This window comes from Providencia sp. PROV189 (assembly GCF_028480065.1).
Classification (GTDB): domain Bacteria; phylum Pseudomonadota; class Gammaproteobacteria; order Enterobacterales; family Enterobacteriaceae; genus Providencia; species Providencia stuartii.
Genome location: NZ_JAMPOG010000008.1, coordinates 1 through 57,671 on the forward strand (window position 1 = coordinate 1; position 57,671 = coordinate 57,671).

The following is a 57,671-nucleotide window of genomic DNA, read 5'->3' on the forward strand; positions in this document are numbered from 1 at the left end:
CATCCTTCACCGGTACCGCATACAACGGCAACGATTCGGTCCCGTTATCTGACATGGTGATTGGGGTGCCACTGTTCGGGGGGATAACCACCCCTTCGTGATACAGACGCACCCCTAAGCCCGATTGACTCGCTTGTAACGCCTGATTATCAAACGGTGCCTGCATCCCCCGGTATTCCAGATACAACGCCACCGCGTTCCCCAGCCCCGTCCCACAACTGAGCGTCAAGGTAAAGTCTTGGCGATAGTTTTCACCGTTAATTTTAGTGATCCCCACCTCCCCAAACGGCACGCGGATCGGCTGGTCAACCCCATCCGGCCCCGCCACATCACACGGCGGGTTTTGGATTAAATTGGCCGTAAAGTTCACATCGACGGCATACGTCGTCAGCGGCATCAGGCTGCTCAGCCATAATGCCATTACGGATATCCTGGTGTGTCGGCTCATCATCATTGGTACTCCACACTCAACGTGGCGGACGCGGTCATCTGACCGTCATTAATGCCCCCCGTCCCACTGCCAATCGGGATCACACTGAGAATGGGTTGGGTGCTATAATTAAAATTACGCCATGTCCCCAAGCCCAGATTGGTATTGTTCACCATCAGCCGTAACCCCAAATTGGGCTCTGACGTCGCCAGCACATTGGTCGCTTGACCGTTCATCCGCGGACCGTCAAACTTCAGCTTTAACGCCGGGTTTTGGTCACCATCCTCACACTGGAGCTGGTACGGGATCTCGGTTTGCCCGTAGCTGACACCATCAATATTTTTAATGATCAGGTCCCCCATCGTCACATTGATGGGTTGCCCAATCCCGCTCGGCCCGTAGATATCACAGGTCTTCTCAACCACGGTCACCTTGACGGTTAAGGTATAAGTTTCCGCCAGAGCAGCCGCTGAAAACAACATCAGATTGCTCAGCAACAGACTGGTTGCCAGCGCTTTCGGCGGTCGACAGAGACGTCGTCGTATTGTCATGGTGATGGTCACTCCTACTCGTACAGCATTTCAAACGCGATAAGTGCCGAATACGGCCCTGGGACCAACGCCCCCGTTCTCACCGGCGTCACGTAATAAGTCAACCGACTTTGCCCCGAGGGCAACAACTGCGGCTCACTCGCTTGCCCCATCGGTAACAAGGCGCCACCCGCGGTCGTCACCGCCAACCCCAAGCCCTGCGCCCCATTGACCCGCACAAAATCGCTGTACATCGGCACCGTCGGCGCCACAAACCGAATTTTCACCGCCGGCTGCGTCGAACTCCATGCTGTCATGCCACTCTACACATTCTCAAGCCGCGTCGCCGTCTCTAAGCAATCTTCCAGTTCAATCTGAAACACAATCGGCGTCCCCTTACCGTTGTGCTGCAAGGTGCCGGTATCTAAGTTCCCCATCTCCACCGTCTGGTAGCTCGACGTCATCGCCAAACGGCACGGACTTTCCGTCAGTGACCCTTTGACATACACCACCCCGTGCTGCCCATCCACATTCCAGTTATCCACCGGACGATAAAGGTTGTCATTGTTATCCGCCAAGCTCGGCGCACTGACGATACCACTGAGCACCGCCGCAAGCAGGCCGTGACGAAACCTGCGTTTTCTTTGTTGGTCAGTCATCTGACACTCCTTACTGTCTGTTACGCTAAGCACAGGCTCTGACGCTGCCTTATTCGCTTTTAGGATTAGGAACAACGTCACACGTCTGAGCTTGGCAACGGAACGTCAACGTTGGACGCCCGCCAAAATCATTGATGTACGTCAGTACCGGACTGCTGCCCAGCTTATTGACACTGACCCCAAGCGTATCTTGCCCAAACGGCGACACCATCACCGGCGTAAATTCCTTGCCATCAGACGATTTTGCGTTGGCGGTCGCGTTAATTATCGTCACATAATACGGCGTCGGGTTCTTCACCACGTACTGGTCACCCTGCTTTTCCAAGGTCAACTTGTCTTGCCACGGCGCCCCATTTTTCTCCGGGATTATCGCTTTCGGGCGATAGAACAACTTCACCCGCGTCTGCAAGGCAATTTGCAACGTGTTCGGCTTATCACTTTTCGGCGGAATTTCCCGCAAATTAAAATAGAACAGCGATTCACGGTCTTGCGGCAACGTACTAATCGCCGGCAGGGCCTCAATCTTCACTTGGCTCGATTTCCCCGGCTCTAAACGCTGCACCGGCGGCAACACCACTAACGGCGACTGGATTTTTTGCCCTTCGGCATTTTCAATCCACCCTTGCGCCAAATACGGCAGCTGTTTATTGTTATTCGAGATATTCAGCGAAATCGATTTTTGGCCACCATCAAAAATGACTCGGGTCCGGTCCATAGAAACCGCCCCATAAGCCGTACTGCTCAAGACAGTCAGCCCGATAAGACTGGAGACAACACTCGATGCGCGATTTAATTGCATGGTCGTTTACCTTTATCTAACGGGAAAGGACACCCTCTCCCCTCATAATTCACTCTGAATGTCGCCCACACCGTATTCGTGCAAGCCGTTTTTATATGAATAATTTAGCGCTGAGTCAGGGCACTCTCGTCAGCGCGGACTGTCGGAGTACACGGCAGCAATAACGCCTCTTGCAAAGTGCCCAGTGCAGCAGGGAAACGCACTTCACACGCCTTATTCTCGCCCCACGTCACCGTCATCGCCTCCGTCGGATTAATCCCACTGATGTACGCACTCCCTGCATCGCCCACAATCCCCGTATTTTGCCCTTTGCTGTTTTGCACTTGTGCCCCAAACGGTGGGAAGCTGCCATCCGGTAAACGTAATACCGTCATCGCTTTTTCGCCCGAGACCACCGCAAAGTGACGGTAACCCACCGCACCTTCCGTTAAGGTGGCTTGCACCACCGATTGCTGCGCATCCACGTTATCCGGTAAGGCGTTCAAATCTATCTGCGCCTTACTGCGGTAATAACTGTTCACATCGCCGACCACCGCTTTACCAAACGCGTTTGAGGTAATGGGGGCACCAAACCCTTTAATCGGCACATTCGCAACCCCGTCGGTATCAACCAGCATCCGCGTTCCACCCGGGGCATTAATACGGTGTAACCCGCCACCTTCCGCGGTGAGCGTCACGCCGCCACTCGCCGACAACCCAAATGCACTGTATTGGTTGTGCATATAACTGGCGTTTGCCGTTAAACGCGCCACATCCGACTGATGGGTAATAAACGCACTGCCCGTGCCGCCTTTTTTGCTGCTGCCAGCACTGAGTTGATAGGTCGTCCGGTCATCAATTCGGTCGTAGTACGTGGCTCGGTTGGTGGTGTCATAGCGACTGCTGTTTAAGGAGTACCCCACATTGGCGCCGTTGCTCAACGGGAACGAGGTGGATAAAAACACACTGTCATCCTTCACGCCGTTGTACTCGGTACGCGTCGCGGTCAGGTTCACGCTGACATTTTTAAGCGGCCCGATGTCCATGTACTTCGATAACATGACACTGTAGTAGTCATTGTCCGGCTGGTCCCAGTACGTTTGGTGGTTGTAGTTCAAGTACAACGACATTCCCTGGTCAGCAAAGTTTTTATTCAGTGACACGGTATACAGCTCTTTACTGCCCCCGTAACGCCCCCCGCTTTTTAACGCGGACAAGAAATCGGACATCGACATAAAGTCACGCTCAGAGAAGCGATACCCCGCAAACTGAATGGTACTGTCGATGGTTTCAAAGCGTTTCGAGTAGTTAATGCGGTAAGCCCCCCCACTGACCGTCCCTTGCCCTACTAAGCGGGCAAAGGACTGTGTCACATCAAAGGACAGCGCACCGAACGCCAATAAATCGCGCCCGATACCCAGCGACACCGCATTGTAGTTTTGACTGTTCAGGCTGCCCCCAAACAGTGACCACCCATTGTTAACCCCCCATGAGAACTCGCCGGTGACAAAACTGTCCCCTTCACTGTGACGTTGGTAATTGGTCGGTTGCCCTAACGCTAACTTGTATTGGATTTGCCCCGGGCGGGTCAGGTACGGCAAGCTGGCCGTGTCCACCTGAAACGCTTGAGTTGAACCGTCTTGCTCCTTGACGGTCACCTCCAGCTTCCCGCTGACCGCATCACTCAAATCCTGAATACGAAACGGCCCCGGCGCCACTTGGGTTTCATACAACACACGCCCTTGTTGACTCACGGTCACCGTGGCATTGGTTTTGGCAATCCCGGTCACTTCCGGCGCATAGCCGCGCAAATTCGGCGGTAACATGTTCAAATCCGAGCGCACACTCGCCCCGATAAACCGGAACGAGTCAAACATGTTCGAGACCAGGTAGTCTTCCCCGATAATCAGTTTGGCCGCCAAGCTCGGCAATGCGCGGTACGCGTAGAAGCGGTTCCAATCAAAATCTTTATTGACCGCCTCGCCCGACCCCGTGGCGTGGTTTAATCGCCCCTGCCAGTCCGCCCGAAAACGCCAGGCGCCCAAGTTGACCCCAACCACCCCGTTACCGTTTAACGTATAACTGTTATGCCCGCCGTTGTACGAGTTATTGGCGTTACCGTTGACGTTATAATCGAGCATCAATGCCGCGATGCCGTCGTCCCAGCGTGACGGCGGATCCCAATTGGGGGCCGTGTACTCCAAATAGGCTTGCGGGATACTCACGTACAAGGACGACGTAGCTAAATCACCCCGCACTTGCATGCCCGGCACGCTTTCCACCAATAAACATTGCCCGTCATGCCAAAATGTGGCCTCTTTTTGAACTTTAGGCAGTAGGCCCAATTGGCTCACCAGCTCGGGTGAAATACACGGAATGCTGCCTTTTGGGTCATTCTCAGGCACATAAAACGGTACAGATACCTCACCGAGCTGTTCTTCGTTCGCTTTTAAGGTAAAGGAATAGGTGCCGGGCATGATGTAGCCCGCACGGGAAAACTGGTTCAAGTCAATATTAGTTTTGTCTTCTAAATCGAGCACCTCGGTATTAAATTCAAACGCCTCCGCCGCCATGACCGGCACAGAAACCCTGTATAAGGACAAGGCAATCGCCAGACTCAGGCCCCGAGGGCGAAAAAATTTCGGTCGTGTTGAAGACATAAGTAACATCCCTAAAAGTCAAGTTCAGGAAAAACAGGAAATCCAAAAAAACGGGCTTTTTTAGTCATAATCGAGCTTAAACCGCAGGGCGCTTTGATAGTCCCCCGGTCGTAAAGGCCCCGCATCGGAGACCAGTTGCAAGCCGTAATGCAGCACAGAGTTGCCCAGGACAAGGGCTTGCTTCGGGGTCGATTGCCCAGGATAAATCGGTTGACCGTGTGCATCTTGCAGCCGTAATGCCACGCCGCGTGCGTCACCAGAGACCGAGAACCGCTCACCGTCGGTGGGCCCGTCAAAGGTGACCGAAAAGGTTTGCCACGCCGCGCCCGCATACGGGGTCAACGTGCACCCTATCAGCGCAATCGAAAAGGGGCGAACGGGACCGCGTCCTTGCTGGCGAAGGGTACTGACGGGCAACACGCCCATGTCCACCGTCTGCGCATACGAGCCGGTATCAATGGCACACGCCGAATCGACAATACTGCCATTCATACTGATACGCCCCCATAGTGGCGAGGTGTCTGCTTGCGCGGAGGATACCCCGACACTGACGGCCAACAGCAGACCTGCACGGATTGAAAACCCCTTCATTATCCCTTCCCCTTTTGCCATAAAACCCTTGGCACACCACATGGCCAAGGGAATAACATCGTAGACACCGCCAATGGCTGCTAAGCGATTAGTTGTACGCCAGCGTAAAGTTGGTGACCGCTTGGAAGTTACCTGGAACAATGGTTGCCCCTTCTAAACCTTGCAGTGCCGCTTGGAATTTCAGTGTGTTGTCACCTTGTACGTAGTTTTGCGTATTACCGCTATTCACCGCGATGGTTGCACCAGAAGCGTTCATGATTTTGACAGCCGCACCGGAAGCATCCCCAGTGATTTGCAATAAGTCAGCGCCTGGCGTACCTGTCGCGCCCGCAGCGGTGCCGTTAAAGGTCACCGTCACTTGGTTGTTGTTTTCTAAATTACAACCTTCTAACTGGATAGAGAACGGCTGAGCAGAAGAAGAACCACCGGCAGCCAGTGTCACGTTAGACACTTGACCTAATGGTACTTCTTGGTTTTCTTCGCCCGGTGCGATAGAGCATGGCGCTTCGATGATAGAGCCAGTGAATGTCACGGTACCACTACCCGCATCCGCCAATGCTGCTGAACTCATTGCGCCAGAAATCAGGGTTGCTAAAATAACTTTTTTCATATTTGCCTCTGTAATATAAATATATTGTATTTAAAAAAAAGGAATGTATTGACAATCCTTCAGACGTGCGTATTCCTAATTATTTATAGATAAATAATTTAAAAATCTTTAAATAAAAAGAAATGATAAAATAACTAACCCCATAAGTTAGTTTGATTATATCGAAAAAAAATCTCGAGCTGTTTCTTCAATTCTTCCGACTGGTTATCAGAGCTAAATACATTACGATACTGCACACAGATTTTCTTTTCCTTTTCGAATACCTGTAAAAAGACCTGATTAAAGAAATCTGTTAAAGGAACATTTAATGCATTTAAAATAATAATTAATGTATCTATTGTTATATTACAAACCCCACATTCATAACGTGATATTTGTTGTTGGGAAACATTAACTAGCTTAGCTAGATCTTTTCCTGTCATCGAACGTTCTTTACGTAATTTATGAATTTCTTTCCCGATCGCTTTGGTGAAAACAGTTCTTGAATCATCGAGTTTATTTTTCGGAATTTGTACCGTCTCTACTCTCACTATTTTTCTCCATGCATTAAATTAATTATATTTACCTATTTAAACGCCACTTACATAAATATATCTAACGAAGATAACTAATAAAAACCAATATGCATAGAAACCCATTCCATTTTAAAATTGAATAAAAAATCCACCTTAAACATGTTTTATGCAACTTTAAGTCTATAGGTATAAATAATGTTGTGTTATGTATTATCACTGAATCAATACCTATTAATTTACTTGAGCATTGGAGTAAAATCAAACTTCCCCCCAGCCATTTAGCAGTACAGAGACCTTCTGTTTACACCAATACGGAGTAATTTTAATTTCGTAAAATCTAGCTATTTGGCAGGCTTTAGCAAAAAATCTTTTTGAGATAATCTATATAAAATGGTATTTTCAACCAAAAACACACTAATTATGACACAAATAAAGATTAAAATATTAAATTTAATAAATATTCACAATCATAAATGAAAACATAAATTAATTAATTTATTAAACACTTCTTATATAAGAATAAATAAAAAATAACCCCGTATTTTTCATGTAGATACAATATAGATTTAATTATTTAAAATAATAGTCCATCTTTAAATATTAGATAAGAACCCTTTAAAGTTAAAGTTATCTTTTGATTTGGACAACAATACCAACCATGACTTCACAATCACTTTTAAAATAATAATTATCACAACTAAAAATAAGACATTTTAATTTTAGTCCATTTCAAAGCATTGAAAAATGACTACTAATTTAAATAATACAAATATGTAAGAAAAGTGAACATTCTCTTATTGAGCTTATTTTTTACTTGAGAATTAAATATACCCATAATGAGCATCATAAAAAGATATGCGCAAAAAACAAAATTTAACTTTTAAAACCAATTTAAATTGAAAACCATTATTATTCTCAAAAACACTTAAAGGTAACATTAAAAGCCATCAAGAGATGAATAAGTGATTTATAGATTATGAATTGAACGATAGTGTTTTGATCGCCCACTAAAAGAGGATTAAATCAATATCATTTATTCAGGATGGGAAATACTAAAAGGTAGTGAAGCGAAATGATTCACACAAAAGGATGGAGTTAAAGTTATCTAACTAATTTTCTCATCGTCATACCTCAATAACGATCATTAATGTCATGTTATCTTTCATCTGTTTATTTAGATTTATAAATTGCTTACGTATAATAGTAGTCTTAACTCAAGACTTCGTTCTCTATTTCATAAACTTTATTACTGACTCGCTGCAATAGCCATGAACACAGATTGGGATATCAAGAGCATCCCCTATCATTACATTTATGAGGGATTTTTCTTTTGTGTATTTGAGGGAACAAAGGCATAAATGCAAAAAGCCCTGATTCTAAGAATCAGGGCTTCGATATCTGGCGGAACGGACGGGACTCGAACCCGCGACCCCCTGCGTGACAGGCAGGTATTCTAACCAACTGAACTACCGCTCCGAACATTCCCCTTGGGAACGCGATGCATATTACGAATACTTTCAATAACAGTCAATACTTTTTCTTGAAAAAACGTGCATTTGAACAGTTTTTAGCCTTAAAAGCGAATAACTGCTAATGAACCGTCTCCCCTTCCTCAGGCGATTGACGCCAGAGACAAGGCTTACCACCTTTTTTATCGACGATATCTAGCCGCTTTTCATGTTCAATCAGCTCTTCATCCGTCGCATAAAGTACCCTTAACCCACTGACAGGACGGTCTATCCGTTGTACTTCTTCAACATAACTTTCGTTTGAAGTATCTGCTTCCATTGAAAAAGCCAAAGACGTCTGTCCACCAGTCATCGCTAAATAGACATCAGCCAGTATCTCGGCATCGAGCAAAGCCCCATGGAGAGTTCGTTTCGTATTATCAATCAAATAGCGATCACACAACGCATCCAAGTTATTCCGTTTACCGGGAAATATTTGCCGAGCCATCACTAAACTATCCGTTATTTGGCAAAAATCGGCCGTTGGCGGTATATCTTTATTCAATTTGCTAAATTCGTAATCCATGAAGCCAATATCAAAGGGGGCGTTATGGATAATCAGCTCTGCTCCACGAATAAACTCAATAAACTCATCGGCAATATCAGCGAACACGGGTTTATCTTGTAAAAACTCATCACTGATACCATGAACCTCAAAAGCTTCAGGGTCCACGAGACGATCAGGTTTTATATAGACGTGAAAATTGCGCCCCGTCAGCCTACGATTGATAACCTCGACGGCTCCAATTTCAATAATGTTATGGCCTTCATAATGAACGCCCAGTTTGTTCATACCTGTGGTTTCAGTATCGAGGACAATTTGTCTGGTTATCGCCGTGCTCATAATGGATTTTTGTGTCAAACTAGAGATTGATGAATAAGGTAGAGTTTAACAGAAATGACAAAGCAGGTAGAAATTTTCACTGATGGTTCCTGTCTGGGTAATCCAGGTCCAGGTGGTTATGGCATTCTTCTTCGTTACCAACAGCATGAAAAGACACTCAATGAAGGTTTTTTTATGACAACCAATAACCGTATGGAGCTACTTGCTGCTATTGTTGCCCTTGAATCGTTAAAACGACCATGTGATATTATTTTAACCACCGATAGCCAATATGTTCGCCAAGGGATCACACAATGGATCCACAATTGGAAGCGTCGTCAGTGGCGTAAAGCAGATAAGTCTCCGGTAGTGAATGTTGACCTCTGGAAACGCTTAGATGCGGCTATCGCTCGCCATAAAATTGATTGGCGTTGGGTAAAAGGCCATGCAGGCCATCCGGAAAATGAAAAATGTGATGAACTCGCACGCCAAGCGGCTGAATCACCAACAAAAGAAGATACAGGTTACCAACCTACACAAGATTAAACGGGTTCAATCCCAACTTGCCTACATTTGCCCACACAGTGTAGGCCTTAATTCATATCGCGTGTTTATCGCTGAAATTTATAATTTTTTGGTGCTATCAGAAATACGCTTTGTTGCCCCCAGTGCAGTGCCTATTTTAACTTTCGGTTGTTTAAATTTGAGCAATGTCGGAGTTAGAGGGTAAGTTCGCTTTCTCGCAACAATCACATTTAAAGTACCTACCCCTTTTATGCGCTGATTTAACCAATTTTCAGGGCCATGCCATGGAAACACCTGACAATTGCGATGGTAAAGTACTTCATAATTCAATACACTAAGCCAATCAAATACCCTTAACGTAGGAAAAAGACGGCTACAATAAGGTTGCTGTTTACGAAGGAACGGCACCATTTTACCGATCCCTAATAAGCTAAATGGGTTAAAGCCAGAAATAATTAGCCAGCCATCATCAACGAGCACACGGTCAACTTCACGCAATACCCAATGGGGGTCATGGCTATATGCCAACATGTGTGAAATTAAGCATGCGTCGATTGATTTGGCCATAAAGGGAAGCGCTTGTGGTTCAGCGATAACTTGAAAACGAGGGTCACCATTCCCCAAACAAAACTGATGCGATACCATACACTCTTCGGTATCGACCTCAGTACTGAGGTGCCCAAGCTTAAGCAAATGAAAGCCAAATATTTTTGGCCACCAAGGGCGAAGCTGATATTGCAACGCTTGGCGATAGTGTTCCCCAAAAGGAATATCAGACCAACTCACAGGCATCTGGAACTTTTTTTCAATACGCGCTGGCTTCATCAAATTCCCCTTAATCAAAATAGAGAGGTCATTATGGAGTTAATACGAGTCCCTGCTTTAAATGATAACTATATTTGGATTCTGTCTGATAATAACCAACAGTGTATCATTGTTGACCCCGCGGAGTCAGAGCCAGTCCTCGAAATATTGACGCAAAAAAAGCTTACCCCAACGGCTATCTTACTGACCCATCATCACAATGACCATACTGGTGGTGTAAAAGGTATTCTGAAAAACTTCAGTAACCTACCTGTTTTTGGGCCTCAAGAGACTCAAGTTAAAGGAGCAACACAAATCGTTGAGCAAGGTGATAGTGTCAAAATTAACGATTTTAATTTTGATGTTATTGGCTTACCTGGACATACCCTTGGTCATATTGCTTTTTATCAAGCCCCTTATCTATTTTGTGGCGATACCCTGTTTTCTGCTGGGTGTGGAAGGATATTTGAGGGTACACCGGAGCAAATGTATCAATCCATTCAGAAAATTGCTGCTCTCCCTGATGACACATTAATTTGTTGTGCCCATGAATATACTCAATCTAATTTGAAATTCGCTCACCATATTTGGCCTGAAAACACGCAAATTAGCCAATATCAAGAAGAGGTTGCCGCTAAGCGAAACAAAAATCAACCAACTGTACCTACCACACTAAAAACAGAACGAAAAGTGAATATTTTTTTACAGTGTGATAATGCACAATTGCAAAGAAAATTAAATATAAATCAAGCTAACCCACCACTTAGAGCTGTTTTTACCGTTCTACGTCAATTAAAAGATCATTATTAACGTTTAATTATTGTCTTCTTTGTGTCGGATAAGTATTATTGTTCGACTTTTACACATACAACAAAGAACCAAGACACAATGAAGACAATAGCGACTATTATCGCCATTGTTCTGCTGGCCGGATGCCAATCTTCGCCTCAACAAACCAAGCAGAACAGGTCTTCAGCAAACCACACTATAGAAACCGTTGCTCCACATAATCAGGCAGCAAGCAGACAAATCTCAACGGTAGATAACGACCTTTGGGGTTATATCAGTGATGAGCTGAAGATGGATATACCTGATAATGCTATCATCAGGGAACAGGCAAGTAATTACTATACAAAACAAAGTTTTCTCTACGACGTCACATTAAGGGCCGAACCTTATATGTACTGGATCGTGGACGAAATCGATAATCGTAACTTACCCATGGAATTGGCCCTGATTCCAATCATAGAAAGTTCATTCAATCCAAAAGCAACCTCACCTGCACAGGCGGCAGGATTGTGGCAAATTGTTCCTATCACCGCACGCTCTTATGGCTTAAAACAAGATCAATGGGTCGATGAGCGCCGTGACTTAGTCACATCGACTAAGGCTGCTTTTGATTTGCTCGAAAATTTAAATATCATGTTTGGACATGATTGGGAATTAACCTTAGCCGCTTATAACTGCGGTGAAGGCTGTGTACTGAATGCGATTAAGAAGAATGAAGAAGCTGGGTTGCCAACTGATTTCTGGTCGTTATCTTTACCTAAAGAAACAAAACAATATGTGCCTAAAATATTAGCGCTTAGCCAAATATTAAGAGCACCTGAAAAATATCAAATTAAATTACCGCGTAGTAACCGAAATAGAGCGTTAACTCAAGTCGATGTTGGGCAGCAAATTACATTAACCCAAGCTGCCGAGCTAACAGGTATTTCGGAAGAGTCGCTGAAAATTTATAATTCTGGCTATAAGCGTGGTGTAACATCACCTAATGGCCCACATTATATTATGTTACCGACAGCAAAAGCGGAGCAATTAAAAGTATCACTTTCTGACCAAGCTGTTTTAGATAATATCCGTCTCGCTGTGGCTAAAAATCAGCATCAGAGATCAACCCAACCCGCCAATAATTTCACTTATAAAGTGGCTAAAGGGGAATCGGTTGCAAGTATTGCCAAAAAATTCAATACGACAAGTAAAGATATAAAGCGGCTTAATGGAATGAAAACGGCCACTATCTATCCGGGCCAAACCCTTAAGATAAAAGGTTCAGCCCCTACTGCCAATAGTCGTAAAACCAAAACTTATAGAGTGAAGAAAGGTGACTCTTATTACAGCATAGCCAAAAGGCATGGGATCAAACTCAATGATTTAATGAGTTGGAATTCAGGTGTCAAAATGGCAGATCTAAAACCTGGTGTCACATTGAATCTCTACTTATAAAATAAGTCTCTGTCATGTACCTACCGATTAATCGGTAGGTATTACTTATTTGGTATTAAAAATTAATTATGCTTATCAATATTGGTATCATATTCAATTACCGTTAATCTTTTCTCTATTTTGTTAAAAAAACCTCTTCAAATTATTTTGCATATCGTTTTTAAGTTAAAATCATCGTTATTTTTTGTAAACAAACGAAAAGTATCTCTAATTGGATATAAAACTCCTTTAAAACTGCGCTTAATTGATATAAATAGCACTATAAGTCCTTTATCCTGCTTTATTTTTGAAAAAAAACCGCGGTCAGGTGGTGACTTATGTAATAAAAGTGCTATATTATTAGCACAGCGAAAACTGTTAGCGCTGCTAGCCCGTATTTGAATATTACTGATATAATTATTGATAATTCTAAAAATCACACCTACTTTGTTACAAAGTATATATAACCTAATGCGTTGATTAGTAAATGCTTATGTTAATAACCAAGGTGTTTTATTTAGTTTGTACTAGATTATTTAGATATAGAAATACACATAGCAAAGGTTAGTCTCGCCTGCGGAGGTGATTATGGATGAATATTCACCCAAAAATTATGATATATCTGAGTTAAAATACTTGTGTAACAGTTTGAATCGAGAAGCAATGTTAAGCTTACAGAAAACTAATACACACTGGGTCAATGATTTAAGTTCACCACAAAGTGCTAGACTTAATGAACTCATTGAACATATTGCAGCCTTCGTGTGGCAATTTAAGATAAAATATCCCAAAGAGAATCTCGTTATATCATTAGTTGAAGAGTATCTTGATGAGACTTATGATTTATTCGGAAGCCCTGTAATAACTCTAAGTGAAATTATTGACTGGCAGAGCATGAATCAAAATCTAGTTTCCGTACTTGATGATGATTTAAAGTGCCCTGCAAGCAAAACATAAAGATATTATTCGTCGCTATATAAACTATAACATAGCATGTTATAAAGCTTTTTTAATTATCAATAAAAGAAAGGGTATTATGACCAAAACTGATTATCTGATGCGTTTAAGAAAATGCACAACCATCGATACACTTGAGCGTGTTATTGAGAAAAATAAGTATGAGCTTTCTGAAGATGAGTTAGAATTGTTCTATTCAGCTGCTGACCATCGCCTTGCAGAACTCACTATGAATAAACTTTATGACAAAATCCCTGCATCGGTTTGGAAATTTGTTAGGTAACTACTTATTAATATGCACAGATAATAACTGGTTATAGCCGATAATTCATTTTATCGGCTTAATGTGTATATTGTCTTTCATTCCATTATTATACATTGTAAACAATGTATCCATCGCGCTCGTATTTTATCCAATTAAGCTTTGGATATTCATAATTAGACAGCTTCTCAATAGCGCTACGCTTATTCATAAAGAATTTATAAAACCTTACAAATAATCGTCGCTTTATCTTATAAAAATAGCATTAAAATTAATAATACTCATTTCAAATTTACGATTTTGCTATTTTATCTGCCAATGAATATTAGCTTAAGTTATAAGATAAAAGAGGGGGGAAATAAACAGATAGGCTACTTAACTCATAATTGGGTGGGGGCCCTGCCAGCGACATCCCGGCACACACATCTCCTGCTGTGGCTGCTTCTTTCCAGACCTGACCAAATTAACAAGTTAGTGTTGCGGGAGAACCAACAGAGCCCCCATAGATTGCTTCCTAAAAAGCAGGAGGCATTATGCTTGATGACAACTAAAATAGCAAGAAAACTACTGCCAAGTGCTGATTTCTTGCACAAAATACGTAATTAATGATATTTATTAAAAAATAATCAACTGGTGGGTTCAATAACTAACCTAATTTCTTTGCTCGTATCATCACTAGTAGAGAGATTTTCTACTTTGGAAATCAGCAAGATATTACCATCAACAGATACTGTCGCTCTCATCGCAAGATGGGCATCTGGGCGTACTTCATTCTTTTGATAGCTTAATTCAAAAGGAAAAGGAGACTGTTTGCCTAAAGTCTCATAATATTTTTGTGATAAGATCAACGCAGGTAGTTCCGCGATTGAAATATCCGCTAAGGTTACTGTAATCACGGCATTCTGAGGCAATTTGACCTGCTGCGGAATGACAACTTGCCCTCTAATGACGTCAGTGTCTAAATGCTGCTTTGCATTATGGCTGTGATTGTTAACCTTCGTCTCTTTTACATTATTATTATTACCTTCACAACCGACCAAAAAAGCAGGCAGAACAAAGCCAATTATGCATAGGTGTAGTTTCATAATAAATGTCCAAAAAACAATTTGTTGTTAAGTATTTTTATACTAATCAGAGTGTGATTTTTACTGAAGGCGAATTGATTATAGCTAAAAAATACTCACCAACAAAATATTCTTTCAAAATGTAACAAACAACATCAAAATGTAATCAACTGTTGAACATAGCGGCCTAAACGGTAGTCATCGCCTATTTAAAATCATAGCCAGCCATGCTTTCTGCTATTGATATATAAAAGCGATAAGACAAAAAACGCTCTACCTATTTTTATGTATTAATGGGAAAATACCCGCATCTGATAAATATTAATCAACTTTCAAGGTTGCTATGAGCCCAGAATTGCAAAATTTAATCAGCCTATTGGAGCTGGAAAAAATCGAAGAGGGTATTTATCGAGGTCAAAGTGAAGATCTTGGATTACCTCAAGTATTTGGGGGGCAAGTTGTTGGTCAAGCCATGTACGCAGCGGAACAGACTATCCCCGAAGGTCGCGTAATAAATTCATTCCATAGCTATTTCTTGCGTCCTGGTGATAGCCAACGCCCTATTGTCTATGATGTCGAAATATTAAGAGATGGTGGCAGCTTTAGTACACGACGCATCAGCGCAATACAACATGGCAAGCCCATCTTTTTTATGACGGCCTCTTTCCAAGCACAAGAAGAGGGGTTTAATCACCAGAACCTCATGCCAGATGTTCCTTTACCAGAGACACTGGCATCACAGGATGAAATCATTCAACGTTTGGCAACCCAATTGCCCGAGTCGGTCAAAAAGTATGCTTTGCGCCCAAATCCTTTTGAGTTTCGGCCTATTCAATTTTACAGCCCATTTAATAACCCACCGCAAGAGCCTTTTCGTTATATTTGGTTTAAAGCCAAAGGCCAATTGCCTGATATTCCCTCATTACACAACTACTTATTAGGCTATGCGTCTGACTATAATTTTTTACCTGCAACCCTACAGCCACATGGCCGTGGGTTTATGGAGAGAGATTTGCAAGTCGCAACAATCGATCACTCAATGTGGTATCACCGACCATTTAAAATTGATGATTGGTTACTCTATGCCATTGAAAGCCCTTCCGCTTCTGGAGGACGAGGCTTTGTTAAAGGGCAAATTTATGACCGACAAGGGGTCTTAGTGGCAACAGCGGTTCAAGAAGGGGTGATCCGTAAAAGAAGGCCTCGCTAAGTCAACTATAGCTAATTAGTGCGAGTACTCACTAACTATTTTGTGAGTTAAAAAACGCCCCCAGTAATGGGTTATCCAACTATTGGGGGTCATTCACTATTTTCGCTTTAGTTTGGGATATCGTGACCGCACTCATCTATCATTATGTTTATCAAGATATTGAGATGTAGGTGTTGAACAGCTTTAGTTTGATAAACTTCCTTGTATGTTAGTACCAACTCACTTTTTGGCTTCGATCAATTATAGGCACTCTCTCCATGATAAGTGATATCAAGCCCTTCTCGCTCCTGTTCAACATCAACACGTAAGCCTGTTGTCTTATCTGCGATTAAAAATGCAAGGTAGGCAACAATTGAGGTCCAAACAACACAAATAAGTATGCTAAATGCCTGAATGCCAACTTGTTTTATCATTGTTATACCTTCTGCATACCCCATCCCCCCGAGAGCCGCCGAAGTAAACACACCCGTGAGTAAGCACCCAACCACCCCGCAAACACCATGAACACCAAAGACATCACAAACATCATCAACTTTTAACCAACGTTTTAAAACCACAACCCCCCATAACCCAGCAATACCTGAAAGTAGGCCGATAATTAATGCTCCTGCAACTCCAACCGTTCCTGCTGCGGGTGTAACACCAACCAACCCCGCTAAGCACCCTGAGCAGGCACCTAACAATGAGGGCTTATCCCTAAATATCCATTCAGCAAGTACCCATGAAAGTATTGCTCCGGATGCCGCTACCACCGTATTAATAAATGCCAAGGCCGCGACGGAATTCGCACTTCCCGCTGACCCCGCATTAAAACCAAACCAACCGATAAATAAGATTGCGGTACCCATAAACACCATCGGCAAGTTGTGAGGCTTTATGACTTCTTTACCCAACCCTGTTCGCTTTCCAAGTAAGTAAGCACCAACAAGCCCAGCAACAGCGGCATTAATATGAACGACAGTGCCTCCAGCAAAGTCCAAAGCACCATCTTGGGCAAGGAGTCCTCCTCCCCACACCATATGAGCAATAGGCAAATAAGCAAAGGTTGTCCAAATGACAGTAAATATCAGTATTGCAGAAAATTTAACTCGTTCGCCTAACGCACCAACCACCAGCGCAACCGTCAAACAAGCGAAAGCACCTTGGAATGCGACATGAATAAATTGAGGGATGGTGGCAGATAAGCTGTCAATATTGATACCCTTGAGCATAAATTGGCTTAATCCCCCAAAAAAGCTATTACCCTCACTAAATGAAATACTGTAACCATAGATGACCCAAATCACTGAAACAAGTGCAAAAATAACCATAGTTTGCGCCATCAGTGCGAGGACATTTTTGCTTCTCAGTAACCCGCCATAAAATAAAGCAATACCCGGAACGATCATGAATAGGACTAATGCAGTGCAAACCATCATAAATGCGTTATCCGCTTTATCGACACCGTCATCAGATGCAAACACTCTTGCAGGAAAACTTGCTATAAATAGCCAACACAAACGTTGAAACAGTTTACTCATCGCTACTCTCCTATAGTGCTTCATCTTGTTTCTCGCCAGTACGGATACGTATGGCTTGCTCAAGCTCTAATACAAATATTTTCCCATCACCTACTTGCCCTGTATTGGCTGCTTTTTCTATTGACTCAATAACGAGATCAGCAAATTCATCGGAAACAGCAATTTCTAGACGCACTTTTGGTAAGAAGTCGACGGTATATTCTGCACCACGATATAATTCAGAATGTCCTTTTTGCCGCCCAAAACCACGCACTTCAGTCATCGTAAGGCCTTGTATCCCTATATCTGAAAGAGCCTCTCTGACCTCATCTAACTTAAAAGGCTTAATAATTGCGATGATATATTTCATTTTCCCTCCGGATAATATGATCCCCTACCTATCCAGCTAAAGACGTACGACAACATCATCATTGGCTGCAACTACACTAACAGCAAATAGCATGCCAAAATTAATTATGCTTATAATTCAAATAGTCATCGCAAAAGAAAAGGCCACTCATCCGAGTGGCCTTTTGACGATGCGTTAAAAATGTGCAAACAGGCTAATTCAATAACGCTTCAGGCTCCATATCATCATGCAAATTCAACGATTCACCGACCTGTTGAAGCTGATACATTTGATAATAACGCCCTTTTTGTTGCAGTAGCTGTGTATGACTACCTTTTTCAACAATTGCACCACGATGAAGCACAACAACCTGATCGGCATCGACAATTGTGGATAATCGGTGTGCAATAACCACAAGTGTAGTCGTTTGGCGGATTATACGCAGTGCTTTTTGAATAGCCTGTTCTGTACCTGAATCGATATTGGCTGTCGCCTCATCCAGAATTAATATTTTGGGTGTTGCAACTAAGACCCGAGCCATCGCGAGTAGTTGCCTTTGCCCGACAGAAAGCGTATTCCCCTGTTCTCCTAGTAGCGAATCTAATCCTTCTGGCAGTGATCGGACATGCTCAGCTAACTGTACAACATCGAGAACCTGCCAAACTTTTTCTTGGGTTATCTCACGCCCTAACGCGACATTATCAAAGAAAGATGCCGCTAGAACGACAGGATCCTGTTGCACCATCGCGATCCCATTACGTAAAACTTGATGTGAAAGTGTGTGTAAGGAACGTCCATCAAGTAGGATCTCCCCTTGCTGCCAAGGGTAATAGCCCATAATCAGGTTTGCGATGGTACTTTTCCCACTTCCCGTGTGACCAACTAAAGCAACAAAGCTATTTTCAGGAATATGAAGATTGATATCCGTTAACACTTTTTTGTCATCACGATACGCAAAAGATAACCCCTGAATATCAATAGCACCACTTTGTAATGGCTGTATATTATTGCCATAAGCTTGTTTCGGACTATCCATTAATTCAAACACTCGCTCACCTGAAACGACCGCTTGTTGCAACATAGATTGTTGAGAGGTCAATTCGATGAGAGGCTCATTTAAACGTCCAAGATAGTTGATAAAAGCATATAAAACCCCAACACCAATTGTGCTCGTACCATCAAATCCAAACAATAACAGTAACCCACAAAGCACCGATGCCGAGATCAAGCTAAGCAGAGGTCGAAGTAATAACCCATCCAGTTTTAATGCCTTCATGCGTGCAAGGTAGTGATCTTGACTAGCCTCTAACATTTTCTCGCCAAACCGAGCTTGTTGGCGAAATTGCTGGATCACTGTCATGCCATTGATCACTTCATTAAAGCCATTATTTATTTCAGCAAGATAAGAACGAACGCGGCGCACAATCGGAGTACTTAGCCGTTGATACACGAGCATCACCACCATCACGGCTGGAAAAATCATGACTGCCACTAAAGCCATGCGCCATTCAAGGGTAAACATCGCGATAAGCATCGCACAAATTAGCGCTAAACTACGGAAGACTGTCGGCACAACCATCACAAATAGGTCTTTAATAACTTCGGTATCATTAGTAACACGGGAAATGATTTGACCTACAGGTTGTTTATCAAACGCACTTAATGGTTGTCTTAATGCTGAGTTCATTACGTCGGTACGTAAAGCCTGAACCACGCCAACAGCCGCTTTGTTAAATAAGATCGTTTGATAATAATGTAAGAGTGCAGCAGCAATCTGTAATAAGACAAAACCAACCGCTAAATATAAGGTTAACGGCATGATGATCTGTTTCTTAGCCACCATGTTGTCAATAAAATAACTAATCAGCAAAGGCCCACTGACTTCAGCCGCAGCAGCGACCCATAGCATAACAATGGCAACCGACATTGTACCGCGGTGAACTTTGCCATAGCTAAGTAAGCGTTTTAACGCTGGCCACAATGGTTTTTTCTGACTCATAAATCACCATCCAAAGTGGCTTCGATTTGTTGATAATGGTACATATCTTTATACCATCCAGGTTGGACTGATAACGTTGAGTGAATACCTTCCGCCGCAATGCTTCCTTGGGATAACACGAGAATATTATCAGCGTCGACTAACGCAGATAGGCGGTGTGCACTAATGATTAATGTTTTACCCTCTCGCCAGCGACTTAAATTTTGTAAAATAGTAAATTCAGTCTGCCCATCCACCGCCGATAACGCATCATCTAAAATTAAAATTTCGGCATTTTGCAAAATAGCGCGCGCAATAGAAATTCGCTGTTTTTGCCCACCAGACAACATTACGCCACGCTCACCCACTTGGGTTTGGTAGCCTTCAGGTAACCTCAAAATATCATCATGTACGCAAGCAATACGCGCAGCTTCCTCAATCTGCTCTACTGTGGCTTGTGGGTTGCCTAATGCGATATTCCCTGCAATCGTATCAGAGAATAAAAAAGGTGATTGGTTAACAACGGCTAAACGACCTCGCCACTCATCTAACCGAATCTCAGGTAACGGTTTCCCCTGATAAGAAATCGCGCCTTCAGTAACATCGAATTGGCGTTGGATCAGCGTAATAAGTGTTGATTTCCCTGAACCTGTCGGGCCACATAGTCCTAAAAATTGCCCCGGTTTGAGGTCAAATTGAATGTCGTGGAGTGCGACTCTATCTGTTTCAGGGTAGCTAAACGTTTTAATTCTCGCGCTCAATGCCCCTTTTTCAGCACCCAGTGATTGATGCCCATCTTCAATATCGAGCGGCTCATCAAGTAAACTTCGGATACGACTATATGCAGCACTACCACGCTCTACGATATTAAACATCCATGCCAATGCCAGCATAGGCCAAATCATTAGCCCCAAGTACATCACAAAGCTAGTCAGTTCACCGAGCGTCAATGTTCCTTGTAATACCATCCAACTGCCACCGCCAATAGCAAGCAAGTTAGCCATACCGATAGCGATAAAAATGGTTGGGTCAAAGCGTGCATCAACTCTGGCAACATGCATATTACGCCGCCCTGCTTCTGTCGCAACCTGCTCAAATTGGTTTGATTGGTGATCTTCAAGACCAAAAGCTTTAATCATGCGAATACTGGTTAAACTCTCTTGAGCATGATTATTTAGGGATGAAAATGCGCCTTGGGCATGTTTGAAACGATGATGTAATTGGTCGCCATAGCGTTTAATAACTAGTGCCATAATTGGCATAGGAATTAATGCTAATAACGTTAACTGCCAACTGATCTCCACGCTCATCATGATCAATACCGCACATCCCATGACTAAGGAATCAACAAACGTCAGTACCCCTTCCCCCGCTGCAAAAACAACGCGGTCAACATCATTGGTTGTACGCGCTATTAAATCCCCCGTTCGATAGCGTAGATAGAAAGACTGATTTTGTAGGCTTAATTGGCGATAGAATTTTTGTCGCAATTGTACGGCTAACTTATAGGATGCTCCGAATAACCAAATCCGCCACACATAGCGCAGCCCATACACAACGACAGCGATAAATAACATCAAGGCGACATAAGATACTAGCTGGCTCGTAGCCATCGTCTGGTTGCTAATACCATCAACAACAACGCCCACAAGCCGTGGAGGAACAAGCTGTAAAATAGCAATAATAATGAGAAAGCAAACCGCGCCAACATAGCGCCGCCATTCACTAAGAAAATACCAGCTTAATTGTGAAAATAATCGCACTGAGTTACTGCCTTGAATAAGATTTAATATTTGCCATTATGTGGCATCCTAACGATGCAAAACAATTGAGAAAAGCAGAACTAACAACACTAATCAGGAATAGGTAGCGCTGTCGTATACTTGATTTTTTCCATTGCAAAACTAGAGGTTACATCAATCAGGCCATGAACGCCATTAACCAGTTTCTTATAAAATAGATCGTAGGATTTCATATCTTTGACTTCGACTTGCATCAGATAATCATACTCTCCTGCCATACGGTAAAACATAAGGACTTCAGGGAGTTGGCTAACAAAAGAGACAAATTGTTCATACCACTCGCTGTTATGGTGTTGCGTTTTGATCATAACAATAACCGTTAGACCGAGACCTAATTTTTCCCCATCAAGCAAGGTCACTCGGTGGCGAATGTACCCTTCATCCTCCAAGCGTTTCAACCTTTTCCAACAAGGAGTCGACGTCAAGTTAACGGCCTCTGCAAGTGCATTTAAAGATAGACTACTGTCATTTTGCAACAAGCGAAGCAACTTTTTATCTATCTTATCTAACATAGGTATTCTCTTTTTATTTATAAAAAAATATCACTGTCGACTTTATATAATAGAATGATTTTACCTAAATAGATTTACGACAGCATAAATAATTCATCAATAACCACAAAAAGACAAAAATTTCCCTGTTCATCACACGCTAGCATCATTACCATGACCCATCAGTTAAGTATTTATATTTTTGAGTAGGAGAAGTGTTTATGAAACGTGCTGTTGTTGTCTTCAGTGGTGGTCAAGACTCGACGACTTGTCTCATTCAAGCTTTAAAAATGTATGATGAAGTCCATTGTGTCACCTTTGATTATGGACAACGTCATCGGCTTGAAATTGAAGTGGCTCAAAAGCTAAGCCATTCACTGGGTGCAGCCGCGCATAAAATCCTTGATGTAAACCTACTCAATGAGTTAGCCGTAAGCAGTTTGACCCGCGACAATATCCCTGTACCCGACTATAACGAAAGTGCAACTAATGGGCTACCTAGCACTTTTGTTCCAGGTAGAAACATTCTCTTTTTAACGCTTGCAGCCATCTACGCTTACCAAGTCCAAGCAGAGGCGGTTATCACAGGCGTATGTGAAACCGATTTTTCAGGCTACCCTGATTGCCGAGACGAATTTGTTAAAGCACTTAACCATGCCGTAAACCTTGGGCTAGCAAAAGATATCCGCTTTGAAACGCCTTTAATGTGGCTCGATAAAGCACAAACATGGGCACTTGCAGACTATTATGGGCATTTAGAAACCATACGTGAGCAAACGTTGACTTGTTATAATGGTATACAAGGTGACGGTTGTGGGGAGTGTGCTGCATGCCACCTTCGCAGTAAAGGCTTGGACTATTATTTACGCCATAAAGAGTCGGTGTTAGCTTCTCTAAAAAAACTCGCTAATCTCGCTTAGTACTTTGCTTGCTAACCACACCGGAGAGTTAGCAACTTTCCGGTGTTAATGATTAAGCGGTAATAAAATCTTCAGTACTGCTTTTGGATAATAACTCAAGTTTTTCGCGCAGTTCCCCTTCAATCTTAATGGATTTATTCAGCGCTAAATCAATAAAGACAAAAGTCACCTTTGCATCTGACACCACTTCTCTCTTACCTTGCCTTTCACGTGTTATTTGCTGATAGCACAACGCACTTTTAGTACCAATTTTTTCAATACGCGTTGTCACTGTTAGCTCATCGCCAAGTATGGCACCATGAAAATAGTTCACATTGATATTAACCGCCACCATGGCAAGCTGGCTTTTTAGCGCCCAGCCCAGAAAATTGTGCTCATCCATACAAGCCCATCTATCTGATTCATAAAACTCCAGATAACGTGCGTTGTTCACATGTTGGAAAACATCAATATGATAACCACGTACTTTAATTTGCGTTGCCATAACTACTCCGACCAGTTGCTATTCGTTACAAAAATATAACAAACAATCATGCTATTTGCTGAAATGTTCTATTTTCTTCGATGCTGATCGCGTTTTTTATGTATCAAGGCAAGTATTACAATAATAGGATCGTCTTAGATCACACTATAATATTGGCATTCACCACAAATAAGATTAAGTGCCCACAACAAGGTGGGCACACAGCTCACTATAGCGCTAACTTGCCTCTGTTTTTCTCTAAAAATGCAGGCCCTATTCCACGTACTTCCAAAATATTTTCAAGAGTATTAAATGCGCCATATTTCTCCCTATACTCAACAATAGCTTTCGCTTTTTGTATGCCAATTCCATGAAGCTTTTTCGCTAACTCTTCGGCACTCGCTTGGTTGATGTTCACTTGATTTGTCTCTTTCAAATTATCCGATGGTTTTTCCTCCTTAGGTTTTTTACTAACCACCGCCGCCACTGGCTTATCAGCTTCTGCTTTTTTTGCTAGCGCCGATTGTGAGCACATTAATATCGTCAGAATAACGGCAGCGCTGCCTAATGATTGCTTTATAAATTTCATCCATGTCATTGATGTTCTCCTGTTTAAATTGAGATGCCACAATGCCAAATTTATTATGCAAAAGCTTTTTTGTGATGATAGAAATGAGAAAGGCCACCCAAAGGTGGCCTCAACTTATTTTTGTTGCACTTAGAATTACGAGCGGCTTCGCAATTTAGTCTAAATTAATCACTTCAATTTTGGCGTTATTACGTAAGTTCTGAATCAAAGCTTCATTTACCGCCATTCCCATCATACCACGGTAGCTTGCGGTTAACTTCTCAAGCTCTTTATCTGAAGCTTTGCCTGGGATCACTTTATCAAGTTGAATAATGACTAAATTATCTTTTTCATCACGCACTGTTGTATAAGTTGCTTTGCCGTCAGCAGGTTTCGCCATTGCCATTGCCGCGCCAATAACTGGCGTTTGAGGCATCAAGCGTGAAACCTTTTCAGGTGCAGAAAACTGAATATTCGCAGTATCACCTTTACCTTCTTTCAAGGCTGCGACTAATTTCTCGCCTTCAGCTTTTAATGCTGCATTCGCTTTCTGGCGCTTAACGAGTGTTTCAACTTGAGATTTAACAGCTTCTAATGGTTGAGTTTGCTCCGGTGCATATTGTGATACACGGACAACAAATGCACGGTCACCTTGAACGTCGATAACATCTGAGTTAATCCCCGTAGAACCATTTTGATCCACTAAACGTTCACTGAATATTTCGTTGATCACTTTAGGGTAATTAAGCGCTGCTGGCGGATTATTTTTATCAAACCAATCCGTTGCCACCACTTTTAAACCTGATACTTCTTCAACTGAAGCAAGTGACTCATTATCATTTGTGGCCGCTTCACTGACTTTCTGCTGTAAGTCATAAAACTGCTTACTATTTTTGTCCTGAATCAGTTTATTTTTAATCTCATCCTTCACCGAGTCGAGAGGCTTAATACTTTCAGGTTTGATATCATCCAAACGGAAAATCACAAAATTTGAATCTGACTTAATAGGTGTAGAGATTTGCCCTTTTTCCGTTAAGTTAGCGTTAACGATTTCAGAGGGCGTCGAGGCTTCTTCCATCCAACCAATGATACCTTTATTACCCGCACTAAGCTTATCGGTTGATTTCTCAGTCGCTAACGCCACAAAATCAGCACCGGCTTTTAGCTCATCAATGATAGCGTTAGCTTCTTTCTCTGACGCCACTTGGATCATGCTGTAGTGCTTTTGCTCAGCTTGAGTGTAGTTTTTTAGGTTTTGCTCATAATACGTTTTTACCTCTTCATCAGTGACTGATTGTGGAGGTAAAGCTGCCGCGTCTATTTCTACATAGCTAACTTGCACTTTCTCAGGAGCAATAAAGCTATCCTGATTCGCATTATAGTAAGCTTTAATTTCATCTTCAGTCGCCGTCTGCTTTGCTTGTTCATCGGCTAACGAAAGGGTCGCTACACGAATTTCGCGCTCTTGTAAAACGAGCTCTGCATATGTTTTCACTTCTGAAGGTAGCGCAAAATCGGTTTTAATAAATGAATCAGAAAGCTGAGAGAGAATTAAATTAGCACGGACTTGTTCCGCTAAGTTATCAGCACTGTAGTTATTTGCTGCCAATATCTGACGATACTTATCGCCATCAAATTTTCCATTAGTTTGGAACACTGGCATTTCAAAAATTGCATCCTTTACCTGCTGATCACTGGCAGATAAGTTTAATTCATTAGCATATTCAGCCATTAACGTACTGTTAATCAAGTTATTTAAAACCTGATTACGCAAAAATTTCATGCTCTCTTCATTGCCAGCAATTTCAGAGAACTTATCACCCAAGGAATCTTGTAAAGACTGACGCTCTTGCGAGAAAGCCGTTTGGAATTGCTCCCTGCTAATTGACTGTCCATTAACTTTAGCAGCATCATTACTTGAACCGCCAATCATGTAACCAGCAACCCCTGTCAGCACGAATGACAGGATAATAATAGCCAGTAGCACTTTGATAAAAGGACTGTTCGCTTTCGTGCGTAGATTGTCCATCATAAAAAGGCTTAACTCCGCTTGTTAAATTCAATTTCCTAATAATACGCTAATCTTAACCCAGATTGAAAAAAAAGCGCACCATTTCCATGATGCGCCTCTATATTAGCTGATTAATATTATTCAGTCAGTGTGTGTTTTAGAAAAAATAAAACAAAACCAAAAGAAAACTGAATTAGCTATTAACCGCGTCTTTTAAACCTTTGCCCGGACGGAAAGCAGGTACTTTCGCCGCAGCGATCTTAATCTCTTTACCTGTTTGTGGGTTACGTCCTGTACGAGCGGCACGCTCACGAACAGTGAATGTACCAAAGCCAACTAAAGCAACATCGTCACCTTTGCTTAGTGAAGTCGTTACAGATGCAACAAACGCATCAACAACGCGACCAGCTGCAGCTTTAGAAATGTTCGCTTCAGAAGCGATTTGATCAATCAGTTGAGACTTATTCACTCTTATCATCCCCATATTAGTTTTGACTATGATCTTAATTAGGCTATTAAGCTAATTAATGATGCAGCCGTTATATCAATCCTGAATGCCAATGGCAAGAGAACAGATTACATCCAAATAATTATCAGAATCATCGTTAAATTAGCGACGAAAAAAAAGACTGACAACCCCTAAATTAGCTGTCAGTCTCATTTTTATGTAAACTTCTTGATTCAGCTCACTCTTTTTGACTTATTTTTTACGATTTCCGCACCAAATGGTGGGTTCGCTAGTGCTAAAGAGAGTACCTCTTCAATTGTTTTAACCGGATGAATTTCCAAATCTGCAATAACGTTTTCTGGAATTTCTTCCAAGTCACGTTTATTCTCAAATGGAATTAATACTGTCTTGATGCCACCGCGGTGTGCCGCAAGTAATTTCTCTTTCAGACCACCAATCGGTAAAACAAGACCTCTTAAAGTAATTTCACCCGTCATTGCTACATCAGCTTTAACAGGATTCCCCGTTAAACAAGACACCAACGCGGTTGACATTGCAATCCCCGCACTTGGGCCATCTTTTGGCGTCGCACCTTCCGGAACGTGTACATGGATATCGCGTTTTTCATAGAAATCGCTATTGATACCCAGTTTTTCTGCTCGAGCACGTACTACGGTTAATGCCGCTTGGATGGATTCCTGCATAACTTCACCGAGTGAACCGGTATACGTGAGTTTACCTTTGCCCGGAACACAAGCTGTCTCAATGGTTAATAAATCACCACCTACTTCTGTCCATGCAAGACCTGTCACTTGACCAACTCGGTTTTCAGTATCTGCTTGCCCGTAATCGAATTTGCGCACACCTAAAAAGTCTTTTAGGTTGTCAGCGTTAATTTCGATATGTTTAAGCTTTTTATCCATCAATAAGGCTTTCACCGCTTTACGGCACAATTTCGAAATTTCACGTTCGAGGCCACGCACACCAGCTTCACGCGTGTAATAACGAATAATACCGATTAATGCACTGTCATCGATGGTTAGCTCACCTTTTTTCAAGGCATTACGCTGAACTTGTTTCGGCAATAAGTGTTGCTTAGCAATATTCAGCTTTTCATCTTCCGTATAACCGGAAAGACGGATCACTTCCATACGGTCAAGTAACGGCGCTGGGATGTTCATTGAGTTCGACGTAGCAACAAACATCACATCTGACAGATCATAATCCACTTCCAAATAGTGATCGTTAAAGGCGACGTTTTGCTCAGGATCTAATACCTCTAACAATGCGGATGCTGGATCGCCACGCATATCAGAAGACATTTTATCGATCTCATCTAACAGGAATAGTGGGTTTTTTACCCCAACTTTTGCCATTTTCTGGATCAATTTACCCGGCATAGAACCGATATAGGTACGACGGTGACCACGGATCTCCGCTTCGTCACGCACACCACCTAACGCCATACGGGTATACTGGCGCCCTGTCGCTTTCGCAATAGATTGCCCAAGAGAAGTTTTACCAACCCCCGGAGGCCCTACCAGACATAAAATAGGCCCTTTAATTTTGCTAACACGACTTTGTACTGCCAGATACTCTAAAATACGCTCTTTAACGCGCTCTAAGCCATAATGGTCTTTATCAAGGACTTCTTGCGCCTTAACAAGATCTTTTTTCACTTTGCTGCGCGCATGCCATGGCACCTGCACCATCCAGTCAATATAGCTACGTACGACGGTGGCTTCAGCCGACATCGGAGACATCATTTTTAGCTTCTGCAACTCAGCTTCCGCTTTTTCATGAGCCTCTTTTGGCATCTTCGCTTCTTCAATTTTACGTTTCAGCGCTTCGTATTCATCTGGCGCGTCATCCATTTCACCAAGCTCTTTTTGAATCGCTTTCATTTGCTCATTCAAATAGTATTCGCGTTGGCTTTTTTCCATCTGTTTTTTAACACGATTACGGATGCGTTTTTCAACTTGCAGCAGCTCAGTTTCTGACTCCATCATGGCCATCAGGAACTCAACACGCTCGGCGACATTCGCCATCTCCAATACGCGCTGTTTATCTGCCAATTTCAATGGCATATGAGAAGCTATTGTGTCCGCTAGTTTATCGAGTTGATCTTGTTCAATCGAGTGTAGCGAGGTCAGCACCTCAGGCGGAATTTTTTTGTTCAGTTTGATGTAGCTTTCGAACTGACTGACTATCGTGCGATAAAGAACCTCTTGTTCTTTTTCATCAAGAAGCTCTGCAACTTGCGTTTTAGCACCCGCTTCATTGTAAAAGTTATCAGTTCCCGCAACGTGTTTCACTGATTCAGGCTGTAACAGTTCAGCTTGTGCTAAGAAATATTCACCATTGTCAGTTAAACTGCTTATGCGTGCTCTTCTTAAACCTTCAACTAATACTTTAACTGTGCCATCGGGCAATTTCAGCATTTGAATAACTGAAGCAACGGTGCCAACAGAAAATAAATCGTTAACCCCAGGCTCATCAGTTGAGGCCTCTTTTTGGGCTACCAGCATTACTTGCTTGTCATGATCCATCGCTGCTTCCAGACTGTGAATGGATTTTTCACGTCCAACAAACAGTGGGATCACCATATGTGGGTACACCACTACATCACGCAGAGGCAATACTGGTATTTCTATGCGTTCGGAACGCTCAGGATTCATAAAGCTCTCTCTTCGTTTAGCTTACGCTAGTTTAAGGGTTTCCAACTATTGTTTAGAAAGTAATTATTGTAAAAACAAAGAAACCACACTCAGAATATAAACTATATGGGGATAAGATTTTAGCATTCAATGGGTACTTGAAGATAAAAAGTGAAATGAGGGGAGGATCCCTCATTTCACTGATAACTTTTTGGTGCTAAATCCTAGGCGCTAATTATCACCAGAGGCTTGGGCATCAGGCTTGCTGTAGATCAGTAATGGCTCTGATTGTTCATTAATCACATTCTCATCAACAACGACTTTTTCAACACCTTCCATAGAAGGCAGATCGTACATTGTATTTAGTAATGCGGCTTCAACAATTGAGCGTAAGCCACGGGCCCCGGTTTTACGAGCCATTGCCTTTTTAGCAATCGCTTTTAAGGCTTCTTCACGGAACTCTAACTCTGTCCCTTCAAGGCTAAATAGCGCTTGATATTGCTTGGTTAATGCGTTCTTCGGTTCCTGCAAAATCTGAATCAATGCTTCTTCACTCAATTCAGTTAATGTCGCAACAACAGGCAAACGACCAATAAACTCAGGGATCAGACCAAATTTGATTAAATCTTCTGGTTCTGTTTGCGTTAACAACTCACCTTCACTGATTTTGTCAGATTCGCCTTTGACTTCCGCAGCGAAACCAATACCTGAACGTATGTTTAAACGCTGACCGATGACTTTATCAAGCCCTGCAAACGCACCACCACAGATAAATAAGATTTTAGAGGTATCAACCTGTAAAAACTCTTGTTGAGGATGCTTGCGACCACCTTGTGGAGGAACCGCCGCCACTGTTCCTTCAATGAGTTTCAGTAGCGCTTGCTGTACCCCTTCCCCTGAAACATCACGGGTAATGGATGGGTTATCTGATTTACGCGAAATTTTGTCAATTTCATCAATGTAAACAATACCGCGTTGAGCTTTTTCTACATCGTAGTCGCATTTTTGCAGTAATTTTTGGATGATATTTTCGACATCTTCCCCCACGTAACCCGCTTCGGTTAATGTGGTTGCATCAGCCATCGTAAATGGCACATCCAAGTAACGAGCCAACGTCTCAGCCAACAGTGTTTTACCGCTACCTGTTGGGCCGATCAGCAAAATATTACTTTTACCAAGCTCTACCCCTTCAGCAGTGGTATCTCCATTACGTAAACGCTTGTAATGGTTATAAACAGCAACAGAAAGTACTTTCTTCGCTTGTTCTTGACCTATGACGTAATCATCAAGATGCTCTCTAATTTCATGGGGAGTAGGCAGTGCACTACGCTCACGATGAGGAGCTAACTCTTTGATCTCTTCACGGATGATATCGAGGCATAAATCGACACATTCATCACAAATATAGACTGACGGACCGGCAATCAGCTTGCGGACTTCATGCTGACTTTTTCCGCAGAAAGAGCAGTACAACAGCTTACCTGACCCCTCTTTGCGTTTTTCTGTCATCAGTTGACCTCACTTATCGTCAAACTACCCTGTTTATTTGCTGGATAAACAACCTAAAACAGGATAATAAATTTCTTTAATATTAATTAAGTATGGATAAATCCTAGCTAATTAACGGCTAGTATAAATATGGTCGACCAAACCATACTCTTTGGCTTCATCTGCAGACAAGAAACGATCGCGTTCAGTATCACGATTAATCTCTTCAACTGATTTACCTGTGTGCAATGCCATTAATTCATTCATTCGAGTTTTCACTTTCAGAATTTCCTGAGCGTGAATTTGAATGTCTGTCGCTTGCCCTTGATAACCGCCCAATGGTTGGTGGATCATCACACGAGAGTTCGGCAAGCAGAAGCGTTTGCCTTTAGTCCCCGCAGCCAGCAAGAAAGAGCCCATAGAGCAAGCTTGCCCCATACAGATTGTGCTGACATCCGGCTTAATAAATTGCATTGTGTCATAGATAGACATACCTGCGGTGATCACACCACCAGGGGAGTTGATGTAAAGTTGGATATCTTTTTCTGGGTTTTCCGCTTCCAGAAATAGCATCTGTGCGACAATTAAGTTCGCCATATGATCTTCCACCTGACCTGTCAGGAAGATAATACGTTCTTTTAACAGACGTGAATAAATATCGTATGAACGTTCACCCCGAGAGGTCTGCTCAATGACCATTGGCACTAGAGCCATTTGGGATGCTAGATTTTCCTGACCGCCAAAATATGACATCGAAATCTCCTATTAAAAACTATCTGGTGCTTGCGCCTAAATTTGCTGTTTGTTCGACTTTTAAGCATTCTAAGCAGCAAACAAACAGTTTGTCTTTAAAAATTCTCTATCTTGCCTATTTCCACTATTATCTCATCTCGTTATTTCTTTTAAGTTAACTAAAAAGCTGTTAATAGAGATGAGCATGAACACAGCGAATGACGCCGTAGAAAACAAGACCCACTATAAAATAGTTTAACACAAGTCTGTAAGGATTCACGGATTTGTTCTTTCAGATAACCGAGAACCAAACAGCCTATCTTATGTGAATATACCGCAGCGCTTATAATAAAATTAGGGCGAAAATGTGATTTTCAAGACGATTGGTGCGCCTACCTTAAATAATTCGAGTGGTAATAAAGCGACAAGTAAGCCATCTTAGGCAGCACAAATGGCTAATAAACCCCAAGCTCAGCCTCTATCTAGGCACCCTCACCCTAACTTGAAATGTGATAACTCTAATTGGCAAAAAACCCGCAGCGCAATGCCACGGGTTTATTATTTGCACAACTGAAAAAGCGAAATTAACCCGCTTGAACTTGGTTCATCAATTCTGTGAAGTTAGTTTCTTTTTCAGTCACCTTCGCAACTTCAAGAACTTTCTCAACCGCTTGTTCTTCTAATGCTAAGTTACGAACACTATTCATCAGCTCATTATTTTTGCTGTAGTATTCGATAACTTCTGCTGGATCTTCATAAGCTGACGCCATTTCTTCGATCAATGCTTTAACACGATCTTCATCAGCTTTCAGCTCATTAGCGCTGATCACTTCACCTAACAGCAGACCGATAACAACGCGACGTTTTGCTTGTTCTTCGAACAGTTCACGTGGCAGTTCCATCGCTTGCTTCTCGTTACCACCAAAGCGTTGAGCAGCTTGACGACGCAGAACGTCAATTTCGCCATCAACCACAGCAGCAGGAACTTCGATTTCGTTTGCGTTAACTAGACCATCTAAAACTTGCGCTTTAATACGGTTACGAACTGCATTTTTCAGTTCACGTTCCATATTTTTACGAACTTCAGCACGCAGACCTTCTAAAGTACCATCAACGATACCGAAACGCTTGATGAACTCTTCAGTGAATTCTGGCAGTTCACGTTGCTCAACTTTCTTCAGAACGATAGCAAACTTAGCTGCTTTACCTTTCAGGTTTTCAGCGTGGTAATCTTCTGGGAAGTTAACTTCGATATCAAACTCTTCGCCTGCTTTGTGACCAACGATGCCATCTTCAAAGCCAGGGATCATACGACCTTCGCCCATAACCAGTGCGAAATCTTCTGCTTTGCCGCCTTCGAACTCTTCACCATCGATTGAGCCAGTGAAGTTAATAGTGATACGTGAATCCGCAGTTGCCGCTTCAGAAACTTCTTTCCACTGAGCTTGTTGCTTACGCAGCGTTTCCAGCATGTTTTCCAGATCTTCATCTTTTACAGAAACAACTGGTTTTTCAACTTCGATAGTTTCCAGACCTTTCAGCTCGATTTCTGGATAAACTTCGAATTCAACTGAGTAAACAAAATCTTTACCATCTTCCAGCATTTCAGGTTTGTAGCTAGGCGCACCTGCTGGATTGATTTTTTGTTCGATGATCGCGTTGATGAAGTTACGTTGCATCACATCGCCCAGAACGTCTTGCATAACAGACGCGCCGTAACGCTGTTTAACGATGTTCATTGGTACTTTCCCTTTACGGAAACCATCAACACGTACTTTCTTCGCGACATTAACCAGCTCGCTGTTTACTGCTTTTTCAATATCGGCAGCAGGAACGGTGATTGTTACACGACGCCCAAGGCCTTGAGTCGTTTCAACAGAAACTTGCATCTTCTTACCTCAAAAAAAATCTTAGTGATCGGTCTACTCCAGAGTTTGGTCATTAAATCATAACGACCTTCTCCCTTCCAGAACCGGGGGCGTTGCTTACACAACGGTCATCCCTGATATCAGAAGCGTCCCGAAACCTTACTGAAAATTAGACGCGACATTATACCGATGCAGATGCTCCGAGTCGAGAAAAGCTGATAAAAGAAGCGATCAATCCGCTTTATTTGTGACTTTTCCGACTAAAAAATGTCTTCTCCACGCAAATTGGAGAAAAAATGCTCATCGAAATTAATGTCGACATCGTAAAATGATGTGAATCATTTCATCACAATGACAGTAAAACAGAGAATGAGTCAATCAGCCGTTTGTTTTACCACCACCACGACATGCAGGTGAATTTAATGCCGTATCCGCCAATTCCCCCCATTCTGTCGGGGTATACGTATGGAGCGCTAATGCGTGGATACTTCCTGCTAATTCGTCCGCCAAAATAGCATAAATTTCGCGATGACGGCCAACCATACGTTTATTTTCAAATTTTTCACTGACTAAAACCACCTTAAAGTGGCTTTCTGAACCAGCAGGCACATTGTGTTGATAGCTTTCATTGATCACTTCAAGATGAGCAGGTTCAAAGGCTGTATGCAACTTTTGCTGAATACGTGACTGCATATTCTGCGGTGCATTTATCCCCATAAAAATAACTCCTTTCTTCAACCAACATTTACGTTTTTTTTGTTATCTTTTTTTGTCACGGTAGAGGACAATCACTCTACAATGATATGATAAATACCCGCTTTGGCGAATTTTTTCTAAAATGGTTGTCTAACCCTTTAGAAAATCCGTCACAATGGCACTATACCCTATAAAACATAACAGGGTTCGTTAGATTGCACCATAACGGAACAGACTCAATTAGGAAAGATTAACTGGAAAAAATTATGTTAAGAAAACTTTGTTTTCCACTTTTTGCACTATTTCTTCTAGCAGGTTGTGCAACAAGCAATAACACTTTATCGCTCGAACCCAAAATCACGCTACCTGCGCGCAACCCGACACTCAATGCAACCGCAATTAGTGTGAGTAGCGTTGATAACCGACCATCAAAATCACTTACGGAACTCAACCGTAATGGGAGTTTAGTGGTCTTGTCACCTTCGCGTGATCCTCGCTATTTAATGCAAGAAGCGGTTGAGAAACAAATGGCAGCACGTGGTTTTATGGTGTCGTCACCCGCGAGTGTTAACTTAGTCGTACAATTAAATCAATTAAACGCCCAAGTCACTGAAGGTAGTCTACGTCACAATATCACGGTAAACACCAGTGTGACCGTTAATGCGACAGCGCCTAACGGCTCGACGAAATCACGTACTTTTACGCGTAATTACAACAACCAAGAATTACTTGGTGCAAGTAACGATAAAATAGAAAAAGCGATCAATATCGCGTTAACAGATTTAATTAATGATATGGCAAATGACCAAGAATTGACGCAGTTTATTAGACAAAACGCTCGGTAATCGCCCTTCATTATTATACGGTAAGAGCCTATTTCTATAGGCTCTTAAAAGTGTGGTGCTATTACTACAATAAGCAACCAATAACGGAAGTCCTCTATTTTACAAATAACCAATCATAGGAAGATTATGTCCCGTGCCTTTTTACCTAACTCAGTCATTTTAATCCTATTAGGTTTTGTTTCCGGCCTTCCGTTAGCCCTTACCGCAGGTACATTACAAGCTTGGTTAACAGTTGAAAACATCGATATCAAAACAATCGGTTTCTTTTCACTTGTTGGTCAAGCTTATGTTTTAAAGTTTCTGTGGTCTCCCATGATGGACAGATATACGCCTCCTTTTTTTGGTCGGCGTCGAGGTTGGTTACTCACCACACAGATCCTACTTATTATTAGCATAGGGGCGATGGGTTTTATGAATCCATCCGAACACCTATGGTGGTTAGCAGCACTTGCCGTCATGGTTGCCTTTTGCTCCGCCTCACAAGATATTGTCTTCGATGCCTATAAAACCGATTTGCTCAGTGCAGAGGAAAGAGGTTTTGGTGCCGCCGTGTCGGTGATGGGGTATCGCATCAGTATGCTAGTTTCAGGTGGATTAGCATTATGGATGGCAGATACGTTTCTCACATGGAAACAGCTCTATCTACTCATGGCGGGGTTAATGCTAATCGGTGTTGTAGCGACGCTGCTTGCCAAAGAGCCTGAAGATAATGGCGCACCACCAACTTCACTAAAAAAAGCTATCTATGAACCATTAGCTGAATTTTTCAGCCGTAACAATGCTTGGTTGATCCTGCTGTTACTGGTGTTTTATAAAATGGGTGATGCTTTTGTTATGGCACTTAACACCAATTTTCTACTGCATGGGCTAGGGTTTAGCTTAAGTGAAGTCGGCACTGTCAATAAAACAGTAGGTATGCTGGCGACCATTATTGGGGCGTTATTTGGCGGTTATTTGATGAAAAAAATGAGCTTATTTAACGCGCTCTTTATTTTCGGAATATTACAAGGCGTATCTAATATCGGCTATTGGTTCCTTGCAGTCACGCCACCTAACATCATGACTATGGGAACAATTATTTTCCTTGAGAACCTTTTCTCAGGAATGGGTACCGCCGCCTTTGTTGCCTTATTGATGACCTTATGTAATAAGTCTCTTTCTGCCACACAATTTGCTTTGCTATCTGCACTTTCCGCAGTAGGACGCGTATATATCGGCCCTGTTGCCAGTATTCTTGTGAGTGCTTATGATTGGCCAATCTTTTATTTACTCTCGATTATCGTTGCTCTACCGGGGATCTTGCTGCTACTTGCCTGCCGCACATCGCTTATCTATACCCAAACAACTGGGCTATTCCAGCGCCGTGAACAATATGCAAAAGCCTACAAAATCGCGGTTTACTTATTCTTGCTAGCTATTAGCATCCTTGCTATTTGGCTAATAACGCTCTTAATCAGCTCATTCTCATCTGTCAAAATCTATCTGTTTACAACTCATCTATCACTTTGGCTTTCCTTGCCTGAATATCAAAATAGCATCTTCAATACCGGCGTTGGGATTGGGGCATTAAGTTTGATTATTGGTGGATGCCTTGATTTCTTTGCGGTCAAGAAAGTAGTTAAAAAAGCTATTAATTAATCAAAAAAATTAATAACTAGAGTAATTATCCCGAAATAAGATAAATCTGTTTCGGGTTTTTCTTGACCTTTTAAATTAGATCTGACTAGCAAATATTGATATCCCTCGCGTCATATCGTGATGCATATCACTTATTCAATGAAATATATTTTTTAATTACAAATGAAAAGCCTAATATCTCACACGTTAAGGGCTAATCAGCCTCACGGCTGAATAATAAATATCGTTAATACTCAAACGAAAATAATATATTATGAAAAAACAACTTCTCTGCGCCGCGGCACTCGTATCTTTAGCTGGAACAGCGAATGCAGACGACGGCTTTCTTGGCTATCAGAATGGTTTCGCGGATATCAATGTCAACTATCTAGACTGGTCTCACCGCACCGAAACTAAGTCAGAATACACTTCTCGTAAAAAAGACTTTGCCTACATTGAGTTAGAAGGCGGTGCTAACTTCAATTGGGGGGAATTATACGGCTTCTTTGATGTGGAAAATCCATTCCATAAACGCCGTACTGAACCAGGTCGTAACCAACGTTATACAATCAAAACCACGGGACGTTTCTATTTAGGTGACAGTGGCTTTAACGTATATGGACACGTCTATGGTACTTGGTCACTGCCAGGAGCTAAATATGGTGGTAATTTCCATGAAGTCAATACATTGTATGGTTTAGGATACAACACTGCATTTGGTGACCTGTGGTTCAAACCATTTATTGCAATGCACTATGTCGATCAATCGTTTTATTCAGGTAATAACGGCTATGTCGTCGGCTGGGTTGCTGGTTATGGATTCAAAATGTTTGAAGAGAATTTCATGATCACTAACTGGCACGAAATGGAGTTTGCACGCCATAAACGTTATGGCAGCGGTAACGGTGGTCGTGATGGTGTCAATGGTGCATTAGCATTTTGGTGGAATGCAACACCAAATTTAGCAGCAGGTGTTCAATATCGCTACGCTGATAACAAGTTAGGTGAAGATTTCTATCAAGATGCGATTATTTATACATTAAAATATACGTTCTAAATAGCTCACTTAAGTCAACATGAATACTTATAGAAAAATTTAAAAACTCTCTTTTCTTTTCAAGAAAGTAACAATTTTTCTTAGCTATTTTGGCCGGTAAGGTGGTGCTAGCCGCCTTATCGGCATTAAAAATCGTAATTTCACCTATCATTTTATTTAACAATCATAGCAGTTTCTTCATTTTTTGCTCACTTTTGTACATATTTTTCTTTGAAAAATGACAAAGATATTTTAGTATTACCTTCGTTTTAGCAAAATATACCTATAATCTGCATGACTTTTAACTTTTTAATCATAAGCTCTTTACATGTGATCATATTAACATAAAGAGCTAACAATCCTGCTTCTTTACCTTACAATTGTTTACACTCACATAACCTTACCGTAGAATGCCCCCACTGATGAAACGACAATTAGAATCTTTGTCATTTGGGGTCGTGGATGAGACTTATGAACTACAAAAAAAGCATTGGGGCAATCTCGCTAGTTGTAGCCGCCTTATTATTAGGTGGTTGCGACATGGTGTTGATGGACCCTAAAGGCGCCGTTGGCGTCAAACAAAAAGAGCTGATTCTTATTGCAATCGGCTTAATGCTCGTTGTTGTGATTCCTGTTATTTTCATGGCATTTATCTTTGCAATGAAATATCGTGAATCCAATAAATCAGCAACTTACCGTCCTAACTGGGCTCACTCAAATAAAATTGAGTTAGTCTGCTGGACCGTTCCTATCATCATTATCATCATTCTAGGTACTATTACTTGGAAGACGACTCATGAGCTTGACCCTTATAAGCCATTAGTCAGTGATCAGGAACCTGTCACTATTGAAGTTATTTCGGCTGACTGGAAATGGATCTTCATCTATCCAGAGCAAGGCATTGCAACAGTTAACGAAATCGCATTCCCTACTGGTGTGCCAATCAACTTCAAAATTACGTCTGATTCGGTGATGAACTCGTTCTTCATTCCATCGTTAGGTGGTCAAATCTACGCGATGGCAGGTATGCAAACTAAGCTTCACTTAATTGCTAATGAACCTGGTACTTATAAAGGCTTCTCTGCAAGCTACAGTGGCCATGGCTTCTCTGATATGAAGTTTAATGCTATCGCAACACCTGATCGCCAAGGTTTTGATGAGTGGGTACAAAAGGTGAAAGCGTCACCTAAGACTATGGATACCATGCAAGCGTTTGATGAAGTCGCCAAACCTAGCATGAACGTTCCTGTAACCTACTTCTCTAGCGTGAAACCAAATCTGTATGAAGACATCATTCTCAAGTTTGGTCATGAGCACCATAAAGGTCACGCTCCTGCAGACAAGAAAGATGAAACTGCAGGTCAATCTATGCATATGAGCCATAACGCTCATACAGGCGCTGAGGAATAAGGGCATGTTCGGAAAATTAACACTAGATGCTATTCCGCTCCATGAGCCAATTGTCGTCGTGACACTGATTTGTATCATTATCGGCGGTATTGCGCTTCTTGGTGCGATCACCTACTTCGGTAAATGGAAGTGGTTGTGGAAAGAGTGGTTGACATCCGTTGACCACAAAAAAATTGGTGTCATGTACATCATTGTCGCAATGGTCATGCTATTCCGTGGTTTCGCGGATGCTATCATGATGCGTGGTCAACAAGTACTCGCTTCTGCTGGTCAAGAAGGTTTCTTAAACCCTCACCACTATGACCAAATTTTTACCGCACACGGCGTTATCATGATTTTCTTCATGGCGACTCCATTTGTTGTCGGTCTGATGAACCTTGTTGTTCCTCTGCAAATTGGTGCGCGTGACGTTGCTTTCCCATTCCTGAACTCACTGAGCTTCTGGTTCTTCGTCGTCGGTGTTGTGCTGATTAACATCTCTTTAGGGGTGGGTGAATTCGCACAAACAGGTTGGTTAGCTTATCCGCCGCTTTCGGGCTTGGAGTACAACCCGGGTGTCGGGGTCGATTATTGGCTCTGGAGTCTCCAGATATCCGGTATTGGTACACTATTAACAGGGGTTAACTTTATCGCGACAATTATCCGCATGCGTGCACCGGGTATGTCGATGATGAAAATGCCAGTATTTAGCTGGGCAGCACTCTGTACGAACGTACTTATCGTAGCAGCGTTCCCAATCCTGACTGTTACACTGACGCTTCTGACATTAGACCGTTACCTAGGTACCCATTTCTTTACTAATGATATGGGCGGTAACATGATGATGTACATCAACCTGATTTGGGCATGGGGTCACCCAGAGGTGTATATCCTTGTACTACCTGTATTCGGTGTTTTCTCAGAAATTGCGGCAACGTTCTCCAAAAAACGTCTGTTTGGCTACACCTCGTTAGTGTGGGCAACTATCGTTATTACCGTTATGTCCTTCATCGTTTGGTTGCACCACTTCTTTACGATGGGCTCGGGAGCAAACGTCAACGCCTTCTTTGGTATCGCCACGATGATTATCGCAATCCCAACAGGGGTTAAGATCTTCAACTGGCTGTTCACCATGTATCAAGGTCGTATTGAGTTTAAATCACCGATGCTGTGGACTGTCGGCTTCATTATCACCTTCTCTGTCGGTGGTATGACAGGTGTTCTACTTGCAGTACCTGGTGCAAACTTCGTTCTGCACAACAGTTTATTCCTGATTGCTCACTTCCATAACGTTATCATTGGTGGTGTGGTATTCGGTTGTTTCGCGGGTATGACTTACTGGTTCCCGAAAGCTTACGGCTTTACGCTAAATGAAAAATGGGGTGTCCGTGCCTTCTGGTTCTGGATCACTGGTTTCTTCTTAGCATTTATGCCGCTATATATCCTTGGCTTTATGGGAATGACTCGTCGTTTAAGCCAAAATATTGATCCGGCTTATCACACGATGCTCGTTGTTGCTGCATGTGGTGCTGGACTGATTGCGCTGGGTATCCTGTGTCAAGTTATCCAAATCATCGTGAGTATCCGTGACCGTCATGCAAACCGTGACCTAACTGGTGACCCATGGGGTGGCCGTACACTGGAGTGGGCAACATCTTCTCCACCGCCATTCTATAACTTTGCCATCGAGCCAAACATCCAAACTCGCGATGCTTGGTGGGATATGAAAGAAAAAGGTACCGCTCATAAGCGTCCTGCTAAATATGAAGAAATTCATATGCCGAAAAATACAGGCGCTGGCGTGATCATCGCTGCATTCAGCTTGGTTTTAGGTTTCGCGATGATCTGGCACATCTGGTGGCTCGCAATCGTTGGTTTCGCTGGCATGATTGTTACTTGGATTGCAAAAAGCTTCGACGAAGATGTTGATTATTACGTACCTGTGGCCGAAATCGAGCAAATCGAGAATAAGCACTTTGAAGACTTACGTAAGGCAGGTGTGAACGATGTCAACTAATACAATGACTAATCAAAACTTGGCCCATGCAGAGCATGGGCACCATGATGCAGGCGGAACTAAGGTATTTGGTTTCTGGCTCTACATAATGAGTGACCTGATTCTGTTCGCCTGTTTATTCGCAACTTATGTTGTCTTGGCTGACGGCACTGCCGGCGGCCCTGAAGGTAAAGACATTTTCAGCCTGTCATTCGTTTTAGGTGAAACCTTCCTACTGTTGTTCAGTAGTATCACCTACGGCTTTGCAATGTTAGCCATGCATAAAGGTAAAATTGCATCCGTTAACTTATGGCTGTTTGTCACTTTCCTGTTAGGCCTTGGCTTCGTTATCATGGAAGTTTATGAGTTCCATGAGCTAATTGCAGAAGGCTATGGTCCTGACCGCAGTGGCTTCTTGTCTGGCTTCTTTACGCTGGTTGCAACTCACGGTATCCACGTGACTTGTGGTCTAGTTTGGATCATCATCATGATTATCCAAGTTTCACGCCGTGGCCTAACTGAGGTGAACCAAACGCGTCTGAACTGCCTGAGCCTATTCTGGCACTTCTTAGATGTTGTTTGGATCTGTGTATTTACCGTTGTTTATCTTCTGGGGGCAATTTAAATGAGTCACGCAAAAGATGCTCATACTGGAGCAAGCCACGGTAGCATGAAGACTTACGTGATTGGTTTTGTTCTGTCAGTCATATTGACAGTGATTCCTTTCTGGATGGTGATGGAAGGTACAGCATCACAAGCCACTATCCTTTGGACAGTTGTGGGTATGGCTGTTGTACAGATCCTCGTTCATCTAGTATGCTTCTTGCACATGAACACATCATCAGATGAGCGTTGGAACCTGATTGCATTCCTGTTCACTATGCTAATCATCGGTATCGTTGTCATTGGCTCTCTGTGGATTATGTACAACCTGAACATCAATATGATGCTCGACTAAAGAGTTGCCGATATGTTTAAGCAATACCTGCAAGTGACCAAGCCAGGAATTATTTTCGGAAATCTAATTTCTGTGATCGGCGGTTTTCTTCTCGCCTCAAAAGGCTCGATTGATTACCCGCTGTTTATTGCGACTTTGCTGGGTGTATCACTGGTCGTCGCTTCTGGTTGTGTTTTTAACAACTATATCGACCGTGATATCGACCGTATCATGGAAAGAACGAAGAATCGCCCTTTAGTTAAAGGGCTGATTGACCCGAAAATTAGCCTGATTTACGCCGCTGCATTAGGTATTGCTGGCATGCTGCTACTTCTTGTAGCAGCAAATGCTCTGGCAATGCTCCTTGCGGTAATTGGTTTCGTAGTTTATGTAGGTATTTATAGCCTATATATGAAACGTAAATCAGTCTATGGCACGCTAATTGGTAGTTTATCTGGCGCAGCTCCACCGGTTATCGGTTATTGCGCTGTCACAAATGAGTTCGATACAGGTGCATTGATCCTGTTATTGATTTTCAGCTTGTGGCAAATGCCTCATTCGTATGCCATCGCGATTTTCCGTTTTAAAGACTATAAAGCAGCTAATATTCCTGTTTTGCCTGTAATTAAAGGGATCTCTGTCGCTAAGACACATATCTTCTTATACATCTTGGCATTCATGGTTGCCACACTCATGTTAGCTATCAGCGGATACGCTGGTTATAAATATCTGGTTGTGGGTGCTGCGGTCAGTCTTTGGTGGCTTGGCATGGCAATTTCTGGGTTTAAAACCGAAAATGATGACCGTGTTTGGGCTCGTAAACTGTTTATCTTCTCCATTGTGGCGATCACTTCATTGAGTGTCATGATGTCAGTTGACCCAACAGTTTCAACCGATACTGTTATAGCTTTAGTTAGATAATTTCTGACACAATAACTCCCAACGGCAGGCCAGTCCTGCCGTTTTCATTTATAACATCATTATTGATTATTAATAATGATTAAATATTCATTTACCTACCTCTAGGTTCCCCAATAGAATAACCTTTTTCGTCTATACCCGAGGCTTTACCATGAATGATAACAAGATGACCCGCTCCGAATTACGTGCGACATGGGGGCTAGGCTCTGTTTTTTCCCTAAGAATGCTAGGGATGTTTATGGTATTACCCATATTAACCAGTTATGGTATTCACCTTAAAGATTCATCAGAGCTTTTGGTCGGGGTCGCGATTGGTATTTATGGCCTAAGCCAAGCCATCTTCCAAATCCCTTTCGGCTTGATGTCAGATAAAATTGGCCGTAAACCTTTAATCGTAGTTGGGTTGATGATATTTATCATTGGTAGCGTACTCGCCGCACTTAGTGACTCCATATGGGGGATCATTATTGGTCGAGCCTTACAAGGTGCTGGAGCGATTTCTGCTGCCGTTATGGCATTACTTTCTGACCTTACCCGCGAACAGAATCGTACCAAGGCCATGGCTTTTTTAGGGATTAGCTTTGGCATCACTTTTGCTATCGCATTAGTCCTAGGACCAATCGTCACTCACTGGGTTGGATTAAGTGGGTTATTTTGGGGGATCACCCTACTAGCGGGCGGTGCTATTGTGGTCACCCTGTTTGTGGTGCCTAATAGCCATCAGCATATGACTAACCGCGAATCCGCTTTCGTAAAAGAGAATTTGCGTACAGTCATAACGAACCCCCAGTTGCTAAAACTCAACTTTGGCATTTTAAGCCTACATACTTTGCTTATGTCGAGCTTCGTTGCCTTCCCCTTAATCATGACTCATGCGGGATACTTGGCAAAAGATCACTGGAAGGCTTATCTGATTACCATGCTGATCGCCTTTGTATCAGTGCTTCCCTTTATTATCTATGCTGAAAAACACCGAAAAATGAAACAGGTGTTTTTACTATGTATTTTTATCTTGGCGTTAGCTGAGGTCACTTTATGGTTATCGGGAAACCATCTGTGGGTGATCTTTTTAGGATTACAGCTATTTTTTGTCGCCTTTAATATTATGGAAGCCATTCTCCCTTCATTGATCAGTAAAGAAGCTCCCGCTGGCTATAAAGGAACCGCAATGGGGGTTTATTCCACCAGCCAGTTTTTAGGTGTGGCGATAGGCGGCATACTCGGTGGGTGGCTCTATGATATGGATGGAGCGGCAGCCGTATTTATTGGCGGGCTAGCCTTAACAGCCATTTGGTTTATCGTGAGTCTGACCATGCGGCAGCCTCCTTATGTCAGCAGTATTCGTCTTGTTTTACCTCATCGATTTAAAAATATCGACAAGTTACAAGCTCAACTTTCCACGCTGCCGGGTGTATTAGAAGCCGTCATTATTCCCGATGAAATGGGCGTTTATGTGAAAGTGGATAGGAAACTGACAACGCGAGAACAACTAGAAGCAATAATTAAAGGTGAAGATTAATACAAATAGCCCGCGGCAATATCAGCAGCGGGCTGTTGTGCCTATTAGTCACGGAAGTTAGTAAACTGGAATGGCTGGCCTAGGTTGCCAGAACGGACAAGTGCCATCACTGATTGTAAATCATCACGTGATTTGCCTGTCACTCGCACTTGCTCACCTTGGATCTGAGCTTGAACTTTCAGTTTGCTATCTTTAATTAACTTAACAATTTTTTTAGCCGTTGCCGCATCAATCCCCTGCTTTAACGTCACTTCAACACTGTAAGTTTTGCCACTGTGCACAACATCATCGGGAATATTCAAGACAGCGCCATCAATGCCACGCTTTGCCATTTTTTCACGTAAAATGTCTAACAACTGATGAACTTGAAAGTCCGACTCACTCGTTACTTTGATAGATTCACTCTTCTCATTGAGTTCGAAGCTTGCCGCCACATTTTTAAAGTCCCAACGGGTGGTTAATTCGCGCTCGGAATTTTCAACCGCATTACGCACTTCATTCATTTCTACTTCAGATACAATATCAAATGATGGCATGGTTATGACCTCCTGATAATCAATGTGATGCATGATAGCTTCTTTCTATTAAGAGCAAAAGCACTATACTTGATATATGAATTTACAAGCATCTATACTCGTCGAGCTTCAAGCGCAGCACCATTGGCTATGTGTTTACCCATCAGATGACGATTTTAACACCTAGCTGCAATTTGAAAGGGTTAAAACTGACCATTAAATAACTATTGGCTTGAACCTGACTAATACCCAGAGGGGGAATATGAAAATAACGCTTATCGGTTGTGGTGCTATTGGTAAATTATGGCTCGCCGCGTTAAGTCAGCAAGGGCACGATATACAAGGCTGGCTACGCATAGCCCAATCTGACTTATTTGTTGATGTCAACGAACCCGATGGCCGTATTTTTCGTGAATGGATCCCTTGCAACAACCTCAATCATTTACAAAACAGTGAATTGGTTATTGTGTGTTTGAAGGCATGGCAAGTCTCCGATGCGCTACTGCCTTTACTGCATAATATACCAGACGCCTGCCCGATCCTGTTACTTCATAACGGCATGGGGACCCTTGATGAATTAGGCACTTTACGCCATCCTTTTTTATCCGGCATCACCACCCACGCAGCTTGGCAAGAAAATAACCAAGTTTTTCATGTCGCTAATGGTATAACCCATATCGGAGCCGTTAACTCACTGGCTGAAAATTACTACCCCATTGCCGATATTTTGCATGAGGCCCTTCCAGATGTCGCATGGCATAACCAGATCCTGACGACGTGTTGGAAGAAACTTGCCGTCAACTGTGTGATAAATCCTCTCACTATTCTTCATAATTGTAAAAATGGTGATTTACTCAATCATTCACAGCAAATTAATTTGCTAATTGATGAAATATGCCAAGTGATGGCTATTGAAGGACTGCATACTGATAAAGCCCAGCTTGTTGACTATATTTATGGCATTATTCACAGTACGGCGAGTAACTACTCCTCAATGTTACAAGACATTCGTAATAAGCGACGAACCGAAATCGACTACATTACAGGCTATCTCATTAAACAAGCAAGAGCACATGGCCTAAGTACACCAGAGAATGATCGTTTGTACCATTTTATTAAACAGCGAGAAGAAAAAAATGACGGCTTCCGTACTGATATGCATCGCCAATGGTAGTGAAGAAATCGAAACCGTAACCACTGCTGATTTATTAGTAAGAGCAGGGATCAAGGTTACATTAGCTAGTGTGACTGACGATGGCTCTATTGAAATAACCGCCTCTAGAGGCGTCAGAATTGTCGCTGATACCCCAATTATCAAGGTGGCTGATGAACCTTTTGATGCGATTGTTCTTCCCGGTGGAGTAAAAGGAGCCGAAACCTTCCGCGACAGCCCATTAGTCGTGGAAAAAGCGAGGAGAATGCACCTTGATGGTAAAATTGTAGCCGCGATTTGTGCCGCTCCTGCTTTGGTATTGGAATACCACCAGTTATTTCCAATCGGGAATATGACAGGTTATCCCACGATGAAAAATCAAATTGCGGCAAATAAATGGGTTGATAAGCGAGTCTATTTTGATGAGCGTGTCAACTTATTAACGAGCCAAGGGCCAGCAACAACCTTTGATTTCGCCTTGAAATTGATTGAGTTGCTGGTTGGCCGCGATATCGCCGGCAAGGTTGCATCTCAATTAATTTTACCTAATGGGATTAATGATTATTTAGAGCAGTAATAGTAAAGGCCGATACGATGATACCGTTCGGCCTTTATCTTAGTTATGGCATGACTCGGTTACGGGCGATAGACTTTTACATTATTAAACCCCTGCTCTTGCAAATAAAGAGCTTGTAAACGGCTCATCACCCCGCGCTCGCAATATAACAAGTAGGTTTTATCTTTTGGTAAATCGCCAAATTGAGTACCCAAGCGGTAAAACGGGATATGCTTAACCTCAATCCCTTCAATGGATAATGGCTTCTCTTCGTGTTCGTCCGTAGAGCGAATATCTAAAATCACTTCATGCTCAGGCGCAAGCTCACTCACCATTTCCACTTCCATGACTTGTTCACGGCTTTCTTGGGCTATCTGGCGAATATCAATATTTTGTGACTGCTCAACGACTTGATCTAAGATACTAAAGTCAAAATTGGCTTCTTCCGCTTCAATTTTCGCTTTCACTGCTTTAACAGTAGGGCTTTTCGAAATCACACCACAATATTCAGGCATGGTTTTCGCAAAATCTTCTGTGCCAATTTGACGGGCAATTTTGATGATATGCTCTTTGTCATGAGAGATAAGAGGACGCAACACCAAAGTGTCAGACGCATTATCAATCAAACGCAAATTGGTCAATGTTTGACTTGATACCTGCCCTAATGCTTCCCCTGTCACTATCGCTTGAACGCCATAGCGTTCAGCAACCTTTGAAGCGGCACGGACCATCATGCGTTTCAAGACAACGCCCATTTGTCCGTCATCTACTTTTTCTAAGATTTCTGCCACAACAGGCTCAAAATTAACCGCAATAAAACGGACTTTATGGGAACTACCAAAGCGGTTCCAGAGATAGTGGGCAATTTGTTTAACACCAATTTCATGAGCCGCTCCACCTAGATTAAAGAAGCAGTAATGAACACGGCAACCACGGCGCATCAACATATAACTTGATACCCCAGAGTCAAAGCCCCCAGAGATCAGTGATAATACATCTTCTTGCGTCCCAATAGGGAAACCACCAATACCTTCATAGCGTGCTTTTACGAGGATCAAGTTTTCGTCTTCTATCTCTAAATGCACCGTAACATCGGGGGCTGTCAGCTTCACTTTCGCAGAAGGAATATGTTGATTTAAGCCACCACCGATATAGCGCTCCGCCTCAATAGAAGTAAACTCATGCTTCCCTCTTCGCTTGACGCGCACACAGAAAGTTTTATTTTCTAGCGAAGGCGCATAAGAGTCATGCACCATCTCATAAATATGGTGCAAACTGGTGAACGGCTTTTCTTCAACTTCTAACACATGGTGAATACCGGGAATGCGCGTCAGCATGTCACAAATTTCGTCGTGTTTCGTTTCCCCTTTAACACGCACTTCAATGTTATCCCAATGACGGACAACCGCGATTTCTTCGCCCAACGGCTTCAGGACATTACGGATATTGCTGGTAAGGATCTTAATAAAACGTAGCCTAACGGTCTGGCTTTTAATCGTAATTTCTGGGAATAACTTAATGATAAACTTCATAATAGCAGCATGTTAATGTTATAGGGGCAAGTGAACGTATTTTAAAAGTGACACACGTACAGGTTACCAATTGTCAATAAAGAGGCGTATTATAGCACTATCTTGTGTGTTGAATCTAAAAACACCAATAATAAATTGTATCCAGCGCGAGACTAAGTTAGTCTGCTCAATTAATACAATCCTTTGATTGAATGATTAAATATTTGTGGTTAAAGAAAGATGGCTAAAGAAAAATCTCAGCAAGTACCTGTAGTTAGCTTCGAAAACTCACTCAAAGAACTTGAGGAAATTGTTTCTCGCCTTGAGTCTGGCTCACTACCACTTGAAGATGCGCTCAATGAGTTTGAACGAGGCATCCAAATCGCTAAACAAGGGCAAAAAGTCCTGCAACAGGCTGAGCAACGCGTGCAAATCCTGCTTAGCGATGATGAAAATAAAGCTCTTGATGATTTTTCACCAGATACCGAATAAATTATGTCCGAACAACACCCTAATAGCTTCACAATACAGCAACAACAAGCGTATGAGCGAGTTAACCAGTATTTACTAAATGCCTTAGATGCGCTTCCTTTCTCTGATTTACCCCTTGCCGCTGCCATGAAACATGGTGCACTACTTGGGGGGAAACGCCTACGCCCGTTTTTGACCTATACTGTAGGAAGCATGCTGGGTGTCGATTCTGTTAATCTTGATGCGCCAGCGGCAGCGGTTGAGTGTATTCACGCCTACTCATTAATTCATGATGATCTCCCTGCTATGGATGATGATGACCTACGGCGTGGGCAACCCACTTGCCATATCAAATTTGGTGAAGGGAATGCCATTTTGGCGGGTGATGCGCTACAAACATTAGCCTTCCAGCTACTGTCTTCCGCAGAAATGCCTGATGTTACTGACAAAGACCGAATTGCTATGTTGTCAGAACTCGCTTATGCCAGTGGTCTAGCGGGTATGTGTGGTGGTCAAGCACTCGACCTTGAGGCTGAGGGCAAGCGTGTTGATCTTGCAGCCCTTGAACGTATTCACCAACACAAAACGGGTGCATTAATACGAGCAGCTATTCGTATGGGTGCTTATGCCGCTGGAATAAAAGGACATAAGGCACTACCTGCATTAGATAAGTATGCAGAATCTATTGGCCTCGCATTCCAAGTACAAGATGATATTTTGGATGTGATTGGTGATAGTGAAGTGACAGGCAAACGCCAAGGCGCTGATGCTGAGCATGAGAAAAGCACGTATCCATCTTTGCTAGGACTTGAAGCGGCTCAAGAAAAAGCTCGCGAGCTGTATTATAATGCGTTGGAAGCGTTAAAAGCCATTGAAGCAGAAGGCTATAATACACAAACTTTAGTCGCCCTAGCGAATTTCATTATCGAGCGTAAAAGCTAATCTTACATACTCTCAAACGATTAAAGATGCGGCTAGGCGAGAAGCGAACAAGTTGCTAGGATCATACAAAAATCTATGGTCAGCACGCGTGAACATAGTCAATAACGCTGCCATCGAGATCATAACGAGTATACAATGCTGCTTTCTATTCATACTATTGATAATAAAAGTGGCATAATAGCTAAATTCAAACGCTGGAATTAACCAGCGTTATTACCTTATTAACAATTATAAATAGTCGTGGGCCCCCTAATGAGTATTGATATCGCTAAGTATCCAACACTAGCGCTGGCAGAAACACCGGAAGAGCTACGTCTGCTGCCGAAAGAAAGCCTGCCGAAGCTGTGTGATGAACTCAGGCAATTTTTACTTAGTAGTGTTGGTCGATCTAGCGGTCACTTTGCCTCTGGTTTAGGCGCCGTTGAACTCACCGTTGCATTACATTATGTCTATAAAACTCCTTTCGATAACCTTGTCTGGGATGTGGGACATCAAGCCTACCCCCATAAGATTTTAACAGGTCGCCGAGATCGCATTGATACCATTCGTCAAAAAAATGGTTTGCATCCCTTTCCTTGGCGTGACGAAAGCGAATATGACGTATTGAGCGTTGGTCACTCATCAACCTCAATTAGTGCCGGTTTAGGTATGGCCATTGCCGCTGAAAAAGAAGATAAAAACCGCAAAACCGTCTGTGTCATTGGGGATGGTGCGATTACTGCGGGTATGGCATTTGAAGCCATGAACCATGCCGGTGATGTTGCTCCTGATATGTTAGTCATCCTCAACGATAACGAAATGTCGATTTCTGAAAATGTTGGGGCGCTGAATAACCATCTTGCTCACCTGCTCTCTGGCAAGCTCTACACCACTTTGCGTGAAGGTGGTAAAAAAGTGTTTTCTAATATGCCGCCGATTAAAGAGCTATTAAAGAAAACAGAAGAACATATCAAAGGCATGGTCGTTCCTGGCACCATGTTTGAAGAGTTAGGTTTTAACTACATCGGCCCTGTTGATGGTCACGATGTCGTTGCGCTTGTGCAAACCTTGAAAAATATGCGTGATCTAAAAGGGCCTCAGTTCTTACATATCATGACCAAAAAAGGTCGTGGCTATGAGCCTGCTGAAAAAGATCCGATCAGTTGGCATGCTGTTCCTAAATTTGATCCAAGCACATTTACCCTGCCTAAGAGTAAAGAGACCCGTCCTACATTTTCTAAGATTTTTGGGGATTGGCTATGCGAAGAAGCCCAAAACGATGATAAGCTCATGGCTATCACACCGGCTATGCGTGAAGGGTCAGGAATGGTGCGTTTTTCCAAAGAGTACCCTAACCAATACTTCGATGTCGCCATCGCCGAGCAACATGCCGTTACCTTTGCCGCTGGCTTAGCTATCGGTGGTTATAATCCGATCGTCGCGATTTACTCCACTTTCTTGCAGCGCGGTTACGATCAAGTGATCCATGATGTTGCGATTCAAAAAACCCCTATCTTATTTGCCATTGATCGTGCGGGGATTGTTGGGGCTGATGGCCAAACTCACCAAGGGGCATTTGATATCTCTTACCTACGGTGCATTCCAACACTCGTTATCATGACGCCAAGTGATGAAAATGAATGCCGCCAAATGCTACATACTGGTTACCATTATAAAGATGGCCCTAGCGCGGTACGCTACCCTCGCGGAACAGGCACTGGAGCAGAATTACAACCTCTTGCACCACTACCAATTGGTAAAGGGGTCATTCGTCGCCAAGGGGAAAAAATTGCCATCCTCTGCTTCGGTACATTACTCAAACATGCGCTCGACGCTGCCGAAGCGCTTAATGCAACCGTTGTTGATATGCGCTTTGTTAAACCATTAGATGAAGCACTGATCCTCGATATGGTAAACAGCCATGACATGTTAGTCACGCTAGAAGAGAATGCCATTATGGGCGGTGCAGGCAGTGGTGTTAACGAATTCCTGATGCGCGAACATAAGATGATACCTGTATTAAATCTTGGTTTACCTGATTTCTTTATACCGCAAGGCAGCCAAGAAGAGCTTATTGCTGACTTAGGTCTCGATAGTCAAGGTATTATTCACGCAATCGAACAATATCAGCAGAAATCATAACCTATAGTAAAAAACAGGTATTGTGATAATAACACTACCTGTTTTTCTCAATATTCTTCCTTAATCGATCTTCCATTACAATCCCCTCTTCCTTATGTGAAATTTCATTTTTCTTATTTAAGATAAAATTATTTTGATCATCGATAAGATCAAACTAAGCTAAAATTCTTTTAAAAGGATCTTGCTTTTATCTCAAATAAAGTTCAGTATGAAGTTAATACCCAATTACCCTCATAATAATTTTTGTCATTATTGACATAAATGTCTCATATTTATATGAGATATACGCCTCATTTTTATTTTAGCTGCCTTTTGGCAGCTTTCTTTTGCAAAAAAGAAAATAAATCAAATAGATTCAATAGATTAAGTAATTTCCTCTAATTTTCTAATCGCTATTTTTAATATCCTCTATCTAGAACCTATTATATTTTTCTATAAAAATTCGCGGTAATGACCTCTTTGTAACCTATATAAAATAACAACACGGATTATTACGATAACAAAAAGATCTTTTTTGATCGCTTAAAATAAAAAACCCGTCTCAATCACTGACACGGGTTCACTAAACAACATGATTATTTTATCAACTTAACTATTAACATCCGTTAATGCAAAATGATCAAACCCTTTAAGGGCAACATCAACCGCCTGATTATCACAATAATAACTGATCCCTTCTGATTGCGGTTTTATTTGACCAATACACGTAAAATTAGCGCCTGTATGAGCCAATGCTACTTCTAAAGCACCACGATTAACTTCAGGGATCGTAAAGCAAAGCTCATAATCTTCACCACCACTTAACGACCAAATGCGTGCTTGCTCTACAGAGCAGTTTTGTTGCAACGCCTCGGAAAGTGGTAAAGCATCAAGATTAATACGAGCGCCACAGCCGCTAGCCTTGAGGATATGATTGAGATCGGAAATTAAACCATCAGAAATATCAATCGCGGAAGAAGCTAAGTGGCGTAACGCCTGCCCTTGTAAAATACGCGGCTGAGGACGCAGATGACGCCCAATTAGCCATGACTTTTGGCTCTCATCAGCAATATCTAATTTCCCCTGTAATATTGCTAAACCCGCAGCGCTGTCACCTAGTGTGCCCGTCACGTATATCCAGTCGCCATTACGGGCTCCTGAGCGTGACAATGCTTTCCCACTCGGTACTAAGCCATGTACGGTATAAGTTAGGCTCATTGGTCCACGCGTTGTATCACCGCCAATTAGCTGCATACCGTAATAGTTAATTTGCTCAAATAAGCTATCGCTAAATTGCTCTAACCAATCTGGATCAACATGAGGTAGTGTGATCGCTAGAGAAACCCATGCCGGATCTGCTCCCATAGCAGCAAGATCACTTAAATTAGACGCTAATGATTTGTAAGCAAGATCGGCTGGAGAAATTTCAGGAAGGAAGTGGATACCAGAAACTAATGTATCGGTGCTCACAGCAAGCTGCTGTTTTTCTGGGATGGTCATCAACGCACAGTCATCACCAATACCAATATTCACATCCCGTCTGTTTGTTGTTTGACGGTTAAAGTAACGCGCGATGAGGTCAAATTCGCCATATGACATGGTAGCTTTTCCATTTTCGCTATGCCCAGTTATCAACTTCATCACTGATAATTAGACATAAAAGACAAAGATAGGCCGGAACCCAGCCTACCTCATTACTACTGTAGTATTACAGGAGGGAACCCTGATCAATTTTTATTTTTTACGACGAACAGAAGGCGCAGCCTTATCGAGAACACCATTCACAAATTTATGGCTATCTTCAGCACCAAAAACTTTGGCTAGTTCAATGCCTTCGTTAATTGTAACTTTATAAGGCACATCTTCACGGTAGCTTAGTTCATACATAGCAACACGTAAAATCGCTTTCTCTACCTGCCCCAACTCTTCAAGCTGGCGAGATAGGAAAGGAGCCATTAGCTGGTCAAGCTTAGCAGCGTTATTGGCGACTCCCGACAACAGTTCACGAAAATAAATAACGTCAACGTCAGACATGTCCTGTTCAGCAATAAATTCATATTCCACATCGGAAACATTATTACCGGATAATTGCCATGAATAGATGGCCTGTACAGCACACTCACGAGCGCGGCGACGAGCAGCAGGTTTCACAAGATTCCCCTTAAATAAAAACTAAATCAGCCTTTTACAGCTTTAAGTACATTAATCATTTCTAATGCCGTCAGAGCAGCTTCAGCGCCTTTATTGCCAGCTTTAGTACCAGCACGTTCAATGGCTTGCTCAATATTTTCAGTCGTCAAAACACCGAAAGTGACTGGCACTTCACTGTTCATTGCGACATGAGAAAGACCTGAACTGCACTCGCCTGCAACATATTCAAAATGCGCAGTTCCACCACGGATCACCGTGCCTAATGCAATAACAGCATCGTATTTTTTCGTTTCGGCCAGTGCTTTAACGGTTAATGGTAGCTCGTAAGCGCCTGGCACCCAGACAACAGTGATGTTATCTTGAGACACTTGGCCGATACGCTCTAAAGCATCAACAGCACCGTCCAGCAGACTATCATTAATAAAGTTGTTAAAACGAGCGATTGCAATGGCGACACGCGCTTGTGGCGCGGCAACAACACCTTTAATTACGTTCATAGCCTTCCTTTAATATTAATTATAACCCGCGGGGCGCGGATTTTATCACATTCTTTCGTTAATCGCGTGGTTGAATTTTAGCAAAATGATAAAAAACTTTTATTACCACACAGGACGTAGCCTGACACGCAGGTCATCACCGACTTTCTGCACATCAGTAAATTCAAATTTTTGTGCATCTGACAAATGTGCAAGTGCTGGAATATTCACCAAACCTCGCGCTGTATCCCCTAATAATTTAGGAGCAATATAGACAATCAGCTCATCCACCAAACCAAGTTTTAGCAATGAGCCAGCGAGTATTGGTCCTGCTTCAACCCAAACGCTATTCACATTTCGTTTAGCCAACTGCATCATCAAGATCACAAGGTCAATACCATTATCATCAGATGGAATAGCAAGCTGTTCAACTTGCCCCTGCCAAACCGCATCAGGCTCGGGTTGAGAGCGAACTAACCAACATTCACCTGCCAATTGGGTGACCTTATGTTCCGCCGTGACGCGATTATGGTTATCTAAAACAATACGAATTGGTTGACGCAATGTGCTTTGCGGATAAACAGCTTGTATCTCGGCAGGTAATTCATTCCAACGTACGGTCAGTGAAGGGTTATCTGCCAGCACAGTACTACTGGTACTCAAAATTGCACTCGCTTGCGCACGCAATACCTGTACGTCCTGCCTTGCTGCTGCTGACGTTATCCATTTACTTTCACCTGATTCTAAGGCCGTTTTGCCGTCAAGGGAGGCTGCAAGTTTCAGTTGAACATAAGGGAATGCTGTACGCATACGCTTTAAAAATCCACGGTTTAATGATTCCGCTTCTTCCATCAATACGCCACTTGCGGTTTCAATCCCCGCTTGAGAAAGCATATATAATCCCCGACCTGCAACTTGAGGATTGGGGTCTTGCATTGCTGCCACAACACGACGAACACCCGCATTAATCAAAGCCTCAGCGCAAGGTGGGGTACGACCGTGATGACTGCATGGCTCTAATGTTACGTAGGCGGTAGCGCCTTTCGCTTTCTCTCCTGCCATGCGTAAGGCATGAACTTCAGCATGCGGTTCACCCGCTTTTTGGTGATACCCTTCACCAACAATTTCACCATCACGTACGATAACGCAACCCACATTAGGATTTGGTGAAGTGGTAAAACGGCCTTTTTGGGCAAGCTCAAGTGCCCGCGCCATATAGATGCGGTCTTGTTCAATCATGTTCTTAATCCTGTAATTTAGCGATCTCTTCGCCAAACTCCCGTACATCTTCAAAGCTACGGTAGACTGAAGCAAAGCGGATATAAGCCACTTTATCCAGTTTCTTCAGTTCATCCATCACTAAATTACCAATCATTTTAGAAGGGATTTCACGTTCCCCTGTTGCACGTAGTTGTGATTTGATAGAAATAATGGCCTGTTCAACGGCATCAGCACTTACGGGCCGTTTTTCCAAGGCCTTTTGCATACCACGACTTAGCTTTTCTTCATCGAAGGGTTCGCGTACTTCATCACTTTTAATTACCCGTGGCATAACAAGTTCCGCCACTTCAAAGGTGGTGAAGCGTTCATGGCAAAGCAGACATTGACGACGCCTGCGCACTTGAGAGCCTTCTCCAACCAGACGCGAGTCAATTACTTTCGTATCTACAGCAGAGCAAAATGGGCAGTGCATAGTGTTTCCTGATTCTTATTTCGGGTAAACAGTGTAACCCAGAGCTTAATAAAAAACACCCCGCAAGACTGTACATTTGCAGTCTAACGGGGTGTTTTCATGTTTAAGCCATCTTTTTAGAACACACCAGACGGCTTTCATTCAGTCACCTAAGCCACCGACTTTCACCCAATGGGGATTACGGTAGTAAAGACTCTTGGTCAGCACCTTCTTTCTCAACTTTCGGTGGAAGTAAGTGCTCACGTTTCATACCCATTTTCAGTGCTAGTGCAGAAGCCACATAGATAGATGAAATCGTACCGATGGTTACACCGATTAACATGACCAATGAGAAGCCTTCTAACATCGCGCCACCGAAGATATACAGCATCAGCACCACTAACAGTGTTGTTGCAGATGTCATAATGGTACGGCTTAAGGTCTGTGTTAAAGAGACGTTCATGATTTCATACGGTGTACCGCGACGAATTTTACGGAAGTTTTCACGGATACGGTCAGATACAACGATACTGTCGTTCAGTGAATAACCAATAACGGACATCAATGACGCCACGATGGTCATATCTATCTCAATATGGAACAAAGATAGAATACCTAACGTAATCACAACGTCATGGGCAAGTGCTAATACTGCACCTGTCGCTAGACGCCATTCAAAGCGGAAACCAACATAAATCAAGATACAGATAAGCGCCGTTAACAGTGCAAGTGCCCCTGTTTGAGCAAGTTCTGCCCCAACACTAGGCCCCACAAATTCAATACGCTTCACTGTCGCTTGCTCATCAACATTTTTATTGATGATAGTGATGATCTCTTTACCGACTTCTTGACCTGCAACCCCTTCAATAGGTGGTAAACGGATCATGATGTCACGGCTGCTACCAAAATTTTGGATTAAAGGATCTTTGTGAGCCGTATTAGAAAGGCTGTCACGAATTTTATCCAAATCAGCTGGCTGACTCAGGTTGACTTCGATGACTGTACCACCAGTGAAGTCAAGGCCCCAGTTAAAGCCTTTCATCCCAATAATCGCGATAGATGCGATCAGTAATACAATAGAAATCCCAAAGGCAACGTTGTCCCAGCGCATAAAGTCATAGACTTTACGACCATAGTTCAATTGTTCAACAGTATAATCCTGTGCCACAACGTGCTCCTTAAATTGACAGCTTGTTGATACGTTTACCGCCATATAGCAGGTTCACGATAGCACGTGTACCAATAATAGCTGTAAACATAGAGGTGGCGACACCGATAGCTGTCGTAATTGCAAAGCCTTTGATTGACCCTGTACCCACTGCATACAGAATAATTGCAGTGATAAGTGTAGTCAGGTTTGCGTCGATAATACTTGAGAAAGCGCCTTTATAGCCTTCATGAATAGATTGCTGGACTGAACGCCCATTGCGCAACTCTTCTTTAATACGTTCGTTAATCAAAACGTTAGCATCGACGGCGACAGCAAGGGTCAGTACGATACCGGCAATACCTGGCATAGTCAGTGTGGCGCCTGGTAACAAGGACATCACCCCAACAATCATGATCAAGTTTGCAAACAGCGCCGTACTCGCAATCAAACCAAACTTACGATAGTAAATAATCATAAATAAGATTGAGGCGAACAAACCAGCTAAACAAGCTTTTAGACCTTGTTCAATGTTTTGTAAACCAAGAGTCGGCCCAATAGTACGCTCTTCAACGATTTGGATTGGCGCAATTAATGCACCAGCACGTAGCAATAG

At 42.7% G+C, this 57,671-nt stretch carries 55 protein-coding genes, 1 tRNA gene and 1 other RNA gene (1 of these 57 running past the window's edge); 21 read left to right on the top strand and 36 right to left on the bottom strand.

Annotated elements, in window-relative coordinates:
* The 10 genes from PR833_RS05835 to dnaQ form a co-directional block, all read right to left on the bottom strand.
* Nucleotides 1–454, bottom strand: a 454-nt coding sequence (locus tag PR833_RS05835) for a fimbrial protein (RefSeq protein WP_336298697.1), incomplete at its 3' end; no start/stop codon positions are given.
* Entirely contained in the window at nt 451–981 is a 531-nt protein-coding gene (locus PR833_RS05840) for a fimbrial protein (protein ID WP_230089036.1), read from the bottom strand. The genes PR833_RS05835 and PR833_RS05840, both read right to left, overlap by 4 nt.
* Nucleotides 982–1,283: 302 nt before the next feature.
* A complete protein-coding gene (locus PR833_RS05845; RefSeq protein WP_272525963.1) occupies nt 1,284–1,619 on the bottom strand; it encodes a fimbrial protein in 336 nt (111 codons plus the stop codon).
* Nucleotides 1,620–1,668: 49 nt separating this feature from the next.
* Nucleotides 1,669–2,418, bottom strand: a complete 750-nt coding sequence (locus PR833_RS05850; protein WP_040132841.1) for a fimbria/pilus periplasmic chaperone — start codon at nt 2,416–2,418, stop codon at nt 1,669–1,671.
* A gap of 104 nt (nt 2,419–2,522) precedes the next feature.
* Nucleotides 2,523–5,057, bottom strand: coding sequence for an outer membrane usher protein (locus PR833_RS05855; protein ID WP_272525964.1), 2,535 nt, complete (start codon nt 5,055–5,057; stop codon nt 2,523–2,525).
* Between the two features lie 60 nt (nt 5,058–5,117).
* Nucleotides 5,118–5,549 carry a fimbrial protein gene (locus PR833_RS05860; protein WP_272525965.1) on the bottom strand — a complete coding sequence of 144 codons (432 nt, stop codon included), beginning with the start codon at nt 5,547–5,549 and terminating at the stop codon, nt 5,118–5,120.
* A gap of 187 nt (nt 5,550–5,736) precedes the next feature.
* Entirely contained in the window at nt 5,737–6,258 is a 522-nt protein-coding gene (locus PR833_RS05865; RefSeq protein ID WP_040132838.1) for a fimbrial protein, read from the bottom strand.
* A 134-nt stretch (nt 6,259–6,392) separates the two neighbouring features.
* A complete protein-coding gene (locus tag PR833_RS05870; RefSeq protein WP_040132837.1) occupies nt 6,393–6,788 on the bottom strand; it encodes a helix-turn-helix domain-containing protein in 396 nt (131 codons plus the stop codon).
* Nucleotides 6,789–8,172: 1,384 nt separating this feature from the next.
* Nucleotides 8,173–8,249, bottom strand: a tRNA-Asp gene (locus PR833_RS05875).
* Nucleotides 8,250–8,363: 114 nt separating this feature from the next.
* Nucleotides 8,364–9,125 carry a DNA polymerase III subunit epsilon gene (gene dnaQ, locus PR833_RS05880; protein ID WP_004927092.1) on the bottom strand — a complete coding sequence of 254 codons (762 nt, stop codon included), beginning with the start codon at nt 9,123–9,125 and terminating at the stop codon, nt 8,364–8,366.
* Between the two features lie 54 nt (nt 9,126–9,179).
* Between dnaQ and rnhA the strand changes: the two genes are divergently transcribed.
* Entirely contained in the window at nt 9,180–9,650 is a 471-nt protein-coding gene (gene rnhA, locus PR833_RS05885) for a ribonuclease HI (protein ID WP_014656762.1), read from the top strand.
* A gap of 78 nt (nt 9,651–9,728) precedes the next feature.
* Here rnhA and PR833_RS05890 read toward each other — a convergent pair whose 3' ends face one another.
* Nucleotides 9,729–10,454 (bottom strand): class I SAM-dependent methyltransferase, encoded by a 726-nt coding sequence (locus PR833_RS05890; protein ID WP_040132836.1) that lies wholly within the window; start codon nt 10,452–10,454, stop codon nt 9,729–9,731.
* Between the two features lie 33 nt (nt 10,455–10,487).
* Here PR833_RS05890 and gloB point away from each other — a divergent pair, with 33 nt between their 5' ends.
* The 4 genes from gloB (at nt 10,488) to PR833_RS05910 (ending at nt 13,878) form a co-directional block, all read left to right on the top strand.
* Nucleotides 10,488–11,243, top strand: a complete 756-nt coding sequence (gene gloB, locus PR833_RS05895; protein ID WP_004927081.1) for a hydroxyacylglutathione hydrolase — start codon at nt 10,488–10,490, stop codon at nt 11,241–11,243.
* 78 nt (nt 11,244–11,321) lie between these two features.
* Nucleotides 11,322–12,659, top strand: coding sequence for a murein transglycosylase D (mltD, locus tag PR833_RS05900; RefSeq protein ID WP_272525966.1), 1,338 nt, complete (start codon nt 11,322–11,324; stop codon nt 12,657–12,659).
* A 567-nt stretch (nt 12,660–13,226) separates the two neighbouring features.
* Nucleotides 13,227–13,595: an Hha toxicity modulator TomB gene (tomB, locus tag PR833_RS05905; RefSeq protein WP_004927067.1), complete on the top strand. Its 369-nt coding sequence runs from the start codon at nt 13,227–13,229 to the stop codon at nt 13,593–13,595.
* Nucleotides 13,596–13,674: 79 nt separating this feature from the next.
* Entirely contained in the window at nt 13,675–13,878 is a 204-nt protein-coding gene (locus PR833_RS05910) for an HHA domain-containing protein (protein WP_004927064.1), read from the top strand.
* A gap of 376 nt (nt 13,879–14,254) precedes the next feature.
* On the opposite strand, the gene ffs is transcribed toward PR833_RS05910, so the two are convergent.
* Nucleotides 14,255–14,351, bottom strand: an RNA gene (gene ffs, locus PR833_RS05915) — signal recognition particle sRNA small type.
* A gap of 132 nt (nt 14,352–14,483) precedes the next feature.
* The gene (locus PR833_RS05920) at nt 14,484–14,942 is read right to left on the bottom strand and encodes a YbaY family lipoprotein (protein ID WP_004927062.1); all 459 of its coding nucleotides are present in this window, start codon (nt 14,940–14,942) and stop codon (nt 14,484–14,486) included.
* Nucleotides 14,943–15,264: 322 nt separating this feature from the next.
* Here PR833_RS05920 and tesB point away from each other — a divergent pair, with 322 nt between their 5' ends.
* Nucleotides 15,265–16,131: an acyl-CoA thioesterase II gene (gene tesB / locus PR833_RS05925; protein WP_004927058.1), complete on the top strand. Its 867-nt coding sequence runs from the start codon at nt 15,265–15,267 to the stop codon at nt 16,129–16,131.
* Between the two features lie 236 nt (nt 16,132–16,367).
* Here the strand turns inward: tesB and amtB are convergent, their stop codons facing one another.
* From amtB to PR833_RS05950, 5 genes are all read right to left on the bottom strand, one after another.
* Nucleotides 16,368–17,651, bottom strand: a complete 1,284-nt coding sequence (amtB, locus tag PR833_RS05930) for an ammonium transporter AmtB (RefSeq protein WP_014656764.1) — start codon at nt 17,649–17,651, stop codon at nt 16,368–16,370.
* A gap of 10 nt (nt 17,652–17,661) precedes the next feature.
* Complete coding sequence (locus PR833_RS05935) at nt 17,662–18,000, bottom strand: P-II family nitrogen regulator (protein ID WP_004927053.1); 339 nt, start codon at nt 17,998–18,000, stop codon at nt 17,662–17,664.
* A gap of 193 nt (nt 18,001–18,193) precedes the next feature.
* On the bottom strand, nt 18,194–19,978 hold the full coding sequence (locus PR833_RS05940; protein WP_004927051.1) for a SmdB family multidrug efflux ABC transporter permease/ATP-binding protein: 1,785 nt from the start codon (nt 19,976–19,978) through the stop codon (nt 18,194–18,196).
* Nucleotides 19,975–21,720 carry a SmdA family multidrug ABC transporter permease/ATP-binding protein gene (locus tag PR833_RS05945; protein ID WP_004927049.1) on the bottom strand — a complete coding sequence of 582 codons (1,746 nt, stop codon included), beginning with the start codon at nt 21,718–21,720 and terminating at the stop codon, nt 19,975–19,977. The genes PR833_RS05940 and PR833_RS05945 overlap by 4 nt, the downstream gene beginning before the upstream one ends.
* Before the next feature lie 89 nt (nt 21,721–21,809).
* On the bottom strand, nt 21,810–22,271 hold the full coding sequence (locus tag PR833_RS05950; protein WP_004927047.1) for an Lrp/AsnC family transcriptional regulator: 462 nt from the start codon (nt 22,269–22,271) through the stop codon (nt 21,810–21,812).
* A 200-nt stretch (nt 22,272–22,471) separates the two neighbouring features.
* On the opposite strand from PR833_RS05950, the gene queC reads away from it, so the two are divergent.
* Nucleotides 22,472–23,170: a 7-cyano-7-deazaguanine synthase QueC gene (gene queC, locus PR833_RS05955; protein ID WP_040132833.1), complete on the top strand. Its 699-nt coding sequence runs from the start codon at nt 22,472–22,474 to the stop codon at nt 23,168–23,170.
* 52 nt (nt 23,171–23,222) lie between these two features.
* Here queC and PR833_RS05960 read toward each other — a convergent pair whose 3' ends face one another.
* The 9 genes from PR833_RS05960 to bolA all read right to left on the bottom strand — a co-directional run bounded on the left by PR833_RS05960 (nt 23,223) and on the right by bolA (nt 34,122).
* The gene (locus PR833_RS05960) at nt 23,223–23,654 is read right to left on the bottom strand and encodes an acyl-CoA thioesterase (RefSeq protein WP_036941800.1); all 432 of its coding nucleotides are present in this window, start codon (nt 23,652–23,654) and stop codon (nt 23,223–23,225) included.
* A gap of 208 nt (nt 23,655–23,862) precedes the next feature.
* Nucleotides 23,863–24,231: a ComEA family DNA-binding protein gene (locus PR833_RS05965; RefSeq protein ID WP_040132832.1), complete on the bottom strand. Its 369-nt coding sequence runs from the start codon at nt 24,229–24,231 to the stop codon at nt 23,863–23,865.
* Between the two features lie 145 nt (nt 24,232–24,376).
* On the bottom strand, nt 24,377–26,233 hold the full coding sequence (gene ppiD / locus PR833_RS05970) for a peptidylprolyl isomerase (protein WP_040132831.1): 1,857 nt from the start codon (nt 26,231–26,233) through the stop codon (nt 24,377–24,379).
* Nucleotides 26,234–26,405: 172 nt separating this feature from the next.
* Nucleotides 26,406–26,681: a nucleoid-associated protein HU-beta gene (hupB, locus tag PR833_RS05975; protein WP_014656769.1), complete on the bottom strand. Its 276-nt coding sequence runs from the start codon at nt 26,679–26,681 to the stop codon at nt 26,406–26,408.
* A gap of 212 nt (nt 26,682–26,893) precedes the next feature.
* Complete coding sequence (gene lon, locus PR833_RS05980) at nt 26,894–29,338, bottom strand: endopeptidase La (protein ID WP_004927032.1); 2,445 nt, start codon at nt 29,336–29,338, stop codon at nt 26,894–26,896.
* Between the two features lie 210 nt (nt 29,339–29,548).
* Entirely contained in the window at nt 29,549–30,826 is a 1,278-nt protein-coding gene (clpX, locus tag PR833_RS05985) for an ATP-dependent protease ATP-binding subunit ClpX (protein ID WP_272525967.1), read from the bottom strand.
* Between the two features lie 111 nt (nt 30,827–30,937).
* On the bottom strand, nt 30,938–31,558 hold the full coding sequence (gene clpP / locus PR833_RS05990; protein ID WP_004927029.1) for an ATP-dependent Clp endopeptidase proteolytic subunit ClpP: 621 nt from the start codon (nt 31,556–31,558) through the stop codon (nt 30,938–30,940).
* 563 nt (nt 31,559–32,121) lie between these two features.
* Nucleotides 32,122–33,426, bottom strand: a complete 1,305-nt coding sequence (gene tig / locus PR833_RS05995; RefSeq protein ID WP_004927024.1) for a trigger factor — start codon at nt 33,424–33,426, stop codon at nt 32,122–32,124.
* A gap of 357 nt (nt 33,427–33,783) precedes the next feature.
* Nucleotides 33,784–34,122 (bottom strand): transcriptional regulator BolA, encoded by a 339-nt coding sequence (bolA, locus tag PR833_RS06000; protein ID WP_004927022.1) that lies wholly within the window; start codon nt 34,120–34,122, stop codon nt 33,784–33,786.
* A gap of 245 nt (nt 34,123–34,367) precedes the next feature.
* Here bolA and PR833_RS06005 point away from each other — a divergent pair, with 245 nt between their 5' ends.
* The 9 genes from PR833_RS06005 to PR833_RS06045 all read left to right on the top strand — a co-directional run bounded on the left by PR833_RS06005 (nt 34,368) and on the right by PR833_RS06045 (nt 44,361).
* Nucleotides 34,368–34,946 (top strand): YajG family lipoprotein, encoded by a 579-nt coding sequence (locus PR833_RS06005; protein ID WP_014656771.1) that lies wholly within the window; start codon nt 34,368–34,370, stop codon nt 34,944–34,946.
* A gap of 126 nt (nt 34,947–35,072) precedes the next feature.
* A complete protein-coding gene (gene ampG / locus PR833_RS06010) occupies nt 35,073–36,584 on the top strand; it encodes a muropeptide MFS transporter AmpG (RefSeq protein ID WP_004927019.1) in 1,512 nt (503 codons plus the stop codon).
* 253 nt (nt 36,585–36,837) lie between these two features.
* Nucleotides 36,838–37,620 carry a nucleoside-specific channel-forming Tsx family protein gene (locus PR833_RS06015; protein WP_004927017.1) on the top strand — a complete coding sequence of 261 codons (783 nt, stop codon included), beginning with the start codon at nt 36,838–36,840 and terminating at the stop codon, nt 37,618–37,620.
* A gap of 441 nt (nt 37,621–38,061) precedes the next feature.
* Nucleotides 38,062–39,009 (top strand): cytochrome o ubiquinol oxidase subunit II, encoded by a 948-nt coding sequence (gene cyoA / locus PR833_RS06020; RefSeq protein ID WP_004927013.1) that lies wholly within the window; start codon nt 38,062–38,064, stop codon nt 39,007–39,009.
* A gap of 4 nt (nt 39,010–39,013) precedes the next feature.
* Nucleotides 39,014–41,005, top strand: coding sequence for a cytochrome o ubiquinol oxidase subunit I (gene cyoB / locus PR833_RS06025; RefSeq protein ID WP_004927011.1), 1,992 nt, complete (start codon nt 39,014–39,016; stop codon nt 41,003–41,005).
* Nucleotides 40,995–41,609: a cytochrome o ubiquinol oxidase subunit III gene (locus PR833_RS06030; protein WP_004927009.1), complete on the top strand. Its 615-nt coding sequence runs from the start codon at nt 40,995–40,997 to the stop codon at nt 41,607–41,609. Before cyoB ends, PR833_RS06030 begins: the two co-directional genes overlap by 11 nt.
* Nucleotides 41,610–41,942, top strand: coding sequence for a cytochrome o ubiquinol oxidase subunit IV (locus PR833_RS06035; RefSeq protein ID WP_004927007.1), 333 nt, complete (start codon nt 41,610–41,612; stop codon nt 41,940–41,942).
* A gap of 12 nt (nt 41,943–41,954) precedes the next feature.
* The gene (gene cyoE / locus PR833_RS06040; protein ID WP_004927005.1) at nt 41,955–42,842 is read left to right on the top strand and encodes a heme o synthase; all 888 of its coding nucleotides are present in this window, start codon (nt 41,955–41,957) and stop codon (nt 42,840–42,842) included.
* A 151-nt stretch (nt 42,843–42,993) separates the two neighbouring features.
* Nucleotides 42,994–44,361, top strand: coding sequence for an MFS transporter (locus PR833_RS06045; RefSeq protein WP_004927003.1), 1,368 nt, complete (start codon nt 42,994–42,996; stop codon nt 44,359–44,361).
* Nucleotides 44,362–44,405: 44 nt separating this feature from the next.
* Here PR833_RS06045 and PR833_RS06050 read toward each other — a convergent pair whose 3' ends face one another.
* Entirely contained in the window at nt 44,406–44,897 is a 492-nt protein-coding gene (locus PR833_RS06050) for a YajQ family cyclic di-GMP-binding protein (protein ID WP_014656773.1), read from the bottom strand.
* 241 nt (nt 44,898–45,138) lie between these two features.
* Here PR833_RS06050 and panE point away from each other — a divergent pair, with 241 nt between their 5' ends.
* Nucleotides 45,139–46,050 carry a 2-dehydropantoate 2-reductase gene (gene panE, locus PR833_RS06055; protein ID WP_004926998.1) on the top strand — a complete coding sequence of 304 codons (912 nt, stop codon included), beginning with the start codon at nt 45,139–45,141 and terminating at the stop codon, nt 46,048–46,050.
* Nucleotides 46,013–46,606: a protein deglycase YajL gene (gene yajL, locus PR833_RS06060; protein WP_004926996.1), complete on the top strand. Its 594-nt coding sequence runs from the start codon at nt 46,013–46,015 to the stop codon at nt 46,604–46,606. Before panE ends, yajL begins: the two co-directional genes overlap by 38 nt.
* 59 nt (nt 46,607–46,665) lie before the next feature.
* Here the strand turns inward: yajL and thiI are convergent, their stop codons facing one another.
* Nucleotides 46,666–48,117, bottom strand: a complete 1,452-nt coding sequence (thiI, locus tag PR833_RS06065) for a tRNA uracil 4-sulfurtransferase ThiI (protein WP_004926994.1) — start codon at nt 48,115–48,117, stop codon at nt 46,666–46,668.
* Between the two features lie 219 nt (nt 48,118–48,336).
* Between thiI and xseB the strand changes: the two genes are divergently transcribed.
* The 3 genes from xseB to dxs all read left to right on the top strand — a co-directional run bounded on the left by xseB (nt 48,337) and on the right by dxs (nt 51,630).
* Nucleotides 48,337–48,588: an exodeoxyribonuclease VII small subunit gene (gene xseB, locus PR833_RS06070; protein ID WP_004926992.1), complete on the top strand. Its 252-nt coding sequence runs from the start codon at nt 48,337–48,339 to the stop codon at nt 48,586–48,588.
* A gap of 3 nt (nt 48,589–48,591) precedes the next feature.
* Complete coding sequence (gene ispA / locus PR833_RS06075) at nt 48,592–49,509, top strand: (2E,6E)-farnesyl diphosphate synthase (protein ID WP_004926990.1); 918 nt, start codon at nt 48,592–48,594, stop codon at nt 49,507–49,509.
* A gap of 252 nt (nt 49,510–49,761) precedes the next feature.
* Nucleotides 49,762–51,630, top strand: coding sequence for a 1-deoxy-D-xylulose-5-phosphate synthase (dxs, locus tag PR833_RS06080; RefSeq protein WP_004926988.1), 1,869 nt, complete (start codon nt 49,762–49,764; stop codon nt 51,628–51,630).
* A gap of 588 nt (nt 51,631–52,218) precedes the next feature.
* Here the strand turns inward: dxs and thiL are convergent.
* The 7 genes from thiL to secD all read right to left on the bottom strand — a co-directional run.
* Nucleotides 52,219–53,208, bottom strand: coding sequence for a thiamine-phosphate kinase (gene thiL / locus PR833_RS06085; RefSeq protein ID WP_014656776.1), 990 nt, complete (start codon nt 53,206–53,208; stop codon nt 52,219–52,221).
* A gap of 135 nt (nt 53,209–53,343) precedes the next feature.
* On the bottom strand, nt 53,344–53,760 hold the full coding sequence (gene nusB / locus PR833_RS06090) for a transcription antitermination factor NusB (RefSeq protein WP_272525968.1): 417 nt from the start codon (nt 53,758–53,760) through the stop codon (nt 53,344–53,346).
* 26 nt (nt 53,761–53,786) lie between these two features.
* Nucleotides 53,787–54,257 carry a 6,7-dimethyl-8-ribityllumazine synthase gene (ribH, locus tag PR833_RS06095; protein WP_004926982.1) on the bottom strand — a complete coding sequence of 157 codons (471 nt, stop codon included), beginning with the start codon at nt 54,255–54,257 and terminating at the stop codon, nt 53,787–53,789.
* Between the two features lie 102 nt (nt 54,258–54,359).
* Nucleotides 54,360–55,475, bottom strand: a complete 1,116-nt coding sequence (gene ribD / locus PR833_RS06100) for a bifunctional diaminohydroxyphosphoribosylaminopyrimidine deaminase/5-amino-6-(5-phosphoribosylamino)uracil reductase RibD (protein ID WP_014656777.1) — start codon at nt 55,473–55,475, stop codon at nt 54,360–54,362.
* Between the two features lie 4 nt (nt 55,476–55,479).
* On the bottom strand, nt 55,480–55,929 hold the full coding sequence (gene nrdR, locus PR833_RS06105; protein ID WP_004926977.1) for a transcriptional regulator NrdR: 450 nt from the start codon (nt 55,927–55,929) through the stop codon (nt 55,480–55,482).
* 178 nt (nt 55,930–56,107) lie between these two features.
* On the bottom strand, nt 56,108–57,076 hold the full coding sequence (secF, locus tag PR833_RS06110; protein WP_014656778.1) for a protein translocase subunit SecF: 969 nt from the start codon (nt 57,074–57,076) through the stop codon (nt 56,108–56,110).
* A 10-nt stretch (nt 57,077–57,086) separates the two neighbouring features.
* On the bottom strand, nt 57,087–57,671 hold the final stretch of the coding sequence (secD, locus tag PR833_RS06115; RefSeq protein ID WP_014656779.1) for a protein translocase subunit SecD. It continues 1,263 nt past the right edge of the window; the window shows 585 of its 1,848 coding nt (coding positions 1,264–1,848); its start codon lies off the right edge, out of view; the stop codon is at nt 57,087–57,089.

What these genes read in the sequence shown, in the direction of transcription:
- PR833_RS05840 (WP_230089036.1), bottom strand. Translation starts at nt 981, where the DNA reads ATGACAATACGACGACGTCTCTGTCGACCGCCGAAAGCGCTGGCAACC.
- PR833_RS05845 (WP_272525963.1), bottom strand. Translation starts at nt 1,619, where the DNA reads ATGACTGACCAACAAAGAAAACGCAGGTTTCGTCACGGCCTGCTTGCG.
- PR833_RS05850 (WP_040132841.1), bottom strand. Translation starts at nt 2,418, where the DNA reads ATGCAATTAAATCGCGCATCGAGTGTTGTCTCCAGTCTTATCGGGCTG.
- PR833_RS05855 (WP_272525964.1), bottom strand. Translation starts at nt 5,057, where the DNA reads ATGTCTTCAACACGACCGAAATTTTTTCGCCCTCGGGGCCTGAGTCTG.
- PR833_RS05860 (WP_272525965.1), bottom strand. Translation starts at nt 5,549, where the DNA reads ATGAATGGCAGTATTGTCGATTCGGCGTGTGCCATTGATACCGGCTCG.
- PR833_RS05865 (WP_040132838.1), bottom strand. Translation starts at nt 6,258, where the DNA reads ATGAAAAAAGTTATTTTAGCAACCCTGATTTCTGGCGCAATGAGTTCA.
- dnaQ (WP_004927092.1), bottom strand. Translation starts at nt 9,125, where the DNA reads ATGAGCACGGCGATAACCAGACAAATTGTCCTCGATACTGAAACCACA.
- rnhA (WP_014656762.1), top strand. Translation starts at nt 9,180, where the DNA reads ATGACAAAGCAGGTAGAAATTTTCACTGATGGTTCCTGTCTGGGTAAT.
- PR833_RS05890 (WP_040132836.1), bottom strand. Translation starts at nt 10,454, where the DNA reads ATGAAGCCAGCGCGTATTGAAAAAAAGTTCCAGATGCCTGTGAGTTGG.
- gloB (WP_004927081.1), top strand. Translation starts at nt 10,488, where the DNA reads ATGGAGTTAATACGAGTCCCTGCTTTAAATGATAACTATATTTGGATT.
- mltD (WP_272525966.1), top strand. Translation starts at nt 11,322, where the DNA reads ATGAAGACAATAGCGACTATTATCGCCATTGTTCTGCTGGCCGGATGC.
- tomB (WP_004927067.1), top strand. Translation starts at nt 13,227, where the DNA reads ATGGATGAATATTCACCCAAAAATTATGATATATCTGAGTTAAAATAC.
- PR833_RS05910 (WP_004927064.1), top strand. Translation starts at nt 13,675, where the DNA reads ATGACCAAAACTGATTATCTGATGCGTTTAAGAAAATGCACAACCATC.
- PR833_RS05920 (WP_004927062.1), bottom strand. Translation starts at nt 14,942, where the DNA reads ATGAAACTACACCTATGCATAATTGGCTTTGTTCTGCCTGCTTTTTTG.
- tesB (WP_004927058.1), top strand. Translation starts at nt 15,265, where the DNA reads ATGAGCCCAGAATTGCAAAATTTAATCAGCCTATTGGAGCTGGAAAAA.
- amtB (WP_014656764.1), bottom strand. Translation starts at nt 17,651, where the DNA reads ATGAGTAAACTGTTTCAACGTTTGTGTTGGCTATTTATAGCAAGTTTT.
- PR833_RS05935 (WP_004927053.1), bottom strand. Translation starts at nt 18,000, where the DNA reads ATGAAATATATCATCGCAATTATTAAGCCTTTTAAGTTAGATGAGGTC.
- PR833_RS05940 (WP_004927051.1), bottom strand. Translation starts at nt 19,978, where the DNA reads ATGAGTCAGAAAAAACCATTGTGGCCAGCGTTAAAACGCTTACTTAGC.
- PR833_RS05950 (WP_004927047.1), bottom strand. Translation starts at nt 22,271, where the DNA reads ATGTTAGATAAGATAGATAAAAAGTTGCTTCGCTTGTTGCAAAATGAC.
- queC (WP_040132833.1), top strand. Translation starts at nt 22,472, where the DNA reads ATGAAACGTGCTGTTGTTGTCTTCAGTGGTGGTCAAGACTCGACGACT.
- PR833_RS05960 (WP_036941800.1), bottom strand. Translation starts at nt 23,654, where the DNA reads ATGGCAACGCAAATTAAAGTACGTGGTTATCATATTGATGTTTTCCAA.
- PR833_RS05965 (WP_040132832.1), bottom strand. Translation starts at nt 24,231, where the DNA reads ATGACATGGATGAAATTTATAAAGCAATCATTAGGCAGCGCTGCCGTT.
- ppiD (WP_040132831.1), bottom strand. Translation starts at nt 26,233, where the DNA reads ATGATGGACAATCTACGCACGAAAGCGAACAGTCCTTTTATCAAAGTG.
- lon (WP_004927032.1), bottom strand. Translation starts at nt 29,338, where the DNA reads ATGAATCCTGAGCGTTCCGAACGCATAGAAATACCAGTATTGCCTCTG.
- clpX (WP_272525967.1), bottom strand. Translation starts at nt 30,826, where the DNA reads ATGACAGAAAAACGCAAAGAGGGGTCAGGTAAGCTGTTGTACTGCTCT.
- clpP (WP_004927029.1), bottom strand. Translation starts at nt 31,558, where the DNA reads ATGTCATATTTTGGCGGTCAGGAAAATCTAGCATCCCAAATGGCTCTA.
- tig (WP_004927024.1), bottom strand. Translation starts at nt 33,426, where the DNA reads ATGCAAGTTTCTGTTGAAACGACTCAAGGCCTTGGGCGTCGTGTAACA.
- bolA (WP_004927022.1), bottom strand. Translation starts at nt 34,122, where the DNA reads ATGGGGATAAATGCACCGCAGAATATGCAGTCACGTATTCAGCAAAAG.
- PR833_RS06005 (WP_014656771.1), top strand. Translation starts at nt 34,368, where the DNA reads ATGTTAAGAAAACTTTGTTTTCCACTTTTTGCACTATTTCTTCTAGCA.
- ampG (WP_004927019.1), top strand. Translation starts at nt 35,073, where the DNA reads ATGTCCCGTGCCTTTTTACCTAACTCAGTCATTTTAATCCTATTAGGT.
- PR833_RS06015 (WP_004927017.1), top strand. Translation starts at nt 36,838, where the DNA reads ATGAAAAAACAACTTCTCTGCGCCGCGGCACTCGTATCTTTAGCTGGA.
- cyoA (WP_004927013.1), top strand. Translation starts at nt 38,062, where the DNA reads ATGAGACTTATGAACTACAAAAAAAGCATTGGGGCAATCTCGCTAGTT.
- cyoB (WP_004927011.1), top strand. Translation starts at nt 39,014, where the DNA reads ATGTTCGGAAAATTAACACTAGATGCTATTCCGCTCCATGAGCCAATT.
- PR833_RS06030 (WP_004927009.1), top strand. Translation starts at nt 40,995, where the DNA reads ATGTCAACTAATACAATGACTAATCAAAACTTGGCCCATGCAGAGCAT.
- PR833_RS06035 (WP_004927007.1), top strand. Translation starts at nt 41,610, where the DNA reads ATGAGTCACGCAAAAGATGCTCATACTGGAGCAAGCCACGGTAGCATG.
- cyoE (WP_004927005.1), top strand. Translation starts at nt 41,955, where the DNA reads ATGTTTAAGCAATACCTGCAAGTGACCAAGCCAGGAATTATTTTCGGA.
- PR833_RS06045 (WP_004927003.1), top strand. Translation starts at nt 42,994, where the DNA reads ATGAATGATAACAAGATGACCCGCTCCGAATTACGTGCGACATGGGGG.
- PR833_RS06050 (WP_014656773.1), bottom strand. Translation starts at nt 44,897, where the DNA reads ATGCCATCATTTGATATTGTATCTGAAGTAGAAATGAATGAAGTGCGT.
- panE (WP_004926998.1), top strand. Translation starts at nt 45,139, where the DNA reads ATGAAAATAACGCTTATCGGTTGTGGTGCTATTGGTAAATTATGGCTC.
- yajL (WP_004926996.1), top strand. Translation starts at nt 46,013, where the DNA reads ATGACGGCTTCCGTACTGATATGCATCGCCAATGGTAGTGAAGAAATC.
- thiI (WP_004926994.1), bottom strand. Translation starts at nt 48,117, where the DNA reads ATGAAGTTTATCATTAAGTTATTCCCAGAAATTACGATTAAAAGCCAG.
- xseB (WP_004926992.1), top strand. Translation starts at nt 48,337, where the DNA reads ATGGCTAAAGAAAAATCTCAGCAAGTACCTGTAGTTAGCTTCGAAAAC.
- ispA (WP_004926990.1), top strand. Translation starts at nt 48,592, where the DNA reads ATGTCCGAACAACACCCTAATAGCTTCACAATACAGCAACAACAAGCG.
- dxs (WP_004926988.1), top strand. Translation starts at nt 49,762, where the DNA reads ATGAGTATTGATATCGCTAAGTATCCAACACTAGCGCTGGCAGAAACA.
- thiL (WP_014656776.1), bottom strand. Translation starts at nt 53,208, where the DNA reads ATGTCATATGGCGAATTTGACCTCATCGCGCGTTACTTTAACCGTCAA.
- ribH (WP_004926982.1), bottom strand. Translation starts at nt 54,257, where the DNA reads ATGAACGTAATTAAAGGTGTTGTTGCCGCGCCACAAGCGCGTGTCGCC.
- ribD (WP_014656777.1), bottom strand. Translation starts at nt 55,475, where the DNA reads ATGATTGAACAAGACCGCATCTATATGGCGCGGGCACTTGAGCTTGCC.
- nrdR (WP_004926977.1), bottom strand. Translation starts at nt 55,929, where the DNA reads ATGCACTGCCCATTTTGCTCTGCTGTAGATACGAAAGTAATTGACTCG.